Source organism: Streptomyces sp. NPDC057136 (assembly GCF_042670885.1).
Taxonomy (GTDB): Bacteria; Actinomycetota; Actinomycetes; order Streptomycetales; family Streptomycetaceae; genus Streptomyces.
Genome location: NZ_JBHUUV010000027.1, coordinates 1 through 55,984, shown reverse-complemented (window position 1 = coordinate 55,984; position 55,984 = coordinate 1). Strand labels below are relative to the sequence as shown.

The following is a 55,984-nucleotide window of genomic DNA, read 5'->3' as shown; positions in this document are numbered from 1 at the left end:
GTTAGGCGCAATTGCGATCACCGTCAATGATTCGGCCGAACTTCGGGACGCCCTTCCGGTCGCCCCTCGACGACCTCCAGCAATCTTGTGCAGATTCTTGACGGTCGTCGGATATTCGCCGTACGTTCCCTCGCGACGACCGGTCCGAGACCTGGCCGGCCCACAAGACAGGGATGGCAGCCATGGCAGACACCACAAGTCCCGCTTCCTCGCCACCACCTCCACACAGCCCGGCCCAGCTGCGCCGCGCGGTGACCGGCAGCTTCATCGGCAGCGTGATCGAGTACTACGACTTCCTGCTGTATGCCACGGCCTCCGCCGTCGTGTTCAACAAGGTCTTCTTCTCCAGCCTCGACCCCCTTGCCGGGACGGTGGCGAGCCTCGGCACCTTCGCCGCCGGGTACGTGGCGCGCCCGCTCGGCGGCATCGTCTTCGGGCACTTCGGCGACCGGCTCGGCCGTAAGCGGATGCTGGTGACGACCATGACCCTGATGGGCGTGGTCAGCTTCCTCATCGGACTGCTTCCGACGGACCGTCAGATCGGCGGCTGGGCCGCGGTTCTCCTGGTCACGCTGCGCGTCCTCCAGGGCATAGCGGCCGGCGGCGAATGGGGCGGGGCGGTCCTGATGTCCGCCGAGCACGCCACCACCCGGCGCGGACTGTGGGCCGCGTTCACCAACGCCGGGGCACCCTGCGGGACCATCCTGTCCACCGCCGCGCTCACCGGCACCAGTGCGGTCGTCGGCGAGGAGGCGTTCCTGTCCTGGGGCTGGCGGGTGCCGTTCCTGCTAAGCATCCTGCTGCTCGCGGTCGGCCTGTTCATCCGGCTGCGGGTTGAGGAGACGCCGGTGTTCACGGCGGCCGGCCAAAAGCCGAAGCCGCGCGGGATCCCGCTGCTCCAGGTCCTGCGCGACCAGCCGCGCGTGCTGCTCCTTGCGGTCGGCACCGGCCTCGCCGCGTTCGTCGCGCAGGGCACACTGACAACCTTCCTCATCGCGTACGGAGTCCAGCACGGCCACGAGCGCCAGACCGTGCTGAACTCGCTCACCCTGTCCTCGGCGCTCGCCGTGATCGGCATCCTCGGCTGGTCCGCCCTCTCCGACCGGGTCGGGCGCCGGCCCGTCGTCCTGACCGGTGCGGTCGCGATGGCCGTGTTCGGCTTCGCGCTCTTCCCGCTGGTCGACTCCGGCAGCCCCGGGCAGCTCGTGCTGGCCCTGATCCTCGGTCAGTCCCTGATCCAGCCGATGATGTACGGGCCTCTCGCCGCGCTCTGTGCCGAGTTGTTCGCCACACGGAGTCGCTACACCGGGGCCTCCCTCGGCTATCAACTCGCCGCGCTCGGCGCCGGATTCGCGCCGCTGCTCTTCGCCGAGCTCCAGCGATCCTCCGGAAGTTCGGACACCACCGTGATCTCCGTGGTCATCGCCGCGTTCTGCGCCCTGAGCGTGGTCAGCATCCTGCTGCTCGGCGAAACCAGCACGCGCCGGCTCACCGACGGGGCCGTCGGGGCCGGCCGGACCGGCGAAGCCCCCGTGAAGCCCACCGCCCTCCCCAGCCAGAGCGAGGTCCGCCCGTGAAACTGCTCTCCCCCGCACTCAGAGGCCCGGCCGCGCTCGCCGCCGTCCTCACCCTTGCCGCCGCCCCGGCGCATGCCGAGACGCAGCCAGTACACCTGGAGGGAACACTCGCCTCCGGCGCCGCCTATGTGATCGACGCCCCCGCCGACTGGAACGGCACCCTGCTCCTCTTCAGCCACGGCTACACCCCGGCAGGCTCCCCCAACCCGGCCACGAACGCCCCCGACGCACCGACGAAGACCCGGCTGCTTGCCGAGGGCTACGCACTGGCCGGATCCTCGTACGCCACCACCGGCTGGGCCGTCGGCGAGGCGGTTCCCGACCAGCTGGCGACGCTCGACCGGTTCGCCGCGCAGGTCGGCACGGCCCGCACCACCCTGGCCTGGGGACGTTCCTACGGCGGCCTGGTCACCACGGCGCTGGCCGAACGCCACCCGGACCGCATCGACGGCTCGCTCTCCGAGTGCGGCCTGCTCCAGGGCGGCGTCGCCAACTGGAACTCCACCCTCGACCCCGTCTTCGCGCTGAAGACCCTTCTCGCAGACGCCAAGGACATCCAGCTGACCGGCCTCGGCGACGCGGCCACCGCGAACAGCGCCGCGAACACCCTCTCCGAGGCCGTGACCGCAGCCCAGGGCGATCGGGCCGGTCGCGCCCGGATCGCGCTCGCCGCCGCCCTGCACAACATCCCCGGCTGGAACTCCCCCGCCCAGACCCGTCCCGCCCCGGACGACTACACGGCCCAGCAGGCCAACCAGTACGAGGCGCTGTCCGGTCTGGTCGCCCTGCCCGCCTTCCGCTGGCGCCTGGAAGCCGAGAGCAGGGCAGGCGGCAACATGTCCTGGAACACCGGGGTCGACTACGCGGAGATGCTGCACGACTCGGCCACGTACAAGCAGGTCAAGGGTCTCTACAAGGCGGCGGGCCGCTCCCTGGAGAGCGATCTCGCCCGCCTGGAGCGGACGCCGCGGATCAGCGCGGACCCAGCCGCCGTCGCCTTCATGACCCGGAACATCGCCTTCACCGGTGAACTGCGCAAGCCTCAGCTGGACATCCACACCACCGGCGATGCCCTCATCCCGGTCCAGGCCATGAGCGCCCACCGGCGGGCGGTCACCGGGGCCGGGAAGCTGACCCTGTTCCGGCAGGCCTACGTGGAGAACGCCGGGCACTGCACCTTCTCCGCTGCCGAGCAGGTCGCCGCGGTGCACGCGCTGAAGCAGCGGGTCGACAGCGGGCGCTGGGGGAACACCGGTGCCGAGGCCCTCAACGCCGAGGCGGGCAGGATCGATCCGGCGGACCCGGCCCGGTACCTCACGTACGAGGCCGGGCCGTACCCCCGCGCTTACGACCTCGCCCGGCCCTAGCGCTGACGGCGGGCCCCCTCAGTCCTCCTGGGCCGGCAGCGTCTCCAGGAGCTCCTCCGCGAGCCGCTGGGCCGCCGCGTCCACCCGGGCGTCGGCCCGGCGGAATACGTCCTGGGCGCGGGCGGCCGGCCAGTCCTCGGGGAGGTGCCGGACAGGCAGGTGCGGGTCGGCGCGGACGATGACCAGCCACTCGGTGAGCAGCCGCAGTTTGACGGCGAGCGGGTCGGTGTCCGTGGCGTCGTCCGCGCCGTCGGCCAGGGCGGACCAGCGGTCGGTGAAGGCGCGATAGCCGGCGGCGGGGGTCGCCAGGTCCCAGGTCTCGTGGACCATGCGGGCGATGTCGGTGGCCGGGTCGACGGTGGAGTGGAAGACGGTGACCCGGCCACCGAAGCCGAGGTCGGCGGTGATCTCCTCCGTGTCGGCCCGGCCGGGCGCGATCCACAGTCCGCCGATCAGCGGGCCGAAGCCGGCCCAGGCCAGCTGGGCGCGCAGTCCGTGCCGTTGGCGCTGGCTGGCCTCGGGGAGGGAGAAGGCGAGCAGGGTCCAGGTGCCGTCCCAGGAGTCGTTGACCGCGCCCTGTTTCCAGACTCGGTCCTCACCGTCGCGCAGGATGGCAACTGCGCGGTCGGTGAGGCCGAAGTACATCCGGCGGCCCACCCGGCGACGGTGCAGCAGACCGCGGCCGACCATGCGGGTCAGGGTCGAGCGGGTGGCGTGCTCACTGACGCCCGCGCGGCCGAAGACGTCGATGACGCTTCCCGAGTAGACGTAGGCGTCGCCGCCGAGCACGTAGTTGCCGAGGAAGGTGAGCATCAGCGACTGCGGGCGCAGCCCCATCTCCCCGCCCTCTTCCGGCACTTCGGCTTCCTCCGCTGCCGCCATGACGTCCTTCCCTCTCCGCTTCACCGCTCCGGCACGCGCACATGATCACGCGAGCTCATTGTTACGCACTCTATTGACCGTCGCAACATAACTGCCTAGCGTTACGGCGCACCCCACCCACCAAGGAGACCCACCCATGGACCTTTCCGGCAAGACCGCCGTCGTCACCGGCAGCGGGGGCGGCCTCGGCCTCGCCTATGCCCGCGCCCTGGCCGCCGCCGGCGCCTCGGTCGTCGTCAACGACGTGGATGCGCAGGCCGCCGAGGCCGCCGTCAAGCAGATCACCGGGGACGGCGGCCGCGCGGTCGCGGAGACCGTCGCGGTCGGCACCACGGAGGCGGCAGACACGCTGGTCGGGCGGGCCGTCGCCGAGTACGGCCGGCTCGACGTGATGGTCACCAACGCGGGCGTGCTCCGCGACCGCGTGCTGTGGAAGATGTCCGACGACGATTTCGACACCGTCCAGCAGGTGCATCTGCGCGGCACGTTCACCTGCGCCCGCGCCGCCGCGATCCGCATGCGCGAGCAGGGCGGCGGCGGCCGCATCATCGTCGCCGGCTCGCCCGCGGGGCAGCGCGGCAACTTCGGCCAGACCAACTACGCCGCCGCCAAGGCGGGCATCGCCGCGATGGTCCGCACCTGGGCCATGGAACTGGCCAGGGCCGGCATCACCGCGAACGCCGTCGTCCCCAACGCGGCCACCGAGATGACGAAGACGATGCCGCTGTTCGCCCCGCACATCGAGGCATACGAGAACGACGGCACGCCGTTCCCGGACACCCTGCGCAAGGGCATCGCTTTCGGTTCCGCCCAGGACTGCGCCGGCCTGGTCGTCTTCCTCGCCTCCGAGGCGGCCGCGGACGTCACCGGCCAGTGCGTCGGCATCGGCGGCGACAAGCTGTCGCTGTGGTCGCATCCCCAGGAGATCTCGGCCGCGTACGCCGACGGCGGATGGACGGCCGACGCGATCGCGGCGGCCTGGCCGACCTCGGTGGGACAGCACCCGGAGTCCTACGGCATCCCCGCCCCGAAGCTATAGAGGAGACGACCACTCCATGCCCGGTATCGATATCGACGCGATCAAAGCGATCGACGTACACACCCACGCCGAAGTATCCGCGCGCGGGCAGGGCTCGCTCTCCGCCGAGCTCGAGGACGCCTCCGGTGAATATTTCAAGGTCGAGGGTGGCCACCGCAGGCCGACCCTACCCGAGATCGCCGCGTACTACCGCGAGCGGAAGATGGCCTGCGTCGTCTTCACCGTCGACGCGGAGGCAGCGACCGGCATCCCCGCCGTACCCAACGAGGAGATCGCCGAGGCTGCCGCCGAGAACCCTGACGTGATCATACCCTTCGCCTCGATCGACCCTGCCAAGGGAAAGGCGGGCGCCCGCGAAGTGCGGCGTCTGGTACGGGACTTCGGGGTGCGGGGCTTCAAGTTCCATCCCAACGTGCAGGCCTTCTACCCCAACGACCGCTCCGCGTACGTCCTGTACGAGGCGATCGAGGAGGCCGGTGCGATCGCCGTCTTCCACAGCGGCCAGACCGGCATCGGCGCGGGCGCGCCCGGCGGCGGGGGCATCCGCCTGAAGTACTCCAACCCGCTGCACATCGACGACGTGGCCGCCGACTTCCCCGGCATGCCGATCATCATGGCCCACCCGTCCTTCCCCTGGCAGGACGAGGCCCTGTCGGTGGCCACGCACAAACCGCAGGTGTACATCGATCTGTCGGGCTGGTCGCCGAAGTACTTCCCGCCGCAGCTCGTCCAGTACGCCAACACGCTACTCAAGGACAAGGTGCTGTTCGGGACGGACTACCCGCTGCTCACCCCTGAGCGCTGGCTGAAGGACTTCGCCGCACTGCCGGTCAAGGACGAGGTCCGGCCGAAGATCCTCAAGGAGAACGCGGCACGGCTGTTCGGCTTCACCAAGGACTGACCCGAGGACCGGCCCGGGCACCGGCCCGAGGGCCGATCCACCGGGTGGCGACCCGCCGAGGACCGGCCCCGCCCAGCCGCACAGCTGTCGAGGGACGCAAAAGGAGCTCCCGCATGCGCGACCAAGGCATCGGATCCTGGACCGCACGTCGCGCCCGTAAGACCCCGGGCCGCGTCGCAGTCGTGCACCGACAGGACGACCGGATCACCCGTCACACCTACGCCCAGCTGCACGATCGCACCACCCGCCTCGCCCGCCATCTACACACCCTCGGAGTCCGCCGCGGCGACCGGGTCGCGTTCCTCGGCCCGAACCACCCCGCCTTCCTCGAGTCGATGTTCGCGACCGCCCGGCTGGGCGCGGTGTTCGTACCGCTCAACACCCGGCTCGCCGACGCCGAGTTGCGGCACTGCCTCAGCGACTCCGGCGCACGCCTGCTCGTGCACACGGTGTCGTTCGGCGCGTTCGCCAGTACCTGCGGGACCTTCCCGCTCGTCCCCGTCGACGACACCTACGAGGACGCCCTCGCCCATGCCTCGACGTCCCCGCTCGACGAGGCCGTCTCCCCCGACGACCTGGCGATGATCATGTACACCTCGGGGACCACCGGCCGCGCGAAGGGCGCCGCACTCACCCACTCCAACCTGACCTGGAACAGCGTCAACACCCTCATCGACGCCGACTTCGCCGCCGACGAGGTCACACTCCTGTCAGCGCCGCTGTTCCACACGGCGGCCCTCAACATGACGTGCCTGCCGACCTTCCTCAAGGGCGGCACACTCGTCCTGGAGGAGTCGTTCTCACCCTCCCGCACCCTCACCCTGGTCGAGGAGCACGGGGTGACGTTGATGTTCGGTGTGCCCACGATGTTCGCGCAGATCGCCGCCGAGAAACGCTTCGCACAGGCCGACCTGTCGTCCGTACGGAAGCTGATGTGCGGCGGAGCCCCGGTTCCCCAGGCACTGATCCATACGTACGAGGCGCGCGATCTGCGCTTCGTCCAGGGCTACGGCATGACCGAGGCGTCCCCCGGCGTGTGCCTCCTCGACGCCGACAACGCCCTGGCCAAGGCGGGCAGCGCGGGCCTGCCCCACTTCTTCAACGACATCCGGATCGTCGACCCGTCCGGCATGGACGCCGAGCGCGGCGAACTGCTCGTCCAGGGCCCCACCGTCATGTCCGGCTACTGGGGCCTGCCCGAGGCGACCACGGCGGCCCTCTCGGACGGCTGGCTCCGTACCGGAGACGTGGCGGTGGCGGACGCCGACGGATACGTCACGATCGTCGACCGCGCCAAAGACCTGATCATTTCTGGTGGGGAGAACATCTACCCGGCCGAGGTGGAACAGGCCCTGTACGAGCACCCGGCCGTCGCCGACTGTGCCGTGATCGGCGTGCCCGACGCGACATGGGGCGAGGTGGGCCGCGCAATCGTCGTCCGCACACCGGGCTCCGAGGCCGACGCCGCCGCGATCCTCGCCTCGCTCGACGGGCGGCTCGCCCGTTACAAGATCCCCAAGTCCGTCGTCTTCGCCGACGCGCTGCCCCGCAGCGGCGCCGGCAAGCTGCTCAAACCCCGCATCCGCGAAACCTACGGAACCCTCCCTCTCCCTGGAGCCGACTCATGACCGCACTCCGTACCGTCACCAGCCTCGACGAGATCAAGTCCCTCACCGGCGCCGACCTCGGCCGCACCGACTGGCTGGAGATCACCCAGCAGCGGGTGAACAACTTCGCCGGCGCCACCGGCGACCACCAGTGGATCCACACCGACCCCGAACGCGCGGCCGCCGGCCCCTTCGGCGCCCCGATCGCCCACGGCTACCTGACGCTCTCCCTCGTCATCCCGCTCTTCAACGACCTGCTCGCGGTCGAAGGCATCTCGATGAACATCAACTACGGCCTGGACAAGGTGCGTTTCCCCAGCCCGGTGAAGGTGGGGGCGAAGATCCGACTGCACGGCACCGTGGACTCTGTGGAGGAGGTCAAGGCCAACGGTGTCGAGATGCGACTGACCTTCACGATCGAGGTGGAGGGCGCGGAGAAGCCGGCGTGCGTGGCATCGGCGATCTACCGCCACTACGCGTAGCGGCCGAGAACACGCCGACTCCCGCCGCACCCTCTTGTCCACGCGGGCACCGGCCCCGTACGGTGCGGCAACCCATCCGTGTACGACCAGGTCAGGAGTGTCAGGTGCGCAGGTTCGCGGCGAACGACGCGGTCCCGCGTACCGGCGTCCGCAGGCCCTCCGGAAGAGGCACCATCGCGCGGCGTCCTCGCCCGGACCACGCAGCCCGGCAGGTTCCACCCTGTCCGGGCAGACCCGCGCGGCACGCCGAGCTTGAACCTGCCGGGCACCTCCGGTGAGCCGCTCCGCCGCCGACCGTCTCCTCGATGTCCTCGGCGCCTTCGACCAGGTCCACCCGGCCCTCACCCTCACCCAGCTCGCCCGGCGCGCCGAGCTGTCCCTGCCCACCGCGCACCGCCTGGTGGCCACGCTGACCGGGTGGGGCGCCCTGGAACGCGACGACGCCGGGCTGTACCACGTCGGGCTGCGGCTGTGGGAGACCGCTGCGCTCGCCCCGCGCGGACTCGGCCTGCGGGAGGCGGCGCTGCCGTACCTGGAGGACCTGTACGAGGCGACGCACGAGAACGTGCATCTCGCGGTACGTGACGGCCGGGAGGTCGTCTACATCGAGAGGCTGTCCGGGCGGTCGGCGGTCGGTGTCCACTCGCGGGTCGGCGCACGCTGGCCGCTGCACGCCACCGGGGTGGGCCTGGTACTGCTCGCCCACAGTGATCCCGATTTCCAAGGCCGTTACCGCGCCGAGAAGTTGGCGGCCTTCACTCCGTACACCGTCACCGATCCGGAGCGGCTGCGCCGGATGCTGGCCGAAGTACGGCACGGCGGTGTCGCGGTGAGCGACCGGCAGATCACCGACGACGCTCTCTCGGTCGCCGCCCCGATACGCGGGGCGCGCGGGGACGTGGCCGCGGCGGTCTCCGTCGTCGTACCGGTCGCCGGGGCACGGACACCCACGCTGATCCCGGCGGTCCAGCTAGCCGGCCGCGGCATCTCACGTGCCCTGGGCTGGCAGCCCGCAGCGTCGGGGCCGACGGCTTCCGCCTGACGGAAGTCGCGTTGTGACGGTGCGGCTCCGGTCGCCACTGTGTGCCATGACGCGGAGCGAGGCGCTGCGCGCGATGCCAGGAGGGACGCCCGCCATGACCGGCCACACCGGCTCCACCACCACCCACGCCGACAACTTCGCCCGGAACCAGTGGTACGTCGCCGCCTGGTCCTCCGAGGTCGGCCGCGAACTCCTCGGCCGCACGGTCCTCGGCGAGCCGCTCGCCCTGTACCGCACGGAGGCCGGCGAGCCCGTCGTGCTCGCCGACCGCTGCGTGCACCGCCGCTTCCCGCTGTCGGCGAGCGGGCTCGACGGGGACCGCGTGGTGTGCGGCTACCACGGGTTCACCTACGACACGACCGGCACCTGCGTGTACGTGCCCGGGCAGAAGCGCGTCCCCCGGACGGCCCGGGTCACCTCGTACCCGGTGTCCGAGGTCGACGGGATGGTATGGGTGTGGGTCGGCGACCCTGAACTCGCCGACCCCGCCACGATCCGGCGTGCCGAACACCTCACCGCGAACGGCTGGGTCACCGTCCAGGGCATGGAGCCGATCGACGCCGACTACGGCCTCCTGGTCGACAACCTGATGGACCTCTCCCACGAGACCTACCTGCACGGCGGCTACATCGGCACCCCGGAGGTCGCCGAGACCCCGATCACGACCGAGGTCGACGAGAAGGCGGGCATCGTACGGGTCTCCCGGCACATGTCCGACGCCGAGTGCCCGCCGTTCTACGCCCGTTCCACTGGGATCGAGGGGCGGATCCGGCGCCTGCAGGACATCGAGTACCACCCGCCGTGCCTCTACCTGCTGCACAGCCGCATCAGCCCGGCCGGCACCGACGCCCCGCTGTTCCGCACCGAGATCACGTACGCCATCACGCCGTCGGCCCCCGGCAAAGTGTACGACTTCTGGGCCGTCTCGAGGAACTTCGCGGTCGACGACGAGGAAGTGACCACCTTCCTGCGGGACTTCAACCACACGGTCGTGATGCAGGACGTGGACGCGCTGAACCTGCTGCAGCGCGCGCTGGACAGCGAACCGGCCGGCTACCAGGAGCTCAGCATCAACATCGACACCGGCGGCCTGGCCGCCCGCCGCATCCTCGCCGGGCTGGCCGCCGGATGAGCGGCGTCTTCCGTATCGACTGGCTCCCCGGCACCGACGCCCTCCGCGGGTGCTGCCACTGCGGCGCCCGGCACTCGTGCGAGGACCCGGTCGCGATGTGGGAGTGGATGCTCGCCCACCCCGACCACCCAGTTTCCGCGAAGGGCGAAACCCCATGAGCGAGCTGCTCGACCTCGTCGTCTCCGAACGCCGCCTGGAGGCCGTTGACGTCATCTCCCTGATCCTGCGCCGGCCGGACGGCGCGCCGCTGCCCGCCTGGGAACCTGGCGCCCACGTCGATCTGGTCCTGCGTGAGGGTCTCGAGCGGCAGTACTCGCTGTGCGGCAGCGACGACGACCGCTCATGGCGGATCGCCGTGCTGCGGGAGCCGGACGGACGCGGCGGATCCACCCTCGTCCACAGCGGCCTGGAGCCCGGCAGCAATGTGGCCGTGCGTGGCCCACGCAACCACTTCCGGCTCGAGGCGGCACCGGCCTACCGCTTCGTGGCCGGCGGGATCGGCATCACCCCGATCCTGCCGATGCTGGCCGCCGCCAAAGGACCGTGGACGCTGTACTACGGCGGCCGCTCCCGCCACTCGATGGCGTTCACCGACGAGCTCACCGCCACGCATCCAGCCGACCGCGTCAGGCTGTGCCAAGGCCCGCTCGACCTGCCGCAGTACCTGTCCGGCCTGCGGCCCGGCGAACTCGTCTACGCCTGCGGGCCACAGCCCCTGCTCGCCGCCGTAGAGGCACTCGTCCCACCCGAGGCGCTGCGCAGCGAGCGCTTCACCCCGGCACCGTCCGACACCACCGGGGACATGCCCTTCGAGCTCGAACTGGCCCGCTCAGGGCTGACCTTGACGGTACCGGCCGGACAGTCGGTCCTCACCGCGATACGCCAGGCCGGGGTCGAAGTCCTGTACTCCTGCACCGAAGGCACCTGCGGCACCTGCGAGACGGACGTACTGGCCGGTTCCGTCGACCACCGCGACACAGTCCTCACCCCTCAGGATCGGGCCTGCGACGAGACAATGATGATTTGCGTGTCACGGGCGAAGGGACAACGGCTCACGCTGGACCTGTGACAGACACGGACGGCCGCTCACCATACGGTGCGCTCGGTGCGGCAGCCCGGCCGGGGCCGTCGGGATTCACCCGGCCCCGGTGCCGCGGCCGTCACCGGGCGGGCATGCCGGAGGACGGCTGGTCTCACATGGTTCGGTATCTGAGCGATCGGCCACGCAACGGCCGACGGGACCTTGCTCGTACGCCCGGGTCTCGCGGCGACCGCGGGCCGGTTCGCCGAGGACGACTTGATGTCCATCGTCCAGCACCGCCGGCACGGCACCCGTCCGGCCGATCTCGTCGTCGCCGACGAGACACACTCCGTCCGGCCCGGCACCTCCGCCTGGGCCGACTTCGGCCGCCCGGCTTCCTGATCCACCGCTCCCGGGCCAGCGAAGCGGCCCGGGAGCGGCAAACCCGAACAGCCCATCGCAGAAAGGCAGTTGATGATGACCACCACCGCTGTTGCCGATCCGCCCGAGATCGTTCCAGCCCCGTCCCCGGTTCCTCCGCGTCGCCGACACCGCCGCCGACCCCGCCGAGCTGGAGACCGTCCTGAAGCGGATGAGGTTTCCGTACTTGCGCCGGGCGGCCCCCGAGGTCCTCGCCACCGCTCGCTCTCAACGCTGGGACCCGGCCGAGGTGGTCCGGATTCTGCTGGAGGAAGAGATCAAGGGCCAGGACGAGGCCACCCGCCGCAACCACCGCCGACTCGCCCAACTCCCGTCCGGGAAGACCTTCGGCTCCTGGCGGGAAGCGGATTCCTCGATCCCGGCGCCGACCCAGCACGCGCTGATGACGCTGGAGTGGATCTCCCGGGCGGAGAACTTGGCGGTTGCCGGGCCCTCCGGCGCGGGGAAGAGTCACCTCGCCGAGGCCCTCGCGAACAAAGCGATCGACGAAGGCATGAAGGTCTGCTGGTTCACGCTGGAATCGCTGACCGCTCACCTGGGGCGGGCAACCGTCGACAACACCGTCGCCAAGGCCGTCGCGAAGATCACCCGGTGCGACCTCATCGTCGTCGACGACATCGGCATGCTTCCGTCCGGACAGGCCGCCGCCGAAGGGTTCTACCGAGTCATCGACGCCGCCTACGAACGCCGGTCGGTGATCGTCACCTCGAACCTGCACCCCTCAGGCTTCGATTCGATCATGCCCAAGACGCTGGCCACCGCCGCCGTCGACCGGCTCTTGCACCACGCGCACATCGTCCTCACCGAAGGCTCCAGCCTACGGCTGACCCAGGCCACCACCGGCCAAGGCGTCGTCCCACTGAGCGCGTGAACCGGTACCACCACGGCCCCGGCCCCCTCTAACCGACGCCTGCGGACCAGTCTGCCTTCGCCAGGCTCATCTGCAGCGCGGACCAGGACCGCCCGTCCACTCGTTCCACGTCGGGAAGCACCTGGTCCACGCGGAACCCGAGGCGTTCATAAAGCCGCACCGCGTTGCCGTTGTGGGCGAAGACCCCCAGCTCCACACGCTCCAGGCCCAGTTGAGCGAAGGCGAACGTCAGCACTTCAGTCAGCAACGCGGCCCCGTATCCCTGACCTCGAGCGTCCGGGGCGACGAGCACCCGCCCGAGTCTGGCGGACAAGCCATCAGCGTCCAACCGCAGCGACGCATGCCCCACGAGCCGGCCGTCCGGACCGACGCCCGTCCAGGTCCGGCGCCCCGGCTCCACCACATAGGCGGCGAGTTGCGGATCATCCAGCGGCCAGGTGAACCCGGGACCAGCCCACGTCAACAGTTCGGCCGGCCCGGATATCCACGACACGATCACACCAGCGTCCGCAAGGGTGAACGCGCGCAGCTCAACCACAGCGCCACCCACCTTCAAGATCGGCTCCCATACCCCGGGACACTACCGAGGCCAAGCAGACCCAGGCCACCCCACGAGACCCACCCCAACAGGCTGAGCGGTTAGCCCAAACCGGGGACCCATTGTCATACCGGACAGGGAGATCAACTGTCCGCCCAGAAGGACAGCAAATGTCCGCTCACGCGGATGCAGCAGTGTCCGTTGACACCTGCGAGGGGACGGCGCCCTTGTGTCCAGAGCAGCTCGCCGGGCAACACGCCCCCGCCGTCTCCGGCCTCGCGCAGGGGACTGGGCCACTGGCGGTCTAGCAGATGACCGGCCGACCGGCCGCCACCCTGCGGGGCGAGCGGCCTCGGGCCGCTTTCTGGACCATGCGACCGCCATGCACATCGTTCGCAACCAGCCCGAGCGAACACGCGATGACCTCACGGGCAAGCTGATCCTGGCCAACTTCCTGAACTACGCTGGCGCATCGAACACGACTACAGCGAGCTGAATACGACGCTCGGACTCGACCACTTCGAGGGCCGCTCATTCACCGGCTGGCACCGCCACGTCACCCTCGTCACCGCGGCCGACCTCTTCCTGACCGAACAGCGGACCTGCCCAAAAGTCCCTGCCAGGGCCTGACTCTCTACCAGGCCCTGGACCTCCTCCAACACCTGTCAGCAACCTGGACCGGCACCTGCCCCACATGCCGACAACCCACCCCATGGCAGCCCTACGACACCACCTAACAAAGCCCCTACTACCCTCCGAGTGCGTGACCCGCTCGATCGTGCCGTGCGGCCGATGAGCTTTCCCGCGCCCCGGTCGGACGAGCGGATCAGCGCAGTCCGGCGAAGAGATCGTTCTCGGGTACGGCCGCGCCGGTGGCGTCCTTGACACGTACGAAGGTCTCCATGCCCATCAACTCGCCGAACCTCTCCTTGCCCATCTTGAGGAAGAAGATGTTCTCGCCCTGACTGGCGTGCGCAGCCAGCGCATCGAACTTCTGACCGCTGAATGCGGTGGTGTCCACCCACGTGGTGATCTCATCGTCGGGGAGGCCGATCTCGGCCATCGCGGCGGCCTCGGCAGGATCCGGCTCCGGCATGTCCTCATGAAACTCGCGCATGGTCTCCCCGAACCGCTGCATCATCGAGCGCGGCATCGTCGTCCAGTACACCTTCGGTGTCAGCGCGGTCATCTCCAACGCCGCCATCGTGATGCGGTGGGCCTGGATGTGGTCGGGGTGTCCGTAGAAGCCGTTCTCGTCATAGGTGACGACCACATCGGGCCGGTAGTGCCGCATGAGTTCCGCAAGTCGGACAGCGCCTTCCTCCACGGGGGTCTGCCAGAAGGATCCGGGGGCGTCGTTGCTCGGCCAGCCCGCCATCCCGGAGTCGGCATAGTCCAGCATCTCCAGATCGCTGACCTTCAGGACGTCACAGCTCGCCGTGAGTTCTTGGCGGCGCATCAAGGCGACGGCCGCCGGATCGTGCCCGGGATCGCCCGGCTTGACACCCCCCGTTCCGTCACCGCAACCGCCGTCGGTACACGTCACAAGAACTGTGCGGATGCCTTCCGCCGCGTACCGCGCGAGGACCCCTCCGGTTCCGGTGGCCTCGTCATCGGGGTGGGCGTGCACTGCCATAAGCGTCAACGGCCGGTCAGTCATGAAACAGTCCTCCTGCAGAAAGTACGTCTTGGTCCGAGTGCGCGGCGGGCGTACCGCGATCCTGGGGCCCGGATCCTGGCGGGGCGGACGACCTTGCGGTCTCCGTGTTCCCCGCCCGTGCGGCGCCGGTCCCTCGGTCGATGCAACCGTGCCGACCGGACCGGCTGTTCCCGGCGCAGCCAATTGGCCTTCCAGGCGTCGGAGTTTCAACGCGAACGAGGTACAGGCGCGACCTGCACGTCTCAGCGCCACGTCGGCCTCTGCGGACCGACATCCTGCGCTGCGAGGTCGGCGACGACTCCCCGGCAGCTGTCTCCGCGGGCAGCGACTCGCTCGGCCCTGATGCGGACCCGCCCAGCACTGATCGGCACCCCCGTCCATCCACCGCACGAGAGGCTGCGTGATCAACGTTTGAAAGCACCCGCACGGTAAAGACGGTCCTTGACACCGTCTTTATACGACCAGGTAGGAGAGGCACTATGGGCATCATTGCTTGGATCATCATCGGGTTGCTCGCGGGCCTCATCGCCAAGGCGCTCATGCCGGGCACGGACCCGGGCGGCATCATCATCACGATGCTCATCGGTATCGCGGGCGGTCTGCTCGGCGGCTGGCTCGGCAAGGTCATCTTCGGCGTCGATTCCATCGACGGGTTCTTCGACCTCTCCACCTGGATCGCCGCCATCGTCGGCTCGCTCATTCTCCTCGTGCTGTACCGCGTCATCACGGGCAACCGCCGCCACGCCTGACCCGTACGCCCATCACCGCGAATCGGCTCCGCCCTACCTGGGCGGAGCCGTTTCGCGCATCACGAGCGCTTTGTCATCGCGGTGGACCGCGGAGAGTGCCGTCGACACCGGACACGGACCGTAGCAGCCCCGCGGAATCCGTGTGCTCGGCCAGCGTCCGCCACAATGCGGGAGGGATCGGCTCGGTGGTCCGCTGTTCTTGCCCGTACTGGTCCAGGACGTCGCTCAGCCGGTAGCGGGGAACTTCGGGTCGGCCGTCCGCAGGCGTGGGTGGTGTGAGGGGCCCCGCGGCGCCGAGACACTCCGCGGTGGCGTACGACAGGGCCTCCTGCAGCCAGATTTCACCCGTCGGGGGCTGCGCACATGCGAGGCGGTAAGAATGCTGACAACGAGGTTGACGTCGATTCCTGCCCACAGCCCCTCGCGCTCCCGGAACAGGTCCGCGGCAAAGCGGGTGACCTTGGGCAGCAGTAGAGGCGGAAGGCTGATCTGGTACTGGAAGACCTAATCCAGGTAGCCGCTGCCACTGCTGTAATACGGATTGACCGTGTCGGCCGGAGTCGCCTGCTCGAGGGCCCTCGTCAGGGCCTCTTCCATGGGCTGCTGAATCGGCAGCCACGATGAACACGCACTTGCCCACGCCCTGGAACGTACGCAGCGCGTCGAACGTGGCGACTACGTCCTTGGGGGTGCAGCGGTCATGATAGACGACGATGGAGTGGAGCCAGGATCACCCTGGCTCCACTCCATGGTGCGGGCGTGTCACTGGAACTGTGCGAAGAACCTCCAGATCTCTCCCTTGGTCCAGGTGGCGACGCCGCTCTCGTTGGGGGAGCCGTCGACCGGACCGGGTATGTGGTCTCCGTCGAACGCGGCCCATTGGACCGGGTACCCGGCACGGCAGCCCGAGTAGGAGGTGGTGATGTGCGTCCGGCTGCCCGGGGCGGGCTCGCGCGGGCTCTGGGGAGTGCAGCCGTTGTTGCTGACGAATCTATCGCGCAGGGACCGTCCTTGCGCGATGTTGAGGACGGAGTCGCTGATGCCGTGGATTCCGAAGTAGGCGATGGGCTGGGTGCCGCCGCTGCACCCGCTGATCTGGGCGCCGGAGATGACCGCGACGGCCCTGAAGGCGTTCGCCCGGGTGCATGCGAGTGCGTAACTCATACCGCCGCCCCAGCTGAAACCGGTGGCGAAGCGCTGTGCCGTGTTGACGCAGAGGCCGCCCTCGATTCGCTGGATCATGTCGTCGACGAAGGTGACGTCCTCACCGCCCGAATTGGCCCAGCCGTTGCCGAGGCCCTGGGGGGCGACGAGGATCGCGCTGTCGTTCGACTGTTCCTGCTGGCCGTAGTAGGACCAGGCGCTCCCGCTCGTTCCGCCCGAGGCGACGTCGCCGGCGGTTCCGCCCCGCCAGTGGAACGCGAAAATCAGCCGGTAGGGGTGGCTGTTGTTGTAGTTGGCGGGAACCCTGAGGATGAAGCTGCGGCTCTTACCGCTGCTCTGAATCGTGTGCGTACCGCTCGCCAGAGTCGGGGCGCTACCGCATCCGCCGCCGCCACCGGACGACAGCTTGATCATCTGCCATTGCTGGTTGGCGCCGCCCCAGTCGGTGTACTGGACGACGTTGCCGCCGTCGGCGGTGGAGGCGCCCTGCACCTCCACGGCCTTGCCGCTGTTGCGGTTGATCAGCCGGACGTGGCCTGCGTCGGAGTCGGCCAGGCGGAACTGCTGGTTGGCCCCGTTGCGGTCGGCCCACTGCGCGATCGCGGCACCGTCGGCGGTCGAGGCGCCGGCAACGTCGAGAACCTTGCCCGAATGCCGGGCCTTGAGCCGGTAGAAGCCGCCGCCGGAGTCCACGAACTGCCACTGTTGGTTGGCTCCGTCGTGGCGCGTCCACTGGCTGGCCCGCGCGCCGTCGGCGGTGGACACGCCAGAGACGTCCAGCGCCTTGCCGCTGTTGCGATTGATCAGGAGGTACCAGGCATTGGTGTCCACCGTCGCCGCCTCGGCGGGCGCCGGATTCACCGCGACGAGCATGCCGATCGCGAGGGTCGCCGCCACCACGGCGGCGAACCGGGACCACCAGCGATGTCTTTGTGGAGGGGCGAGGGAAGCCGCACTGTAGGTCTTCATCGATTCACCCTTTCGCTGTGTCGGTCAGGTGCGGGTCCAGCGTTGGTTGCTGCCGTTCGAGCAGGAGTAGAGCTGGATCAGGGTGCCGTTGGCGGTGCCGTTGGCGGTGGCGTCAAGGCAGAGGCCGGACTGGACGCCGACGATGGATCCGTCGGAGTTGAGGCGCCATTTCTGGTTGTCGCCACCCCAGCAGCTGTAGATCTGGACTTTGGCGCCGTTGCCGGTCCCGGCGGCGTCCAGGCACTTGTTGTCGTAGACCCTGAGCTCACCTCCGGCGGTGTAGGCCCACTGCTGGTTGGTGCGGTTGTTGCAGTCCCACAGGTTGAGCTGGGTGCCGTCGGTGGTGCTGGCGCCGGGCACGTCCAGGCAGCGGCCTGAACCGACGCCCTTGATCTGTCCAGAACTGGTCGGGGGTGTAGGGGAGGCGGCGTTGAGTGCGTTGAGGACGGAGGTGTAGGCGGGCTTTTTGCTGCCGCTGCCGTCGAACAGCAGCGGCGAGTGCTCCGGTCGCCAGGAGTCGGTGTCGCGCACACCCCAGACGGTGATGCCGAGGCAGCGCGGGACGGCCAGGCAGTCGTTGGTCACGTTGGCGTAGGTTGTGGCCGAGGCGCCCTGGATGTCGAGTTCGGTGATGGCCACATCGACGCCGAGGGCGGCGAAGCTCTGCAGGGTGGTGCGGAAGTTGCTGTTGTAGGGGCTGTCGCTGTTGAAGTGCGACTGGAAGCCGACGCAGTCGATCGGCACGCCGCGCTGCTTGAAGTCTCGGACCATGGCGTACATGGCCTGGGTTTTGGCCCAGGTCCAGTTCTCGACGTTGTAGTCGTTGTAACAGAGCTTGGCGGCCGGGTCGGCGGCGCGCGCAGTGCGGAAGGCGACCTCGATCCAGTCGTTGCCGGTGCGCTGCAGATTGGAGTCGCGCCGGGCTCCCGAGCTGCCGTCGGCGAAGGCCTCGTTCACGACGTCCCACTGGACGATCTTGCCCTTGTAGTGGGCCATCACGCCGTTGATGTGATTGGTCATCGCCTGGCGCAGCGTGCTGCCGCTGAGGCTCTGCATCCAGCCGGGCTGCTGGGAGTGCCAGGCCAGGGTGTGGCCACGCACCTGCTTGCCGTTCTGCACCGCCCAGTTGTAGACGCGGTCACCGGCGGTGAAGTTGAACTGGCCCCGCTGGGGTTCGGTGGCGTCGATCTTCATCTCGTTCTCGGCCGTCACCGAGTTGAACTCGCGGCCCGCGATCGTCGTGTACGCCGAGTCGTTGAGCCTGCCCGAAGCGATGGCGGTGCCGAAGTAACGGCCGCTCTGCGCCGCCGCGCCGCCGAGCGTGCTCTCGGCGGCGTGTGAGGTCTGCGGCGCCACCAGCGCGGCGACCGAACCGAGTACGCCGACGATCAGCGCCATACACAGACCGCCGATCTTCCGGCGGACCGTGGGTGGGCGAATGGCATTTAAGCCCATGACTGAGCCTCCAGGAGAGAAATCACGGAAGGATTAAAGCGAAAGCGCGGCAGAATGAATCCGCGTTAGCGACGCCCGCGTCCATTAACAAAGGACGCTCACCACCAGGGCGTAACGATCCAAGGATGGCACCCGGCACCCGGGCAGACGGGAGACACCGCCTCGGGGACTCAGTGTGGAAACCCCGCCGGAACATGTCAAGAGTATCGAGACTCCTCCCTCCAGGTATCCCGGTAGCGGCTTTCGGCCGCACGAAGGCCATCGAAAGGATTTCGATGGGGATCACCCGAGCTGGGCTGTCGTTGAAAAGGCGCGTACGGAATGCACGTGAATTCACGCTCCCAGCTTCGACGGGGTGGCCGCTCTGGGGCGACGAATATCGGCGTCCCCGAGATGCGAACTGATGGAAATACTCGTTTATGGCGCGCTCTCTCCTCAGGAGCCGCCGTTCAGATCCGGCGCCCACTTGTTGGCGCTGCCATCCGTGTCCGGCCGGGGTTCCTCTCTGTTTGTCCGAACAGACCTGTCTGGTAGACGAGGTACCACTTCTTCTGCGGCGCGAAGTAGAACGCCTGCGGCGCAGCCCGGTATCCCTTGACGATCCCGGACCGGTCCAGGTGGTACTGGCGTGCGGTGCCCGCCTCGGCCCGGAGGTGTCGGCGGTAGTGGCGAAGACGTGCCAGGTGGCCTTGTGCCGGACGATCGACGAGTCCTTGTCCGAGACGACAGGGTGCTCGGCATCGGGCTGAGGAGCGATCAGCGGGCCGCTGGAGGACCACTGGAACGTGGTGCTCAGATCCTGACCGCTCACGCTGTCCCGGTCCCCTGGCCCGCCGTGGCGGCGGGCGCGGCGCCCAGGGCGACGAGCAGGGCTGCGAGGGTGGTCAGTCAGGAGGGCGAGCAGGGGTTCTGTGCCGAGGTGGTCTGCCCCCGCTGCGTGGGATCCCCCTGGCGGTCAGGTCTTCTTGGGCCGGACCCCGAGCGCGTCGCGGATGGCGAAGTACGCCGGCTTGGCCTTCAGGTTCTCGTCCCACGGCAGGGCCGCGCCCTCCCCCTCGAAGAAGGCTGGGATCCAGGAGTAGCGGTCGGTGTAGTCCCAGACCGTGATGCCCACACAGCGCTTGACCGCCAGGCATGCCTCGGTGACCCGGGCGTACCAGTCGGCCTGCTCGGCCAGCTTGGCCTCGTCCGACGGCAGGACCATGCGGATGTCCACCTCGGTCAGGGCGGTGTCGACTCGGAGGTCGGCAAAGCGCTGAAGGTTCTCCTGGAGGTTGCCGGGGAAACCGTACTGCAGCGCCAGGTGGCCTTGGAGGCCGAAGCCGTGGACCGGGACGCCGTCGGCCTTGAGCTGCTTGATCAGCTCGTAGTAGGCGTCGGACTTCGGGCCGATCCACTCCACGTTGTAGTCGTTGAGGTACAGCTTGGCCTTGGGGTCGGCCTGGTGCGCCCAGCGCAAGGCGTCGGCAATGTAGCCGGGGCCGAGCGTCTTGTAGAAGAGGTTCTCCCGGTACGTGCCGTCCTCGTTCATGATCTCGTTGGCGACGTCCCAGGCGAAGACCTTGCCCTTGTAGTGCTTGACCACGGTCTGGACGTGGTTCTTGAGGATCGCGCGCAGTTCGTCGGCGCTCCATGTGCCGGAGGTGAGCCAGCCGGGCAGCTGGCTGTGCCAGAGCAGGGTGTGGCCCCGGACCCTCTGGCGGTGGGCGCGGGCGAAGTCGACGACCTCGTCACCCTTGGTGAAGTCGAAGACGCCGCGCTGGGGTTCGGTGGCATCCCACTTCATGCTGTTGCCGGGCGTGATCGTGCCGAACTCCTCCCCGAGCAGCTCGGTGTACGGGGTATCGGTGAGTTCCGGGTTGTCGGTGGCAGAACCGAAGTAACGGCCGTGGTCCTCGGCAAGGTCGTGCAGGGTGGCGGCCTCGGCCTTGCGGCCGTCACCGGCGTGCGCCGCGGGGGCGACGGCCAGACCGGCCAGCAGGGCCGCCGCGGCGAGGAACACGGCGGATCTGCCGCGGGAGCGGCGGGGGGCGGGGAGTGCGAGTGTGCGCATGGTTCGGCTCCTCAACTGTGATGTAGCGACATGCAGTTGACACGCACCTCGCACCGCATGCGGCGCTCGTGCCCGACCGCCCGCACCGGCCCGGTCAGGGTGAGCGGCACGGTGTGGTGGACGTGAGCGCTGGAGGCGGCGAGGCGCAGTTCGAGGGCGCCGGGTTCGACGACGCGGCGGCCGTCGGCACCGGTGTACGCGGCGAGGTCGGCCGGGAACGTGGCGTGCAACTCGGCCGACGCGCCGGCGTCGAGCGTGACCCGGGCGTAGCCGACGAGCCGAACCTCGGGACGGGCGACGGTCCCGACGGGGTCGTGGAGGTAGAACTGGACGACTTCGGTTCCGGGGCGGTCGCCGATGTTGCGGACGGTCAGCCGCAGTGCGGTCTCGCCGTCGGTGGCGAGCTCCGGGGCGTCGCACTGCGGTTGGCCCCAGCTGAACGTGGTGTAGGACAGGCCGTAACCGAACGGGTACAGGGGGGTCGGGTCCACGGTGCTGGGGAAGCCGTGCCGGCCGAGCGGCGGGGCGAGGTACGGGGCGGGCTGGCCGCCGGGGCTGCGCGGCACCCCTATGGGCAGGCGCCCGGAGGGGTCGACGCGGCCGGAGAGGACGCCCGCGACGGCGCCGCCGCCCTCCTGTCCGGGGAAGAACGCCTGCACGACGGCGGCAGCCCGGTGGGCCCAGCGGCCGAGTGCATAGGGCCTTCCGCTGAGTACGACGATGACGACCGGCGTGCCGGATGCCATCGATTCGTCCAGCAATTCTGCCTGTTCGTACGGAAGTTGCAGGTCCTCGGCATCGCAGCCCTCGCCCGACGAGCCGCGCCCGAACAGACCCGACCGGTCCCCGACCACGGCCAGGCAGACGTCGGCCGCCGCCGGATCGTCGGCGAACACGGCGCCCGGCAGCTCGGTGCACAGCGCCCCAGCAAGAGTCAACACCTCGACGCCTGTGGGTAGTTCGGGATGGTGTACGCCCACGTGCCGGGGGAACGTGTAGCAGCCGAGCATGGCGGCCTGCTCGTGGGCGAGCGGACCGAGGAGGGCGATGCGCAGCCCGTCGCTCAGCGGCAGCATGCCGGAGTCGTTGGCTAGCAGGACGACGGACTCCTCGGCGACCTTCTGTGCCAGCTCCCGCATGTGCGGGGGGTTCAGGTCGACGGGCGCGCCGCCCGTGACGGGCTCCCGGTCGGGGTCGAGCAGCCCCAGTTCGCACTTCTGCGTAAGGACGCGCAACGCGGCCCGGTCGAGCAGGTCAGCGGGGAGCGGGACCGCGGGGTTGAAGCAGCGTGCCGCCGGCAGTTCCACGTCGACCCCGGCCGCGAGGGCGAGCAGCGCGGCGTGGCCCTCCCCGTCGGCGACCCGGTGCGCTTCCTCCAGCAGCGAGACGCCGTAGTAGTCCGATACCACGGTCCCGGTGAACTCCCACTGCTCACGCAGGAGTTGGGTGAGTAGCCCGGCATGGGCGTGGGCGGGGAGGCCGTCGAGGTCGTTATAGGCGGGCATCACGGAGCGGGCGCCGCCGTCGCGCACCGCCATCTCGAACGGCGGCAGGATCACGTCCGCGAGTTCGCGCGGGCCGAGCGAGGCGGGCGCGTGGTTGCGGGCGGCGCGCGAGGCCGAGTGCCCGGCGAAGTGCTTGAGCGTGGCGACGATCCCGGCGGCCTCAAGACCCCGCACGTAGGCGGTGCCGATGGTGCCGACGAGGTACGGGTCCTCGCCGATGCACTCCTCGGTGCGGCCCCACCGCGGATCCCGTACGACGTCCAGGACCGGGGCGAGGCCCTGGTGGATGCCGACCGCGCGCATCGACGTACCGATGGCCTGGGCCATCTCGGTGATCAGCGCGGTGTCGAAGGTGGCGCCCCAAGCGAGCGGGGTGGGGAAGACGGTGGCCTGCCAGGCGGTGAAGCCGGTCAGGCACTCCTCGTGGGCGATCGCGGGCACCCCGAACCGGTTGCCCGCGCGGATCGTGCGCTGCAGTTCGGCGAGGCGGGCGGCGCCTTTTGCGGGTTCGACGGGGACTGTGCCGAAGGGTCGGGTGAGGTGGCCGAGGCCGTAGGGAAGGAGCGCGTCGAGGGCGGCGCTCCGGGCCACGTAGGCGTGCTGGCCGGGGGCGACGTCGGCGCCCTCGGTGTCGGCGCCGATCCATGCGCTGGACAGCTGGGCGGTCTTCTCCTCGGTGGTCATCCGGGCGAGCAGGTCCGCCGCCCGGGTGTGGGCGGGCAGAGTGGTGTCCTGCCATGGCGCGGCCATGGAACTCCTCAAGTGCAGTACGAGTAAGGGGCGTTGTCCTGGACGGGCTCAGCCCTTGGTGGCACCCATCGTGATTCCGCCGATCAACTGCCGTTCGGCGACGGCGTAGAAGGCGAGGGCGGGCACCATGGCAAGGACGAGATAGGCGAAGACGCGGGCGATGTCGGCGGCGTACTGGCCCTGGAACTGCTGGACGCCGATGGGGATCGTCCACCAGGCCTGGTCGCTGAACACCAGCAGCGGGAGCAGGAAGTTGTTCCAGCTGCCGACGATGGCGAGGATCGACACGGTGCCGAGCGCGGGCCGCGCCATGGGCAGCAGGATCCGCCAGAAGAAGCCGAACGCCGAGCAGCCGTCGAGGGTCGCGGCCTCCTCGAGATCGCCGGGTATCTCCCGGAAGAAGCCGCGCAGGATGACGATGGTCATGGGCAGGCCGAACGCGGCCTGCGGCAGGATGACGCCCCAGGGGTTGTCGAGCAGCCCGAAGGTGCGCAGCAGAACGAACAGCGGCAGGATCGCCACGGCGAACGGGAACATCAGCCCCACGGTGAAGAGCGTGAAGAGCAACTCCCGGCCCCGGAAGGCGAATCGGGCGAGCGCGAAGGCGGCGAGGGCCGCGGCGCCCACCGTCAGCACGGTCGTGCCGACGGCGATCAGTGTGGAGGAACCCAGCATGCGCCAGAACGAGCCGGAGGCGAGTACGTCGGTGTAGTTGGACGTCACCCACGGCGAGGGCAGGCCGAACTTGTTGCGGGAGAGCTCGTCGGTGGACTTGAACCCGGACACGAACGCGTACAGCAGCGGCGTGACCATGGCGACGCCGACCAGCCACACGATCACGTACAACGGCACGGAGCGCAGCCTTCTGCGCGCGCCCGCGCTCATCGGGAGGCTCGCATGGTGGTGAGGGCTCCTTCGGTGTCGCGGCGCAGCACGGCACGCTGGTAGATGAGGGCGAAGACGAGGCTGATGAGGAACATGGCGATGCTGATCGCGCTGGCGTAGCCCATCTGGTAGCGCTTGAAGCCGAACTGGAACATGGTCACGGCCATGGTCTCGGAGTGGTGGTCCGGGCCGCCCTGCGTGACCACCCATACCAGGTCGAAGAGCTGAATGGCACCGATCACGGAGAGGAAGACGCTGATGCGGACCGTCGGCCCGAGCAGCGGCAGGGTGATGTGACGGAAACGCTGCCAGGGGCCTGCGCCGTCGATCCGGGCCGCCTCGTGCAGTTCGGCGGGTATGCCTTGCAGTCCGGCCAGGTAGAGCATCATGTGGAAGCCGAAGTATTTCCATGTCATTACGAGGAACAGGGTCGGCAGCACATGGTCCTGGTCGGCGAACCACAGTCCGCCGAGGCCGTCGAGGCCGACCGCGCCGAGCACCTTGTCGGCGAGCCCGTCGTCCGGCGCGAAGATCATGGAGAACAGGACGCCGGTGATGACCTCGGACAGGACATAAGGGGCGAAGAACAGCATCCGGTAGAGGGCACGCCCGCGCAGTTTCTGGTTGAGCAGCACGGCCATGCCAAGCGCGAACGGCAGCTGCACGCACACCGAGAACAGCACGAGCAGCAGGCCGCGCCACAGGTCGCCGAGGAAGACCGGGTCGTGGATGAGCTGGCTGTAGTTGTCGAGGCCGACGTAGTCCGAAGGGGCCCCGAATCCACCCCAGTTGAAGAGGCTGACGTACAGCGCGTACGCGATCGGGGCGAGCACGAGCGCGCCGAACAGGAGCAGGGCGGGCAGGGTGAAGCAGAAGGCGGTAAGCCAGTCGACGACCCGCCGGGCCAACGGCCGGCGTGCTCTCGTGTCCGGTTGCTTCGGTGGAGCGGTGGCGGGCGTGGGGTCCTTCACGTAAGTGGAGGTCATGTCGGTTACTGGCTCTTCGCTACCTGGGTGACCGAACGGGCCACCTGCTCGGGTGACTTGGACCCGGCGATCAGGGCGGCCACCGAGTCGTTGACCTCCTGGCCGACGGCGGGCGGGTACGCCTGGTCGAGGTAGAGCTGGAAGCCGGTCGCCTTGCCGAGGACGTCGGAAACGAGCTTGAGGCTGCGGTCGGTCAGGGCGCTCGTGGCTTCCTTGACGACGGGCATCATCGAGCTCTTCGACACGAGGATGCGGTCGGACTCGGCCGTCATGAAGAACTTCAGGAAGTCCACGGCCGCCTTCGGCGCGCCCTTGCGCACCGCGTAGCCGCCGCCTCCGCCGAAGACATCAGTGACCGCGCCCTTGCCGCCGACGACCGCGGGGAACGGGAAGAACCCGAGGTCCTTGCCGATGCCCTTGCCCGCGTCGGCCTGCACGACGGGCGCCCACTGGCCCATCAGCTCCATCGCCGCCTTGCCGTTACCCATGGCGGCCGCCTCGCCGGTGGGCGTGGAGTACGCGGCACCGAGGAAGCCCTTCTGGAACGGCTGGAGCGCGACGAGCTCCTTGAGGTGCTCGCCCGCCTTGACGAAGTCGTCACCGGTGAAATCCTTGGCGTCAGCAGCCTTCTGCATGCCGTCGACCCCGGTGATCCGCATGGCCAGGTACGCCCAGTAGTACATGCCGGGCCACTTCTCCTTGCCCGCGAAGGCGATGGGGGTGATCCCGGCGCTCTTCAGCTTCTTGACCGTGTCGAGGTAATCCGCCCAGGTGGCCGGCGGAGCGCTGATGCCCGCCTTGGCAAACAGCGTCTTGTTGTACCAAAAGCCCACCGTGCCGATGTCGAAGGGCACGGCGTACGTCTGCCCGTCGAACTGATACGCCTTGACCGACGCCGGCACGAGGGTGTCGGTCAAGGAGCTGACGGACGACGTGAGGTCCTCCACGAGGCCCGCGTCGATCTGCTGCTTGAGAACGCCGCCGCCCCACGTGTGGTAGATGTCCGGCAGCTTTCCGGAACTGGTCAGCGCTGTCATCTTCGACTTGTAGGCGTCATTCTCCATCGTGACGAGCTTGATGTGCACGTCGGGGTGCGCGGCCTCGAACGCCTTGGCCCGCTCGGGCCAGACGGACTTCGACGGCTCCGTGGTCTGGATGTTCCACCACTCCAGAACGGTCCGACCCTTGCTGTCGGTGGTCGCGGACCCGGAGTCCGAGCAAGCGGAGAGGCCGGCCGCGCCCAGTCCCACCGCCGACGCTGTCCCCAGAAACCGGCGACGGGAGAAGGCGAAGGACGCGGCGCCGGACGCGGACGCTACGGCTCGGTCGAAGGCTGGCATGGTGCACCTTCCGGAAGACTGCCGAGAATTATCGGGGGCGGCCATGGAAGTTACGGGCATGCGTCGGGGGTGTCAACGGCCCTGACAAAAAAGGGCGTTGACACCCCCGGAGCGCGCTGTTCCGTTATGCGCGGCGCGGCGGTGCGGTGCTCGCGCGGACCACCAGCTCGGTGGCGAGTTCCACCCGCGGAGAGGCCGGCTCGACGTCCCGTGCGAGGTCGAGGAGCATCCGCGCCGCCAACTTGCCCATGTCGGACAGAGGTTGACGGATGGTGGTCAGCGGTGGCGCCGACCAGCGCACCTCCGGCAGATCGTCGAAGCCTACGACGCTCATGTCCTCCGGCACCCGAAGGCCGCGCCGCCGCAGCGCCTCGATCGCGCCGAGCGCCATCTGATCGCTCGCGGCGAAGATCGCGGTCGGCGGTTCGGACAGCTCCAACAACCGCCCCGCGCCGGTGAATCCGGACGCGTGGTAGAAGTCGCCGGGTACCACGAGCGCGTCATCGACGGCCACGCCCGCCACATCCAGCGCGGCCCGATAGCCGTCGAGCCGGGCCCGGGAGCACAGCAGCCGCGGCGGGCCCTCGATGAACCCGATCCGGCGGTGCCCGAGGTGCAGCAGATGCTCGGTCGCCGCCATCCCGCCCGCCCAGTTGGTGGCGCCGACAGTGGGGGCCTCGGTCGCCGGCGATCCGGCCGGGTCGACCACCACCAACGGCACGCCCAGGCGCCGCAGTTCGTCGTGGAGACCGGGTTCGAGCACCGACGTCACCAGGATCACGCCGTCCGACGCACGGGCGCGCAGATTGGTCATCCACTGCCGCGCGGCTCCCGCCCGGTCGTGAATCGCGGAGACCACCGTGCCCACACTCGCCTCGTGCGCGACCTCCTCGACACCACGAATGATCTCCACGGCCCAAGGGCTGTCGAGATCGTTGAAGACCAGGTCGAGCAGGGCCGCCCGGGCCCCGGGAGCGGTCGGTCGGCGCTGGTAGCCGTGACGGTGCAGCAGGTCCTCGACACGGGCCCGGGTGGCGGGCGAGACATCGGAGCGCCCGTTGACGACCCGCGAGACGGTCGGCACGGACACGCCGGCCTCCCGCGCGATCTCGGTGATCGTCACCTTGGCCGGCCCGACCGGGCTCTGCGTGGTTGCCTTGTGCTGGATGCCTTCCCGGGCCACGTATTCCACCTCCGTCGACATGTTCATCCGAAAACTCTCCGGACCCCTTCCGGAAAACCGTAGGACATGCCATCGACCGGCTGTCGGTCAAGTCGGACATCCGTACGGTCACCGGCTGTACGCAGTGCCGTGTCGAGTCATAGTCCCCCAGGACGCTGCGCAGCCAGGAGAGTTGACGGCTCGCGTGCAGGGCGTCGCCACCCTCGTGCCGGTTGACAGGCAGGCGTGGATTTCGCGCGGGGGTCCGTCCCCCGCGAGCTCGCCGTAGCGGTTGTAAGCCGCGTAGGCGCCGCTGGGCGGACAGACCGTCTCGCGCAGGCCGACGCCGAAATGGGCGGGGGCACCGGCACGCCGCGCGAAGGGTACGCCCTCGACGCAGGAAAGCGTGCGGTAGGCGGCACTCCCGGCACCGCGGTGCACAGCGAGGTATCCGGCGATCTCCCCGTACGGCCCGGCGTCGGTCAGGTCGAGAGCGTGCCGGATGCCGCACAGCAACGGCGCCGTGGCAACGGACGGCCACGAGGTCGGGGACGAGTCCGGCGACGGCGAGCACCACCCCGCCTCCCTGACTGTCGCCGGTGGCCGCAACGCGCCGCGGGTCCACGCCGGGCATGATACGCAGCGCGGCGACCGCGCACACCACGTCGGTGATCAGGCGCGGTAGTGACAGTCGTGGGCCCCGGAACGCCTCCATCAGCGCGGACCCCGGATACGTCCCGAACACTTCGTATTTCCGACGGTAGTAGCACGACCAGTAGCTCACCACGCGTCGCTCCGTGCATGCGAAGAAGTCTGGATTGCGTTCGATGAACTCGCCATAGAGCCTGCGGTCAGCCGACCCCGGGGCAGCGAGGCCGGGAACACCCAGGCCGATCGCGTCAAGGATCTCCAGCACGTACCCGCCGGCCAACTGCACCACAAATGGGACCACCCATGGCTCGCTCGACGCCGTGATCTTTTCGAGGTGGCACTGGCGGACCCTGCCATCACTGTGCCGTGAGTACAGGCAATGCAAGATCACCTGCTGGGTTTCGGTCAGTGGCCGCTCCGAGCCGCCGGTCTCCGGCTCCTCGTTGTAGATCCGGTAGGGGATGGCGACGGTCTCGCCCTGCACCTCAACAACCTCGAATGACTCCGCCGGCGCGAGCCTGGCATCCGGCATGACCGCCAAGACGCTCTGCACGGCATCGGCAAGACGTGCCGGAAAGGCTGCCACAAGGACATGCGGGACGTTCGACGGATCCCGAGGCAGCTGCATGACACGAGGATAGGCGGCGAGCCCTCGCTCCCTCAGCCGCCCGCCTCAACGATGCGGGGCAGGCCTTAGCTGCGGTGTCGCCCGGGCTGGGCACGGGGAACGCGCTGAGCTGCTGGTGCAGCTCGGGGTGGTGGCGGTGACGGGGCTGCCGAATCTGCGGCTGCCCCGGGTGGTCAGCTGAGACGCGGGTGGTCGGCCGAGAGCTGAGCGGGACCGGCCACGCCCGGTACGGCAGCAGGGCCCCGATACGGCAGCAGGGCCCGGACCGCGCGTCGCGGTCCGGGCCCTGCCCCGTGCGGTGCCGCCCTGCGGCGGCGGTGCGTCAGCTCTGTGCGGTGTCGTCGCCCGCCTGCCCGGCGCCCTCACCTGCGCCTGCCTTCTCGCGCATCTTGCGCACCAGCTCCGCCTTCTGGTCGGCTGCACCCTGGCGGTCGAGGTTGCGGTGCGGACCGTTGTTCTGCCGTTCGGCGCGGGACAGCTTCTTGCGCTGGCCGCCGCCCATGCCCACGGGGTTGTTGATGTTCTTGCTCACGGTCATGGGTTCTCCCGGTAATGATGTGAAGTGATCTACGGATTCATCGGTGGGGGACGGGCGGCGACGTCGAAGGACGTCAGCAGGGGCCCATCACGCTCTCACTCGTAAATCGGCGTCTGGAAGAACATGACAAAGACGTTACCCGGTTCCGTCGGCCCCGCACACCAACCTTTTCGCCGCCCCGGCGTCGGCCGGGCCTTCGGCGAGCGCCCGGGGTCAGCCGTTTCCTTCCGGGAATCTCAGCACCGCCAGCACCTGCCGGTGGTCGCCGCCCGCCCGGGGCAGGTCCAGATGGGCGTTACTGGGCCGCCGCGGGCGTTGTCAGTGGTCGCGAGCACACTGACGGCTTGAGAGATCATCTCACTTGCGCCCCGCCGTTACGGGACAACCTTCAGGCGAAATCCCCGCGCCTGGCGGGCCGCGTACAAGCGCCCGCGTGCCCGCTCCACCGCCACGAGTCAGCAAGGGCCCCGACTCCAACGGCCCAGCCTGCTCAACACAGGCAGCAGACCAGCCAAAATCCGGTCCGACAGGGCCTGACGCCCCGTCAGCAAAGTCAGCATTGGGTCAGCATCAGGTCTACTAAAGCTGCTCACACACGACCACACCTTGGAATCCCGGGCACACGCGGCGGACGCTTCCAGAGAGGCGCGAGACCGATTCCGCTTTTGAGTAGGGGGCCGAGTTGCCGCGACTCGAGACACACCTGACCCGGAACACATCAACGCAGCTCAGCGCACCCTTCCCCTCGGTTTAAGCGCCACAGGGGGCAGTTCAGGGGCCGACAGCCGGCCTCCGTCGTACCCATGCACTTCCCCGAATCGAGCACCGGTCGCCCAGTCCGCACGCGCCTGTGCGATATCCTCGTGGGACCGCCCGATGAAGTTCCACCACATCACGATCTCCTCTGCGAACGGCTCACCGCCGAGCAGCATGAGACCGGCGTCGGAGAGGGCGCGCAGGGGTAGTTCGGTGCGGCCGCAGCCGAGGTAGAGCATCGAGCCGGGCAGTACGGGGACGCCGTCGACCTCCGCCTCTCCGGACATCGACAGGACGGCGTACTCGAAGTCGGGGTCGAGTGGTACGCGGGCTTCCGCGCCGCTCGTCATGGCGAGGTCGGCGCCGACGATCGGGGTGTACGTGGTGCCGGGCGAGGCCGTGCCGTCGAGTTCTCCGAGGATCACGGTGGCGATGAGGCCGGGCGCGATGACCGTGGGGAGGCCGACGTGGTGCTGGAAGTGCGGCTCGACGTTCCGATGGGCGTCGGGCAGGGCGACCCAGAGCTGGGCGCCGTGGAGGAATCTGGCGTGCGGCTTCGGGCTCTCCTCGGAGTGGCTGATCGCCTTGCCCGAGGTCATCAGGCCCAGCTCGCGGGGGCGGATCGTCCGGAGGCTGCCCACGCTGTCGCGGTGCAGGACCTCGCCGTCGTGCAGCCAGCTGACCGTCTGCAAACCCATGTGCGGGTGCGGCGGCACCTGCATCCCGGGCTCGTCGGCGATGTCGTCGGGGCCGTAATGATCCACGAAGGCCCATGCGCCGACCATCCGGCGGCCCAGATTCGGCAGCAGTCTGCGGACCTCGGTGGATTCGCCCAACTGGACATGCCGCGGGGCAAGTAGTTCACGTACCGGCTCGGCGACGACGAAGCCCCGCCCTCCGCAGACGGAGGGTGTGGCCTGGCGATCGAGATTACTCATGGCGCTCAACCTATTCCCGTGGGGACCCGTAGCGCCGGTCCCACGCCGAAAGATTAGTGGAATGTTCAACCATTATGCTGCGTTGAAGCACCTGAACGGATCACCGCGGCGACCGCAGACCGGATCCGCCGACGGCCCGGCCAAGGAGGACCAGTGAACGACATCTACTACGAGTTCGGTACAGCCGCCGACCGCTGGGACCGGGCGCAGATGTTCTTCGATGCGAAGGAGTACCTCACCGCCGCCCGCATCCTGGGCGGGCTGGTCGAGGAGGTGCCGGAGCAGGTCGCTCCGCGGCTGCTGCTGGCCCGCGCCTACTACCACTCGGCGCGCCTCGGCAAGGCCGAGACGGAGCTGCGCGCCGTACTGGAGCGCGACCCCGTGGAGGACTACGCGCAGCTGATGCTGGGCCGCACCCTGGAGCGGCAGGGACGGCACGCGGAGGCCGTGCCCCATCTGCGGATGGCGGCGGCGCTGACCGGGGATTTCGGGCCGGACGCGCCGTAACGGAGACCGGCCCCTGTGACGTCGATGGCGGCGCTCGGGACTCTCCCGATCAGGCCCGGAGCTTCGGCTCCGGGGCGCCCTGCGTGTTGGAGACACGGTCCAGCCATTCCGTCATCAAGGCCGCCTCCGCCGTACTGAGTCCCGCCCCGTGGGACTGTCGCAGCAAGGCGCTCAAGGTGGCCGCGGTGGAAGGGACCGCGGCGGAGGGGGCCGTCGTGTCCACCGAGTCGCCATCGGCCGCGGCCGGCGTCAGGACGGCAGCGTGTACAGCGTCACGGACCCGCCGCGATGCCGTGGGGTCGGAGAAGGTCGCCGGGCGCGCCACCAGCATGAGCGCCACGCCCACATTGGCCGACATGATCATCTGGGCCGCCAGTTCGGGAGCGACCAGCAGCCTGCCCCGTTCCGCCGCCCGCTCCAGATCCCGGGTGAGAATCCGGTGCGATTCGAGCGCCGAGGCGGGCGGGGTGCGCATCGCGGGCGAGTTCATCAGCCGGTACAGATTCGGGTTGCGCAGGGCGAAGTCCACATGGCTGTCCCAGCCATGACGGAGGTCCTCCACCGGGTCGGTGGACTCGCCGCGTTCCCGCTTGGTCGCCAGATACGCGTCGAAACCGTGGTCGACAACGGCCGACAGCAGACCTTCCTTGTCCCCGAAGTGCCTGTAGAGGGCGGGGGCCCCCACCTGCGCGGCCTCACACACGGCACGCGTGGAGACATCGCCGTCCGGGGACTCCGCGACCAGCTCGGCCGCCACCTCGAGAATGCGCGCTCGTGTACTCATCGGACGGACGCTATCAAGCGGCGCCCTACGCAGTTCAGACGCCGGCACAGGGGGCGCCGTAGACGGCCGCGAGTTCTTCGGGGGTGCACGCCTCGGTGGGGCCGGTGACCGTATGGCGCGTGTTGTGAACGACCACATCGAGACGGCCGGCTTGGGCCAACTTGTTCATGCCGTTCCTCCCTGCCGGTGGGCGGATTACGGGGTGGATCGCCTCAGACGATTCCGCCGTTGGCGCGCACGACCTGGCCGTTGACCCAGCGGGCGGGACCCGCGAGGAAGGAGATGACTTCCGCGATGTCCTGCGGCGTGCCCAAGCGCTCCAGCGGCGCCTGGGCCGCCATCCGTGCCACGGTCTCCTCGTCCTTGCCGTCCAGGAACAGGGCGGTCGCGGTCGGTCCCGGCGCGACCGCGTTGACCGTGATGTCCCGGCCGCGCAGCTCGCGGGCCAGAATCAGCGTCATGGCCTCGACGGCGCCCTTCGTCGCCGCGTAGGCGCTGTAGCCGGGGAGGGACAGGGACAGCACGGAGCTGGAGAAGTTGATGATCGCTCCGCCCTCGCGCAGGCGGCGGGCGGCCTGCTGATCGACGACGAAGGTGCCGCGGATGTTGGTGCGGTGCATACGGTCCAGGGCGTCCAGGTCCGTATCGATCAGCGGGGCCAGCGTCATCACGCCCGCGGCGTGGACGACCACGTCGACTCCCCCGAACGCTTCTTCGGCCTCATCGAAGAGGGCGGCGACAGCGACCTCGTCGGCCACGTCGGCCTGGTACGCGAGGGCCTCGCCGCCCGCCGCGACGATTGCGGCGACTGCGGCCTCTGCCTCGGTGTGATTGCCCGCGTAGTTGACGACGACGGCGAAGCCGTCTGCCGCGAGCCGTTCGGCACTTTCGCGGCCGATGCCGCGCGAGCCGCCGGTGACGACGGCGACCCTACGGCAGGCGGGGGTGCTCTGCTCGCTCATGACGTTGCTCCCTGATGGAGGGGGCCGACGGCCTACGCCAACCCGATGAAGCAACGCTAACACCAAAATGGTAGCGACGCTACGCCTCATCTGTGGCAGCGCTACCCCTCCCCCGCTCCGCATATTCGGATGCCCTCAGCACCTACGCCGTGATACTCCCCCTGTCATGGATGACCTTGAAACAAAGCGCCTCACGCTCCACCTGATGAGCCCCGCAGAAGTAGCGGACATAGTGGCGGGCGAACCGGGGGCCAACGCCCGGTGGTCCCCCGGGTACCCCTCCGACGGCGACAAGGCCGGCGCGCGGCGCTACCTCAGCACGTGCGAGACGGTCGGGGACCCCCGGCCGTTCGGATCCTTCGAGATCAGTCGGCGTGAAAACGGTCAGGTGATCGGCGGGATGGGATTTCACGGCGTACCGGATGAGCACGGCCAGGTGACCATCGGCTACGGCCTGGCCCCCGAGGCCCGAGGAATGGGGTACGCCTCCGAGGCGCTTCGCGCCCTGCTGGAGTTCGCCCGCTCGCAAGGCGTCGCATCCGTGAAGGCCGACGCGAACCTCGACAACATCGCATCGCACCGCGTCATGACGGCGGCAGGGATGCGGCTCGTCGGAGTGGACGATCAACTGCATCACTACCTGGTCGACTGGACCGACAAGGACGACGCATAGGGCGCAGAGGGCGCGTAGACGGACGGTGGGGCGGCTCCGCAAGGGCGTCGGGAGGAGTCGGGAGGCCGGACGCCGCGGTCGCCGGACCGCCCTTGCCGGACCGTCAAGCGCGCCACAACAGCGCAACCCGCCGGACAGCGCCCCGGCGGGTTGCGTAGTAGCGGATCGGTAGGGATCAGTCAGGGCGTCGCGGGACCGGTGGGCCGGTCACCGCCACCGTTCAGGTCACCGCCCCCGCCGTCCGGGACGCCGCTCCGGTACCCGCGCGCGAGTTGTCCGCCTTCGGCTCCAGCAGGCGTTCGGTGAGATATCCGAAGACGAGACCGAAGCCCGTCCACAGCGTCGCCTGGATGGCGAGCGTGGACAGCCGGAACTGCCACAGCAGCGTCGCCGGGAAGTCCTTGCCGACCTCGTTGAACGAGGGCAGGAAGGCATAGGCGAGGCCGATGAGGAGGACGAAGCCGGCGAACGCGGCGATCGACGCGTTCCAGTTGCCCAGACGGGGTGCGAGCCGCTTGCCGAGGATGACGGCGGCGACGGCCAGCAGCACGCTCAGCGCGACCATCAGGAAGAACAGGGCGGTGCGCTGTCCGATGGTGCCGGGATCACCGACGGCCGGCGGGTTGGCCGGGTACTTCAGGAACGGCACGACGTACACCGTCAGCAGTGCGGCACCGGCGACGAAGGCGGCTGTGGCCCGGGGGCCGAAGTCGCCGATGCGGCCGAGCGCGTAACAGAAGACGAGTGCGGCGATGCCGCCGACCGCCACGCCGAACACCAGGATGCCGGTGGCGAGCCCTCCGGTGGCCTGCATGGTGCGGCTGACGAGTTCCTCGCCGCCGCCGTGGTCGTGGTGGTGAGCCGCCTCCAGCGCGATGGCGGCGTCCACTTGGGACTCGCCGAGGAAGTAGGCGACGACGAGCGCGAGCGCGCCCGCGACGAGGCCCGCCAGCATCCCGCGGACGAGCAGAGCTCTGACAGATATGGAGTTCACGAGGTTGTCCCCTGCGTATCGGATTCTCAGTGGCAGGGGAAACCGAGCAGATGCCGGCCGTCGTGGACCCACTCGTGGACGCCTTCACCGGCAATGACCGAGATGGCACCCTGCTCGGCGCCGACGAAGTACAGCAGGACGAGCATGAGAATGCCGAAGAACGCCGCCCACGGGGCGAGGGCCTTCAGCGAAATGGGGGTGATGGCGGGTGCGCCGGCGGTGGGCGCAGCGGACTGTGCCATGGCAGAACCTCCTGTGGGAACTCGCGTCCCGATCGTGGTGCCTGAGACGACAGTGCCGGGTCTGACTTCCCGTACAGGTACAGGTTCACAGTGGCGCGACCGTGCCGGATTCTCACCGGCTTCCGTCACACCGTCGTCATAGTCGTCGTGACCATACCGTCTGCGGCTGGGCACCGCCATGGTGCAATCACTGAGGCGGCGGGCCTCCGGACGCCACATGTCGCACGCCGGACAGGCCATGGCTGAGGGAGTGGAGAACGCATTGACGGTACGGGTGATATTGATCTCGCCTGCGATGAACGCCGCTCTGCGCGAGGCCCGGTTCGAGGGCGACGCACCCCTCGACGAGGCCGGAACACGTCGGGCGCGTGCCGCTGCGGGCCGCGTACCGGGTGCCGACCTGTACGTGAGCGGCAGCTCCGAGCGCTGCCTTCGGACCGCCGAGGCGCTAGGCCTCCACCCCGTACCCGAACCCGCCCTCGCCGGCTGGGACATGGGGCGCTGGCGCGGGAAGCGGCTGTCCGACGTGAGCGGCAGCGAACCGGAGGCCGTGGCGGCCTGGCTGACCGACCCGTCCGCCGCCCCGCACGGTGGCGAGTCGCTGACGAACCTTTCCGCCCGGGTCGGCAGCTGGCTCGACGGCCTGGAGGAGGACAGCGGCCGGGTGCTCGCCGTCGCCGAGCCCGCAGTCGTACGCGCCGCGATCGTCCATGGGATCGGTCTGCCCTCGGCGGCGTTCTGGCGCCTCGACGTGCCCCCGTTGGCCCTCACTGAACTCAGCGGCCGTCAAGGGCGTTGGAACCTGATGTGCGGTCAGGCGCTCTGAAAGTGTGGGGGTTGATCCAGGCGGCTGCTGTAAGGAGCGTCAGGCGGGGAGGGTGACCGCCGTGGCCGCGATGCCGTCGTGAACCAGCCACCTCCCCTTGAGTACGGGGGGAATTCCGGGGGCGGTCCGCAACAGCGATGCGGTGAGGGTTCCTTCGGTCGCGGACGCCGATGTGCGGTGAAATACGATGTCCGCTTCGGCGAAGTCGAGTTCGATCCGGGTGAGCGGGAACCACGTCTTGAACACGCTCTCCTTGGCGCTGAACAGCAGCCGGTCCCAGTGAACGGTCCCAGATCCGGCGGGCTCGGTGCCGGTTCTCCGACCCGCCAACTCATCGTGCGACAGGAGTCGTTCCCGTTCCGAGGGGAGCGAGACGATCTCCCAGACGCCGGACGGCAGCGGCGCGTTGGGTTCGGCGTCGACCCCCAGCCCTCGGAGGTCTTCCGCCCGTGCCAGCGCTGCCGCACGGTAGCCGTCGCAGTGCGTCATGCTGCCGACGAATCCGGTGGGCCACAGCGGCATGCCCCGGTGGCCGCGCAGCACGGGAGCCGGCGGCAGGCCGAAGGCAGCCATCGCCGTACGGGCGCAGGCGCGGGCCGCGGCGAATTCGTGCCGCCGTTTCGCCACACTCGTGGCCACCAGGGCCTCTTCTTCCGGGAACAGAGTTCCGGCGGGTGCGTCCTCCTCACGGGTCGCCGCGCTGGCCACGTAGCGAGGGAGGAGCCGGTCGATCACGACGTCTCACCGGACCCTTCCTCGTACGGCAGAATCTGCCGCAACAGCCCGCGTGGATGGCCCTGTTCGCGCCATTCCCGGGGGTAGCCGATGGAGACTTCCTCGAAGCGCACCCCGTCGTACCAGGTCGTGCGGGGAATGTGGAGATGGCCGTACACCACGGCCGCCACGTTGAACCTGCGGTGCCAGTCCGCCGTGAGCTCGGTGCCGCACCACTGGGCGAACTCCGGGTGCCACATGACCGATGTGGGTTCCCGCACCAGTGGCCAGTGGCCGGCGATCACGAGGGGGACATCCGGGTCGTGTGCGGCCAGCCGCTGCTCGGTCTGCGCGACGCGGGCCCGGCACCAATCGTCGCGGGTGAGGTACGGGTCGGGGTGCAGCACGAACTCGTCGGTGCATACGATGCCCGCTTCGTGCGCGCGGGCCAGGGACTCCTCCTTCGTCGTCGCCCCCGGGGTCCGAAAGGTGTAGTCGTACAGGACGAAGACGGGCGCGATCGCCACCGGCCCGCCCGGCCCCGGCCAGCGGGGGAAGGGGTCCTCGGGCGTGGACACGCCTAGCGTGCGGCACACCTCGACGAGGTGGTCGTACCGCGCCTGGCCTCGGAGCACCACGGCGTCCCTGTCGGTCGTCCACAGTTCGTGGTTTCCCGGCGTCCACACGACGTGGGCGAATCGCCGCGCGAGCAGGTCCAGCACCCACGCCACGTCCTTCACCTGCTCGGCCACGTCACCCGCGACGATGAGCCAGTCCGCGTCGGACGTCGGGTGCAGCGACTCCACGATCTGCCGGTTGTCGGCGATTCCGGCATGCAGATCACTCACGGCGAGGAGTCGGCCCGCTCCGCGCGCGGAGTGCGGGACCGGGTACTGGGTGGGGTCACCCGGAAAGCTCATTGACACGTTTCCCGATCTCTTGGCCGGATGCGTGACTGCTTCAGGACGGTGCAGGGTTACGGCGGTGCGGGGTTACGGCGGTGCAGGGTTACGGCGGTGCAGGGCTTGTTCGAATCCACCGTCTCACGGGTCACGGCAGCCACGCTGCCGATCAAGGCTGGTGGCCGCGGGTCTGCCGACCCCCTGCATCAATCGCACCGGCGTAGGGTCGCCGCATGGTGCATGTACTGAGCAGCCGGGTACTGCTGCGACCTCGTGACCCACAGGCCTCGCGGGACTTCTACGGGGAAGCTCTCGGCCTGGCCGTGTACCGCGAGTTCGGCACCGGACCGGAACGCGGGACGGTCTATTTTCTCGGTGGCGGCTTCCTCGAGTTGTCCGGAAGGTCGGACGAACTGCCGACCGCGACCCTCCGTCTCTGGATGCAGGTCGCCGACTGCCAGGCGACGTACGAGGAACTGGCCGGCCGCGGCGTGCACGTGCTGCGAGCGCCGCTGCGGGAACCCTGGGGCCTGATCGAGATGTGGATCGCCGATCCGGACGGTCATCGCATCGTGCTGACCGAGGTGCCCGCCGAACACCCCTTGCGGTACCGGCCCTGACGCCGGGCGCCCACGCGCCGGCCACACAGGATCACCGGAGTCGGCGCTGCCGATGCAGTGTGTGACATGCACAGGACATACGAGACCCGGCCTTTTGAACATGGAAATCATTGCCATATAGTGTCGCCATGGCTCGCAACGAACTACGCCCGATCATCAAACTCCGCTCCACCGCCGGCACCGGCTACACCTACGTCACCCGCAAGAACCGGCGAAACAATCCCGACCGGCTCGTGCTGCGCAAGTTCGACCCGCTCGTCCGCCGTCACGTGGACTTTCGCGAAGAACGATGAACTCCCGCCTCGATCCGAAGGACATGACCATGAAGCCCGGAATCCACCCCTCGTACGGCCCCGTCGTCTTCCGCGACAAGGCCGCAGACTTCGCCTTCCTGACCCGCTCCACCCTCACCAGTGAGCGCACCGTCGAGTGGGAGGACGGCAACACCTACCCGGTCGTCGATGTGGAGATCTCCTCCGCGAGTCACCCCTTCTACACCGGCACCGCTCGGGTCCTGGACACTGCGGGCCGGGTGGAGCGGTTCGAGCGCCGCTACGGCAGCCGTGAGGGCCGGTGATGGGGGACAACCAGAAGCTGCCCGTCGTCATCGTCGCCGGACTGCACTCCGATGCCCGCCGCGAGGTGGTGGAGGGACTGCTCAGGGGTGTTCCTCACAGCGTCGCGCTGCACCACGACCTGACGACGGCCGGCAACGGAACCGTGCGCCGGACGGTCCGCGACGCCTCGGGCGAACAGTCCTGCGGCGACGCACCACTCGTCAACGACTGCGCCTGCTGCGCGCTGCGTGAGGACCTGATCCCGGAACTGGAACGGCTCGCGGCCGGCGGACTCACCGCGCTCGCCGTCCTCGAGCTCTGGGACTCCGTCGAGCCGAAGGCCATGGCCGAGGTGATCGCTGTCCACGGACAGGGGTGGGCCGAGGTGAAGAGCGTCATCACCGCGGTCGATCCGGCCCTCGTGCTGCCCTACCTCGTCAACGGCGACGACCTCGCGGAGGCCGGGCTGGCCGCGGCGGCATCCGATCAGCGCACCGTCGGAGACACCTGGGCCCGCCAGTTGGAGTACGCGTCCGTCATCGCCCTTGTCGAGAGCGGGGAGGGCGAGGAAGCGGACGACGAGGACCGTGCGCTGATCGGGCAACTGCATCCCACAGCCCGGCAGGCGGCGGCCGGTTCGGACGCACTGACGGTCCTCGCTCTGGCCGGGTTCGACGTGGAGGCAGCCAATGCCGCCCAGCACCCCGCCTGCGCGCTTCTCCCCCAGGACGCGGATGAGGCAGGGGTGAGTACCCTCGTGTGGCGCAGGCACCGCCCGTTCCACCCCGAGCGCCTGTATGCGGCGCTGGAGGATCTGAGTTGTGCGGCAGCGCGTAGCCGGGGCCGCTTCTGGCTCGCCGACCGGCCCGACACCCTCCTGTCGTGGGATGCCGCGGGCGGCGCACTCTGCGTCGAGAACACCGGCCCGTGGCTCGCCTCCCTGCCGGACGCCGCCTGGGACATGGTGCCGCCCTTCCGGCAGGCCGCCGCCGCGCTCGACTGGCACCCGGTGCACGGCGACTGCTGCCAGCACCTGGTCTTCGTCTCCCCCGGGCTGGACCGCGACGGCCTCACCGCGCTGCTGGACTCCTGTCTGCTCACCGACGACGAGTACAAGCCCGGGCGCGAGGCATGGCGAAGCCTGCGTCCCGCCTTCGACTCGCTTCTCGACCCGGTCCACCGACCACGGCCCCGAACCGCCCGCATGCCTTCTGAGGAGAACTGATGCCACGCCGCCCGGACCCCCACAAGCCCGTCAAGCCCCGCCCGAACCCGCTCGACGCCGCCAAGATCACGTACATCGACTACAAGGACACCGACCTGCTGCGGAAGTTCATCTCCGACCGGGGCAAGATCCGCAGCCGCAGAGTCACGCGGATCAGTGCGCAGCAACAGCGTCGGATCGCCACCGCTGTCAAGAACGCCCGGGAGATGGCTCTTCTGCCTTAGGGCCTCGTCGCGACCGGCCAGTGGGCGGTGATCAGGGCGGGTATCGCGGACATCCCCCCCCCACGTTGACGGGTCGTGCCCCAGCACGGGCAACGGTCACGGTGGACCCGCCGTCGCGGCCCATGCCGCGCGGTCGATGCGCATCTGCACCGCGGACCAGCCGTGTCCATCCACCGAACCAGAGCCGGGCGCGCCTCGCTCGAGGGTGAAGCCAAGCCACCCATACAGGCGGAGGGCAGCGACGTTGTGGGTGTAGACACCCAGCTCCACGCGGGCAATTCCCATGCGTCCTCAGCGCTCCGGCTCCGGCGGGCTACTGGTCTGCGCCCAACCGCTACGACCGGGTGCCGGTGCGCTCCGACGAACGGGTGGACAGCACCTGGCCCAGCGCCAGCACGCTCAGGCCGAACATCAGGACGCCCAGGGGGACATGGAGCGACGGCATGTGTGCGATGCCCAGCACCACCTGCACCGAAGCGAGTACGAGGAAGACGGACGCGTGCAGGATGGGGCGTGGCGACCCGCCGCCCGGCCGCCACGCCAGGATCGCGGCGAGCACGTAGATCATCGATGCGCCGTACATCACGCGCGATCCGGCGTCATGCAGTACCTCGCCGTGGGACGAGGACAGCAGCATTCCCGCGGTGACCGCCTGGAAGAAGAGGGACAAGGTCTGCAGGGCGATCGCGACCTGCAGGAATGTGAGTCTGCCCGGTACTGCCGTCGTCTGTGTGGCCATGACGTGGTCCCCTCTGCTGCCTCGCGGCGGTGGATCGGTAGTGTCTCGGTAGCCTGACGATGCAGGTCCGCGAAATGTGAGGCGAAGCGCCGGCCTCACAGTCCGGTGCGGAAGCGGACGAGAAGAACCAGGGAGCGGTCGCGACCATGAGTACCTCGTCCGAGCCACAGCAGGACCGGTCCGAGCGGGGCCTGAGTGCGATCGCCGGCGAGCGGCGTCGGCTGATCAATCTCGCCTACCGGCTGCTCGGTTCGCTGTCCGAGGCCGAGGACGCCGTACAGGAGACCTACGCCCGCTGGTACGCGCTGTCGCGGCAACAGCAGGAGGCCATCGAGTCGCCCGGCGCCTGGCTGACGACGGTGGCCGGCCGCATCTGCCTGGACGTACTCGGCTCGGCGCGGGTCCGGCGCGAGCGCTACGTCGGCGCATGGATACCCGAGCCGCTGCCCGACCGCACGGAGTGGATCAGCGGGCGGGCCGGCGGAGGCAGGGCCGAGCCGGCCGACCCCGCCGACCAGGTCACCCTGAACGAGTCGGTGAACATGGCCTTCCTCGTCGTACTGGAATCGATGACGCCGGCCGAACGCGTGGCGTTCATCCTGCACGACGTCTTCCGGTACCCCTTCGCCGAGGTCGCCGAGATCGTCGGCCGGACGCCCGCGGCCTGCCGGCAGCTGGCGTCCTCGGCCCGTCAACGGATTCGCGCGGCGCAGGCTCCTGCGGTTCCGATGACAGGGCAGGCCGGTCTGGTGCGGCAGTTCAAGGCGGCGTGGGAGGCCAAGGACATCGAAACCCTCGTCGACCTCCTCGACCCCGACGCCACGATGACCGCCGACGGCGGCGGCCTGGTCGGCACCGTCCTCCGCCCGGTCGAGGGCAGCGAGCGCATTGCCGAGTACCTGATCCACATCGCAGGCAAAGCCCCTGGGCTGACGCTCCTGGAGCGGACGGTCAACGGCCGGCCCGGCCTGGTCGCGCAGCACGCCGGCGTCACCGTGACCGTGGCAGCGTTCAGCCTCGCCGACGGCCGCATCACTCGCATCTGGGCGATCCGCAACCCGGAGAAACTCCGTCCGTGGAACGGCGAAGGCTCCGAAGACTCCCGACCGGGAAATGAGCCTCTTCCGACCTCACACGGCGAGTCCTGAACGCGCAGACCTGCGGCGGCACGTGTCCAATGGGCGGGGAAACGGCTTTCTCGTCGGCGAGGCGCGTTGTTCCAGCGGCCCACGCGCATCCTGCGCAGGGACCTGTCCCAGCTGCTGTGCGCGAACCGGCAACGAGGCGTAACCCGCTCGTCTGGACAGATGCCAGGAGCGGGACCGAGCCTGCGGGGGGGGCGGTAGCCGCTCACGGTCGTGGTGGCGCGGTGGGCGTACGCCCCCCGGCGGCGCGGCAGGCCGACCGGGCGGATCATCAGGAGCGGGAGTTCGGCCGTCTGGCGCGCATACCGCCGGCGACGTCCCTCGCAACGCCGCCCGCACCGCCCCTCGGCGGCCGTCCCGAAGAATCCCGGCCATGGGCAAGGAGAAGGACATCCATGACGGAGCCCAGCGCTCAGCCCGCAGACCCCGGCAGTGGGCAGCAGCCCCAGGAGGCGGACCGGCTGCGCGACATACTCCGAGCCCCCGGCTACCTCAAGGTGCTCGCATTCTCCGCCCTCATCGGCATCCCGGTCTCGCTTGTCGCGTTCTGGTTCCTCGTCGGGCTGCACGAAGTGGAACACCTCTTGTGGGTGGACCTTCCGCAGGGGCTGGGCCGGGACGCCCCGCCGTGGTGGTGGCCGCTCCCCCTGCTCCTGGTCGCCGGAGTCGTCGTCGGTCTGGTCGCCGCACATCTGCCCGGCGCCGGCGGACACATCCCCGCGTCCGGCCTCCACACCGGCGGCACTCCGCCGGCCACGCTGCCGGGCGTCCTGCTCGCCGCGGCCGCGAGCCTGCCCTTCGGCGCCGTTCTGGGACCCGAGGCACCGCTGATCGCGCTGGGTGGCGGCCTGGCCCTGCTCTTTCGTGACCTCACACGGGCTCCGGCGACCCCGCAGACCACCGCGCTGCTGGGCGCCGCCGGCGCCGCGGCGGCCATCGCGGCGATCTTCGGCAACCCGCTGATCGCCGCGGTGCTCCTGATCGAGGTGGCGGGGGTCGGCGGTCCGCAGCTGTTCGCGGTCATGCTGCCCGCCCTGCTCTCGAGCGGGATCGGGGCACTGGTCTTCACCGGCTTCGGACGCTGGACCGGGCTGCAGACAGGCAGCCTCAGCCTCAGCCTGCCCACGCCCCTCCCGCATCTGGATGCGGCGGACGTGCTGTGGACGATTCCCATCGCCATCGCCATCGCCGTCCTCCTGCACCCGGTGCTGGCGGCCGCCCGACGCGTCGCCGCATACGTGTCGGGCGGCGTGATCCCCCGCACCGTCCTGTGCGCCGTGGCAGCCGCGGCCTGCGCAGCCCTCTACGCCCTGATCACCGGCCGTACCCCCGCAGACGTCGCCTTGTCGGGTCAGGCCACCCTGGGTCGGCTCGCGGACGATCCGCACGCCTGGGGCGTGGGCGCGCTGCTGGCCGTCCTGTTGCTGAAGGGGGCCGCCTACACCCTCTGCTTGGGCAGCCTGCGCGGCGGCCCCGTCTTCCCCGCCCTCTTCCTCGGAGCCGCCGCCGGAGCCCTGCTGGCCCCCTTGCCCGGCCTGGGCCTCGTACCGGCCATGGCGGCGGGCATGGCAGCCGCCACGGCCGGCATCCTGCGGTTGCCGGTCAGTAGCGTGGTGCTCGTCGTCCTCCTGCTGGGAAGCTCCGCCATGATGCCCATCGTGATCCTCGCGGCGGTGATCGCCTTCGTCACCACGGAGCTGCTGCCGCTCCGACCGGCGCTACCGCCCTCGCCTCGCACTGAGAACACCGCAGCCCGCTGAGCAGCCGGCGCGTTCCCACCTCCCAGTCGCCCACCCACGCAACGACGTACTCGCCCACAGCCGTGACTGCGGCGAGCACGTCGTCACGCCGGCGCTCAGGAAAGGGAGTTGAAGCCGGCATCTGAGCGAGACGGCGGTTCACCGATCAGAAGAACCCCGAGCTCGATTCCTTGCAGGAGTTCCGTCCACGGCGTTGCCGCGGTGACCTCGCCGCACACACGAGGTCACCGCGCTACGGAAGGAGCTGGGGTCCGCCCCACACACCAAGGTCCGGACGCTCCCTCCCCGAGGAGACGTTGACCTTGCCGCTGGCGGCAGGGTTGCACGTGCCTGAGGGTCGCGCTGGAACGGCTTGCGGTCCTCAACGAACGAATCGCCGCCCAGACCGAGGCCCGCGACCGGCTGGAAGCCGCACTCCGGGAGAAGACCAGCGATCGGATCCGCTCGGTGGCCTGACCAGTTGTCTCACTGTCTAGGGCGAAGAACTGGCGGAGCGGCAACGGCCCGTGAAAGGCTCCCCCTTCCCCGGGCCGTTGTGCGTGTCAGCTGGGATTGTCGGCGTGGGTCAACGTCTCCCACGCCACGAACAGATTGTTCGACGCGGCAGGCCGCTGCCGCTCGGTAAGGGCCTGAGTGTTCGTCATGGCATAACCCATGCGGTTGTGCAGGGCGTTGAGGCCCACCTCGGTGACAGGGCCGACTGTGTCCTTGAGCGAGCCACCGCACAGCGAGGAGGGCACGGCCGCACCCAACTGGTACTTGGCGTGCAGGCCCAGGGCGTGCCGGAGCCGGTCGGCGATCTCGGGGTAGAGGTCCTGCCGCTGGATGCGGCTGGTCTCGGCGATGTGGGAGATCGCGGAGAGTCCGTAGCCGGTGTGGGTGAGGTCGCGGCACGTCTCCTGGGAGAGCCCGTCCATAAAGGTCGACTGCCCCTGCCAGTACCTGACGATCTCGTCCCGGGTGTCGAGACCGCTGCCGGGCGCGGCCTTCGGCAGGGAGCCGTCCGCGGTCACATAGATGTACGCGGGAACGCGTCCGCGGAACTTGGTGACGGCTTTGTCGTAGGCGCCGCGGTCCTCCAGGAAGACCGCGATGCCGATGGCGGCCTCGGTCATGGACAGTTCCCAGTTGCCGTTGCTGTGCGAGCCGTTGATGACCTTGGGCAGATAGACGTCGCGCAGCATCGTGCCGAAGCGGCCGGAGTTCGGCCAGCTGCTGTATGTGTACTTGATGATCTCGGCCGCCCGCGGCCAGGAGGAACCGGCCCACCCGGTCTGCAGTGGTGCGTTGCTGTTCGTGTGGTCCTTGATCACACCCGACCAGGCGTCCATGATCTGGATGGCCTTCTGGGCGTAGCGGCTGTCCTTGCTGATGAACCAGGCCAGCGAGAGGGTATATGCGGCTATCGCATCCTCACGCTCGTCGGTGCAGCCGTAGTTGGGGTTGGAATATGAGCCGCACTCGACGACGGCACGGGGCTTGGCGGTGCGGGAGAGGGATGCGTACTTGCTGGCCAGCATCTGGTCGTACGCTCCCTTCCACGGCTGTGCACCAGCCAGGACCCTTTCGCGTACGAAGTCGAGTTGGGGGCGGCTGACCAGGACGCCGGGGTGAGTGAATACGGCAGGGGCGGCTGCCTGTGCGGTCCGGTCGGGGGCGGCCGGGCCGGCCACCGCCGGGGCCGTGACGGCCGTGGTGAGCAGTGCGGCCAGAGCAGCCGTAACGCCCAGGGCGCGCGCGATAGTGCCGGTACGCATGTGGGGTGCCTTCCGGTGGAGGTGGTCCAACAGCCCGCCCGTTTCCCCATGTTCATATATGCGAACATCGAGCTGGGTTGTGAACCCTTCAGTGAGTCAGGAACTTAGAACCAACCCATGCACCCGTCAAGCGTTTGCGTGCAGACGGCGAACGAAGCACCGGAACGGGACCCCACAGCACCGGACCGGGCGAGCCCGGGCACTCGGCGGGGCGGGTCGCGTATTGGCCCCAGAACCACTGCGTGCCGTCGCGTCGCCCGGCCTGGCCGACTCGGCTCGCGCGGGCGAGTCGGCAGCCCCCTCCCAGGCCCCTGCGGATCAAGGCCGCCGAGTCGGCGAGGTGCGCCGCCACAAATCCCCCCACCCGGCCGACGGATTCAGGCCGCGACCTCACGCGTCCACGGCCCGCCGGGGCGGAGAGTCCACCCCCCTTGCTGGGCAAAGACGGTCACCGACTCGGTAAAGGCTTGCCATTACATCATGTTTACGTAAACATGATGTAATGAGCGCCGACTGGCCACGTTCCCCTTTTCAGCCCAGGAGCAGCAACCCATGTCCGTTCTGCAGATAGACAACGCCGGATTCTTGCTCGACGGCCAACCCTTCCGGATCCTGTCCGGGGGGCTGCACTACTTCCGGGTCCATCCCGAGCAGTGGGCGGACCGTCTGCGGAAGGCCCGGCTCATGGGTCTCAACACCGTCGAGACCTACGTCCCCTGGAATCTTCATCAGCCGCGGCCGGATCAGTTCCGTATGGACGGCTCGCTGGACCTGTCGCGGTTCCTCCAGCTCGCCGCCGCCGAGGGGCTGTACGTTCTCCTGCGCCCCGGCCCGTATATCTGCGCCGAGTGGGAAGGGGGCGGTCTGCCGTCCTGGCTGCTGGCCGAGCCCGACATCCGGCTCCGCTCGCGGGATCCGCGATTCCTCGCGGCGGTCGACGACTACTTCGCCCGCCTCCTCGCTCCCCTCCGCCCCTACCTCGCCTCGCGCGGCGGACCGGTTCTCGCGGTACAGGTGGAAAACGAATACGGGGCCTACGGCGACGACACCGCCTATCTGGAACACCTGGCCGACACCCTGCGCGGCTGCGGCGTCGACGTCCCGCTGTTCACGTGCGATCAGCCCGCCGACCTCGAGCGCGGATCGCTGCCCGGTGTCCTCGCCACGGCCAATTTCGGCAGCCGCTCCACGCAGCACCTCGCCGAACTGCGCGCGCAGCGACCGGAGGGGCCGCTGATGACGTCCGAGTTCTGGATCGGCTGGTTCGACCGCTGGGGCGGATACCACATCGTCCGGGACCCGGACCAGGCCGCGTCCGAACTCGACGACCTGCTTGCCTCCGGGGCATCGGTCAACTTCTACATGTTCCACGGCGGCACGAACTTCGGCTTCACCAACGGCGCCAATGACAAGCACACGTACCGGCCCACCGTCACGTCCTACGACTACGATGCCCCTCTCGACGAGGCCGGCGACCCCACCGAGAAGTACACCGCGTTCCGCGAGATCATCGCCAAGTACGCGCCCGTCCCCGGCGACGCCGTACCGGAGCGCGCCCCCAAGCTCTCCGTACCCGGCGTCGTGCTGACCGAGCGCGCCGCACTGCTCACGAACGCCGCCGCTCTCGCCCCTGCTGTCGAGTCACGGCGCCCTCTGACCATGGAGGAGATGGAGCAGGACTTCGGCTTCGTCCTCTACGAAACCGTGCTGCCCATGAAGGGCCCTGCTCTGCTCGAACTGGAGCAGGTACGCGACCGTGCTCAGGTGTTCGTCGACGGGCAGCCCGTGGGCGTCCTGGAGCGCGAGAACCACGAGTTCGCGCTCGCCTTCACCGTGCCCCGTGCCGGCAGCGTCCTGAGCATCCTCGTCGAGAACCAGGGACGTGTGAACTACGGCCAGGGCATCCACGACCGCAAGGGGCTGCTCGGTACGGTCCTCCTGGACGGCGTGGAGCTCGCGGGCTGGACCAACCGGTCGCTGCCGATGGCGACGCTCGACGGGATTCCGTTCGCCGCCGCCACGGCAACGACGACGACCGGGCCCACGTTCCACCGCGGTACGTTCGAGCTGACCGAGACGGCCGATTCGTTCCTCCACCTGGACGACTGGACCAAGGGCAATGCGTGGATCAATGGCTTCCCGCTCGGACGGTACTGGTCACGCGGCCCCCAGCGCTCTCTCTACGTCCCCGCTCCCGTGCTGCGCGCCGGGGTGAACGAGATCGTGGTTCTCGAACTGCATGCGTCCCCCCGCACCCGGACCATCGACCTACGGGAGACGGCCGATCTGGGAGCCACCGACGAGTAGGTGGCCCGCCGATACAGAGGGCCGGCACCGACCGCAGTCGGTGCCGGCCTTCGGCGTCAGCCGCGACGGAGCTGCTGGTTGGCACCGCCGTTGCAGGTGTACTGCGTCACGACCGCGAGGCCCTCCGTGGAGCCCCCGTCGATCTCCAGGCACTTGGCGCTGTGCCGGGCCACCAACGAGAAGTGGCCGTCGGCGAGGTCCCGGACGGACCACTCCTGGTTCCGGCCGCCGTTGCAGGCGTACTGGAACACCTCGGCGCTCTCGGCGGTCGAATCGCCGCTCACATCGAGGCACTTGCCGCTGTGCCGGGCGACGACGGTCACATGACCGCTGCCCGTGGGCCGCAGGGACCACTGCTGGTTGGTTCCGCCGTTGCACGTGTACTGCACCACCGCTGCCCCGTCGGCCGTGGAAACACCGGCCACATCGGCGCACTTTCCGCTGTGGCGGAACGTCAACGGCTGCCAGACGTCGGCGGCGGCACCACGGAAGCTCCAGGACTGGTTGGCGCCCGTCGTCGGCCGGTAGACCCCGACGGGTGCACCGTCTCCTGTGGCGGCATCGAGAACGTCGAGCAGCAGGCCGGTGGCGTTGTTGATGAGTGTGGCGTGCCCGTCGCCGGTGGTGGAGCGGACCCATTGCTGGGCGGTGGACGTGCCGGGCGTGGCGAATCCGAGCGCGTCGCCGGAAACGGAGAGTGCCTTGCCCGACTTGGCGCTGGTGACGCGGTAGGCGGCCGTGCTGCCCCAGTCGGTCGAGGCCACCTTGGTGAGGGTCCACTGCTGCGCGCTGTCCGACGCGTTGGAGGAACGCTGGACGGGCGTGTTCTTGCCGTTGACCGTGCCGACGGCGAGTGCCATCCCGCTGTGGTCGTTCACCAGTTGCTGTGTGGTTCCGATGGGTGCGGTGGTGGCCGTGGTGTCCACGCCGGTGACCCCCGGCAGCACAAAGGTGGTGACGGAGCCTGCGCCGACGGTGGCCTTCAGGCTCTTGCCTGAGGTGGTGATGTCGCTCTCGCGCTGAACGTTCTTGACGGCGTCGGTGGTGTAGCGCTCCACAGGCGCGGTGCCGACGGTCCGGAAGCCCGTGAGATCAAGATTGACCTCCCTGGCCTCGCCGCTCGGGTTGGTGTGCACCACGACCACGCCTTGTCCGCCGGGACGCAGGGCGGCAAGGGTGTGGGCGTCGTCGGTGTTGATGACGCGGGCGCCGGGGCGGACGAAGCGGCTGTACTGGGCCATCGCCCAGTACTTCTTGTTCTTGCGCAGAGGTTCGGCAGCCGGGTCCTCGGGAGTGAAGTCGGTCTGGATCAGGCCCCAGTTGGAGTTCTCGCGGCCTGGGGTCATGTTCTCGTAGTCCTCGACGGCCTGCCACAGCACCCAGGCCCGGGGCTCCAGTTCCCTGATGTCGTCGTTGATGCGGCGTGCCAGGTCGAGCGCGGGGCTCATGTCGGTGAAGCTCTGTCCGATGCTGCCGCCGAGGTCCACCTCGGACATCCACAGTGGGGTGGCCTCACCCTTGGCGATGTCTCGCACGCCGGTGCGGCCGCCGGTGCCGTAGGTATGGGTGTTGAGTCGGCCGACGGTGTCGCGCACGGTGGGGACGTACTGCTCCCAGTTCGCGCGGAACGTGCCCGGGTTGGTCTCGTCCATGGCGGCGATCGGCGTGGATATGCCCTTGGCGTCGAGGGTGGCACGGAGGGTGGCGACCATGCGGGCCTGGGATGCGGGACCCCAGTGGCTGCCCTCCTGGCCGCCGCCCGCTCGCCAGTAGTCGGTGTTCGGCTCGTTGACCGGGGAGATCGAGTCGAAGGCGACACCGGTGTTCTGCTGTACGCGCTGAAGTGCGCCCGTGAGGTAGGCGGCGAACCGGTCGTACTGGTCGGAACGAAGGTTGTCCTGCTTCGGGTCCACCGCACCGGAGACGAGTCCGCTGTTGGTCATGAAGTAGGGGGCGGAGTTGGAGAATGCCTCAAAGGTGTCCGCGCCCCGAGCTTTGGCCGCGGTCACCCACCAGCGCTGGTTGGCGTCGGCCTGTGGGTTCCAGTGATCAAGATTCTCCGGGTCCCACCAGTCGGGGCTTTCCGGTCCCGGTCGGTTCCAGTGGCCGGGGACGGCGCCCCCGGCCCGCATGTACGGGGTGGTCTCGGGACTGTCACCGCCGCCGATGTTGTAGCGGGCGATGGTGAAGCCGAGGCCGTCAGAACCGTAGAGCGCGTCGGCCAGGCGAGCGCGCTGCGCCTCGGGCCACCCTCCGGTGACATTGGCGAACCAGGCCAGCGCGGTGCCCCAGCCCTCGAACGCCGGCTGCTGATAGCTGGGGTCGAGACGGACGTTCACCACGGAGGCCGTGTCCGCCGCGACAGCCTGTGGTGCGGTGAGGGCGGGGACAACGAGTGCGGCGGCGATACCTAAGGAGGCGAGGGCAACTCCATGGCGGCGGAGACCCGGGCGGCACCTTGGGCGGGGCGCCGAAAACTTGGGCAAGGGGAACACGTACGGCTCCTTTTGAGTATGCGGAGGGAAGCACCGCGCCCCCGCAACCGAGCTGCGGGGACGCAGTGTTGGTGCACGCGGGGGCGCCGGTCAGAGGGCCGCGTGGTGCTGCTTCCGGTTGGTGCCGCCGTTGCGGGCGTACTGCACGACTGCCGCCCGTCCGCGAGGTTCTCGAGCCGGAACTGCTGCTTGGCGGCGGACGATCGCCTTCCTCGTCACTGGGAGCAGGCAGCGTTCACGCAAAGGCGGGCCTGCCGGTGAATGAGCGCCCACGGAGAGGCGCCGCGTACGTGCAGACGGCACGACGAAGACAGCCCCGGGCACCCCTGACCAAAAACGACCGCTGCGTCACGTCTCGGAGCAACCCTTTCATGTTCACGTAAACACGAGCGGTTCGGGGAGAGTCTGAAAGCGGCTGCGGGGTCTGTCAAGAATTGACGCAACATTCGTCGACTGCGCTGCGTCGCCGGTTGCCCCTCGGGCACGTCGGCGCCAACACCCGGCCACAGGCCGTAACTTCATGAGCGTCCGGGCACCGGGGCGGGAGTCGAACCGGCCCGGCGGCGCGAAGTCACGGCCGTCTTCGCGGCCAACGACGGGATGGCACTCGGAGCGATACACGCCCTGCACGAGTGCGGGAGTGCGGCGGCAGGACGGACGGCCCGCGAAGGGGGCCGTGAAGCAGGGCCCGGTCAGGCGCGCCGACACCGCGCCGCCCCGGCCGGGGAAGGATGCCTCACCCGGCCTGCCCCAGGGCGGCTCACGTCCCCGGCCCTCACCCCTCTTGCGGCGAAACCCCCGTGTACCGCGCCGTACTTCTGCGCTCCACCAGGTCGGTCGGCACCAGCGTGGTGCCCATCAGAGTTTCGCCACGCAGTTCACGCAGTATCGCGTCGACACACAACTGGCCGACTCTGGCGAAGTCCTGACGGACCGTCGTCAGGGGCGGGATGAACGAACCCGAATCAGGGATGTCGTCGAAACCGACGACACTCACGTCCTCGGGCACCCGCCGGCCGCGCTCGTGCAGGGCCCGCAGGACGCCGAGAGCCATGTGGTCGTTGGCCACGAAAACCGCCGTACAGTCGGGCTCGTCGGCGAGGCGCAGACCGGCCTCATAGCCGGCGTCCGGGGTCCAGTCACCCCTGAGCAGCGGGGGAACCGTGCGGCCCTCCTGGAGCAGGAGCTCCTCCCAGGCTGCGGCGCGATGGCCGGCGGCGAACGACTCCTTCGGTCCCGCGACATGCCACACGGTGCGGTGGCCGAGGTCCAGCAGATGCCGCACCGCCGTACGGGCACCCTGACGCTGATCCGTGTCCACCACGGGGAAGCGACCCGAAGAGTCCGAGTCCACCACGACCACCTTCACATGCGGCGGCAGCGTCAGGGACGCCGTGTCGAGGAGGTGCACCTCCATGATCAGCGCCACCGCGTCCACGGCGAGCTCGTCCAGCCTCGTGAACGCGCCCTTGACGTTGTCCTGGGTCGGCGCGTCCAGAGGAATCAGCGTGACGGCGTACCCCTCACGGGCGGCACAGCCGGCGATGGCCTCGAGCGTCCGCACGTTGCCGGTGCTGGACAGCCCCATGGTGATCACGCCCATGGCGCGGAAGTCGCCGCGCTTGAGCGCGCGCGCCGCACTGTTGGGCCGGTAACCGAGCTCTTTCATCGCGGCCAGCACCTTTTCCCGCGTGCTGTCGACGACGGCCGAATCACCGTTCGAGACACGCGAGACCGTCTGCGACGAGACGCCGGCGAGCTGGGCGACATCCGCCATCGAGACGCGGCGCGGCCCGCCTCTCGACCCGCGCCGACCGCCGCCGCCAGCCGTATTCACCGACCCACTCGTGTTGTTGTCCGCCACCGGAATCCCTCCCCATTGACCACCGTAACGTGCTTGACGCCCCCCACCGGGAGTGTCACCATCACGCTACCGATGATTACGTAAACATTTCTCATCGGCCAGCCCCAGTCCCGGCCTCTTCCGGCCCAGGCCTCATCACAAGCTCCCCGTCTTCGGGCCGATCGGTCACCGACACAAGGACCCACCCATGACGCTCCTGTCGACGCGCGCTACGGCAGCCCCACCGCCCCGCCCACGGCTCCGGTTCCGTCCACGCAGGCAGTCTCTCGTGGGCTGGGGCTTCGCCGGCCCGTTCGTCGCGGTCTTCGCGCTCGTCTTCCTCGCGCCGATCGGTTACGCCCTGTACTTGAGCCTCTTCCGGGACCGGCTCATCGGCGGCACGTCCTTCGTCGGCCTCGACAACTACGGCGATGCCCTCGGCGACCCCCGGTTCTGGGAGGGCCTGGCCAGAGTCGGTCTCTTCCTGGCGGTGCAGGTGCCGGTCATGCTGGGCATCGCGCTGCTCGCGGCCCTCGCCATCGACAGCGGCAGGCTGTACGGCACGTCCTTCTTCCGTGTGGCGATCTTCCTCCCGTATGCGGTTCCCGCCGTCGTTGCGAGCCTCATCTGGGGCTTCATGTACGGCACTCAGTTCGGCCTGGTCGGCAACGTCAACGATGCCCTGGGCGTCACACTGCCCGACCCACTGTCTCCCTCTCTCGTGCTGGCCTCCATCGGCAACATCGTGACCTGGGAGTTCGTGGGCTACAACATGCTGATCTTCTACTCGGCGCTCAAGGTCGTCCCCCGCTCGCTCTACGAGGCGGCCGCGATCGACGGCGCCGGAGAGTGGCGCGTCGTGACGTCCGTGAAACTGCCGGCCATCCGCAGCGCCCTGGTGATCGCGACGATCTTCTCGATCATCGGCAGCTTCCAGCTGTTCAACGAGCCGAGCATCCTGCAGAAGCTCGCCCCGAATGCAATCACCAGCGACTTCACTCCCAACCTGTACACCTACTCGCTGTCCTTCTCGGGCCAGCAGCACAACTACGCGGCGACCGTGGCGATCGTGATGGGTGTCATCACCGCGATCATCGCCTACGCGGTCCAGCTGCGCGGCATGCGGAAGGGCTGAGCGATGACCACCCCCATCACGACCGGCGTCACCGACTCAACGGCTTCGGCGGCCTCTCCCCCTCAGGAGTCCACGTCGCCTGCCGGCTCCCGGAAGACGGTCACGGCCCGCGCCTCCTTCGGGCGCCGCAACAGCCGCCCGCACACCCCCTTGAATCCGCGCCGGAGCGTGTCGCTCACCCTGCTGGCCGGCTTGGTTCTCGTATACACACTGCTTCCGCTTGCCTGGCTGTTCATCAACGCCACCAAGGACCAACAAGGGCTGCTCAACTCCTTCGGCCTGTGGTTCAGCGACGACTTCGACCTCTGGAGCAACGTCAGCCGGACGCTGTCGTACCAGGACGGTGTGTTCCTCCGCTGGCTGCTGAACACGCTCCTCTACGTCGCCGCCGGGGCCGGCGGCGCCACCGTCCTCGCCGTCCTGGGGGGATACGCACTGGCGAAGTACAACTTCCCCGGCCGCCGCGCGGTGTTCGCGGTCGTCATCGGAGCCGTCGCTGTTCCCGGCACGGCCCTCGCGGTGCCCACGTTCCTGATGTTCAGCAACATGGGTCTGACGAACACGCCTTGGGCCGTCATCATCCCCTCCCTCGTCTCGCCCTTCGGGCTCTACCTGATGTGGGTCTTCGCGGCCGAGGCGGTTCCCACCGAGCTGCTCGAAGCCGCCCGCATCGACGGCTCCGGCGAACTGCGCACCTTCTTCCGCATTGCGCTGCCGCTGCTGATGCCGGGAACCGTCACCGTGCTGCTCTTCTCCATGGTCGCGACCTGGAACAACTACTTCCTGCCGCTGATCATGATCAAGGACCCCGACTGGTACCCCCTCACCCTCGGCCTCAACGCCTGGAACGCCCAGGCCCAGACCGCCGGCGGGGATGCCGTTTTCGACCTCGTCATCACCGGCTCCCTTCTGACGATCATCCCCATCGTCGCGGTCTTCCTGCTGCTTCAGCGGTACTGGCAGTCGGGTCTCGCCGCAGGAAGCGTCAAGGAGTAGACCGCGCTGCTCCCTCCGTCTTCCCCCCACCCCTGCTGTTCCCTCGCACCGAACTACCACCAGGAGCACACGTCATGAGAACCCACACCACCCGCAGGCTCCTCGGCGCACTCGCCGCGGGCTGCGCGCTCACGCTCGGCGCAACGGCATGCGGGTCTTCGCCCGAGGACAGCGCGCAAGGCAGCCCGAAGGACGTCAAGTCCGCGCTGGAGAAGGGCGGCAAGGTGACGGTGTGGGCCTGGGAACCCACGCTGAAGAAGGCGGCCGCGGACTTCGAGAAGAAGTACCCGAAGGTCGACGTCGAACTGGTCAACGCCGGTACCGGCGACGAGCAGTACACGGCGCTGCAGAACGCCCTCGCCGCGGGATCAGGCGCCCCCGATGTTGCCCAGATCGAGTACTACGCGCTCGGACAGTTCGCCATCGGCAAGACCGTCGAGGACCTCTCCGGCTACGGCGCGACCACGCACGACGATGCCTTCACCCCCGGCCCGTGGAACGCCGTCACCCAGGACAAGGCCATCTACGCCCTGCCCATGGACTCCGGGCCCATGGCCCTGTTCTACAACAAGAAGGTCTTCGACAAGCACGGCATCAAGGTGCCCACGACGTGGGACGAGTACGTGGACGCCGCCCGCGCCCTGCACAAGGCGGATCCCAAGATCTCCATCACCAACGACACCGGCGACGCCGGCGCCACCACCAGCCTCATCTGGCAGGCGGGCGGTCGTCCCTACAAGACTCAGGGCAGCGACGTCACCATCGACTTCGGCGACGCGGGCACCAAGAAGTACACGGACACCTGGCAGGAGCTCCTCGACGAGAAGCTGGTCGCACCCATCAGCTCCTGGAGCGACGCGTGGTACAAGGGCCTCGCGGACGGCTCCATCGCGACCCTGTCCATCGGTGCTTGGATGCCTGCCAACTTCACCTCCGGTGTCGCCTCCGCCTCCGGTGACTGGCGCGTCGCCCCGCTCCCCCAGTGGACACCGGGCGCCAAGGCGAGCGCCGAGAACGGAGGCAGTTCGCTCGCCGTTCCGAAGGCCGCCAAGAACAAGGAACTGGCCTACGCCTTCTCCGAGTACGTCACCACCGGTGAGGGCGCCTCGGCACGCGTCGCCGAGGGCGCCTTCCCCGCCACGCGCGCCGACCTCCAGTCCCAGAAGTTCCTCGACACCGAGTTCCCGTACTTCGGCGGTCAGAAGGCCAACGAGATCTTCTCCGAGTCCGCCCGCAACGTCGGCACCGACTGGTCCTACCTGCCCTACCAGGTGTACGCGAATTCCGTCTTCAACGACACCGTGGGCAAGGCCTATGTCTCGTCCACCACGCTCACCGAGGGACTGAACTCCTGGCAGCAGGCCGGCGTCAAGTACGGCGCCGACCAGGGCTTCACCGTCAATAAGTAGCCCGACCGACGGCCGCCGGCCTTCCCCGGCCCGTCACACGCGCTGCGCCTGAAGGGGCCCGCACCGGACGGTGCGGGCC

General features: G+C 69.1%; 52 protein-coding genes, 2 pseudogenes and 1 riboswitch. Of the genes and pseudogenes, 29 read left to right on the top strand and 25 right to left on the bottom strand.

Annotated elements, in window-relative coordinates; all coding sequences use genetic code 11:
- The first annotated feature begins 182 nt into the window (after window positions 1-182).
- Window positions 183-1,577, top strand: coding sequence for an MFS transporter (locus ACFT7S_RS27310; protein WP_382736273.1), 1,395 nt, complete (start codon window positions 183-185; stop codon window positions 1,575-1,577).
- The gene (locus ACFT7S_RS27305; protein ID WP_382736271.1) at window positions 1,574-2,944 is read left to right on the top strand and encodes an alpha/beta hydrolase family protein; all 1,371 of its coding nucleotides are present in this window, start codon (window positions 1,574-1,576) and stop codon (window positions 2,942-2,944) included. Before ACFT7S_RS27310 ends, ACFT7S_RS27305 begins: the two co-directional genes overlap by 4 nt.
- 18 nt (window positions 2,945-2,962) lie before the next feature.
- Here the strand turns inward: ACFT7S_RS27305 and ACFT7S_RS27300 are convergent, their stop codons facing one another.
- Window positions 2,963-3,826, bottom strand: a complete 864-nt coding sequence (locus ACFT7S_RS27300) for a PaaX family transcriptional regulator C-terminal domain-containing protein (protein ID WP_382736269.1) — start codon at window positions 3,824-3,826, stop codon at window positions 2,963-2,965.
- Window positions 3,827-3,962: 136 nt separating this feature from the next.
- On the opposite strand from ACFT7S_RS27300, the gene ACFT7S_RS27295 reads away from it, so the two are divergent.
- The 10 genes from ACFT7S_RS27295 (at window position 3,963) to istB (ending at window position 12,362) form a co-directional block, all read left to right on the top strand.
- Window positions 3,963-4,865, top strand: a complete 903-nt coding sequence (locus ACFT7S_RS27295) for an SDR family oxidoreductase (protein WP_382736268.1) — start codon at window positions 3,963-3,965, stop codon at window positions 4,863-4,865.
- Between the two features lie 16 nt (window positions 4,866-4,881).
- Window positions 4,882-5,766: an amidohydrolase family protein gene (locus ACFT7S_RS27290; protein ID WP_382736266.1), complete on the top strand. Its 885-nt coding sequence runs from the start codon at window positions 4,882-4,884 to the stop codon at window positions 5,764-5,766.
- Between the two features lie 113 nt (window positions 5,767-5,879).
- Window positions 5,880-7,394 carry a long-chain fatty acid--CoA ligase gene (locus ACFT7S_RS27285; RefSeq protein ID WP_382736264.1) on the top strand — a complete coding sequence of 505 codons (1,515 nt, stop codon included), beginning with the start codon at window positions 5,880-5,882 and terminating at the stop codon, window positions 7,392-7,394.
- Window positions 7,391-7,855 carry a MaoC family dehydratase gene (locus ACFT7S_RS27280; protein WP_382736262.1) on the top strand — a complete coding sequence of 155 codons (465 nt, stop codon included), beginning with the start codon at window positions 7,391-7,393 and terminating at the stop codon, window positions 7,853-7,855. The genes ACFT7S_RS27285 and ACFT7S_RS27280 overlap by 4 nt, the downstream gene beginning before the upstream one ends.
- A 274-nt stretch (window positions 7,856-8,129) precedes the next feature.
- The gene (locus ACFT7S_RS27275; RefSeq protein WP_382736260.1) at window positions 8,130-8,897 is read left to right on the top strand and encodes an IclR family transcriptional regulator; all 768 of its coding nucleotides are present in this window, start codon (window positions 8,130-8,132) and stop codon (window positions 8,895-8,897) included.
- A gap of 94 nt (window positions 8,898-8,991) precedes the next feature.
- Entirely contained in the window at window positions 8,992-10,029 is a 1,038-nt protein-coding gene (locus ACFT7S_RS27270; RefSeq protein WP_382736258.1) for a Rieske 2Fe-2S domain-containing protein, read from the top strand.
- Complete coding sequence (locus tag ACFT7S_RS27265) at window positions 10,026-10,187, top strand: hypothetical protein (RefSeq protein WP_382736256.1); 162 nt, start codon at window positions 10,026-10,028, stop codon at window positions 10,185-10,187. Before ACFT7S_RS27270 ends, ACFT7S_RS27265 begins: the two co-directional genes overlap by 4 nt.
- A complete protein-coding gene (locus ACFT7S_RS27260; protein WP_382736255.1) occupies window positions 10,184-11,098 on the top strand; it encodes a PDR/VanB family oxidoreductase in 915 nt (304 codons plus the stop codon). The genes ACFT7S_RS27265 and ACFT7S_RS27260 overlap by 4 nt, the downstream gene beginning before the upstream one ends.
- A 174-nt stretch (window positions 11,099-11,272) precedes the next feature.
- Window positions 11,273-11,452, top strand: a complete 180-nt coding sequence (locus ACFT7S_RS27255; RefSeq protein WP_382736253.1) for a hypothetical protein — start codon at window positions 11,273-11,275, stop codon at window positions 11,450-11,452.
- Between the two features lie 91 nt (window positions 11,453-11,543).
- Window positions 11,544-12,362 (top strand): IS21-like element helper ATPase IstB, encoded by an 819-nt coding sequence (gene istB, locus ACFT7S_RS27250; RefSeq protein ID WP_382736251.1) that lies wholly within the window; start codon window positions 11,544-11,546, stop codon window positions 12,360-12,362.
- 28 nt (window positions 12,363-12,390) lie between these two features.
- Here istB and ACFT7S_RS27245 read toward each other — a convergent pair whose 3' ends face one another.
- Complete coding sequence (locus tag ACFT7S_RS27245; protein ID WP_382736250.1) at window positions 12,391-12,900, bottom strand: GNAT family N-acetyltransferase; 510 nt, start codon at window positions 12,898-12,900, stop codon at window positions 12,391-12,393.
- A 447-nt stretch (window positions 12,901-13,347) separates the two neighbouring features.
- Here ACFT7S_RS27245 and ACFT7S_RS27240 point away from each other — a divergent pair.
- Window positions 13,348-13,530: pseudogene (locus ACFT7S_RS27240) on the top strand (IS701 family transposase); the annotation flags it as partial.
- 196 nt (window positions 13,531-13,726) lie between these two features.
- On the opposite strand, the gene ACFT7S_RS27235 reads toward ACFT7S_RS27240, so the two are convergent.
- Window positions 13,727-14,560 (bottom strand): PIG-L family deacetylase, encoded by an 834-nt coding sequence (locus tag ACFT7S_RS27235; RefSeq protein WP_382736248.1) that lies wholly within the window; start codon window positions 14,558-14,560, stop codon window positions 13,727-13,729.
- Between the two features lie 479 nt (window positions 14,561-15,039).
- On the opposite strand from ACFT7S_RS27235, the gene ACFT7S_RS27230 reads away from it, so the two are divergent.
- Complete coding sequence (locus ACFT7S_RS27230; RefSeq protein ID WP_382736246.1) at window positions 15,040-15,309, top strand: GlsB/YeaQ/YmgE family stress response membrane protein; 270 nt, start codon at window positions 15,040-15,042, stop codon at window positions 15,307-15,309.
- A 762-nt stretch (window positions 15,310-16,071) separates the two neighbouring features.
- Here ACFT7S_RS27230 and ACFT7S_RS27225 read toward each other — a convergent pair.
- From ACFT7S_RS27225 to ACFT7S_RS27175, 11 genes are all read right to left on the bottom strand, one after another.
- Window positions 16,072-17,373 carry an RICIN domain-containing protein gene (locus tag ACFT7S_RS27225; protein WP_382736350.1) on the bottom strand — a complete coding sequence of 434 codons (1,302 nt, stop codon included), beginning with the start codon at window positions 17,371-17,373 and terminating at the stop codon, window positions 16,072-16,074.
- A 93-nt stretch (window positions 17,374-17,466) separates the two neighbouring features.
- Window positions 17,467-18,897, bottom strand: coding sequence for an endo-1,4-beta-xylanase (locus ACFT7S_RS27220; protein WP_382736244.1), 1,431 nt, complete (start codon window positions 18,895-18,897; stop codon window positions 17,467-17,469).
- Between the two features lie 955 nt (window positions 18,898-19,852).
- Window positions 19,853-20,950, bottom strand: a complete 1,098-nt coding sequence (locus ACFT7S_RS27215; RefSeq protein ID WP_382736242.1) for an endo-1,4-beta-xylanase — start codon at window positions 20,948-20,950, stop codon at window positions 19,853-19,855.
- Between the two features lie 11 nt (window positions 20,951-20,961).
- Complete coding sequence (locus ACFT7S_RS27210; protein ID WP_382736240.1) at window positions 20,962-23,205, bottom strand: glycoside hydrolase family 3 N-terminal domain-containing protein; 2,244 nt, start codon at window positions 23,203-23,205, stop codon at window positions 20,962-20,964.
- Window positions 23,206-23,253: 48 nt separating this feature from the next.
- Window positions 23,254-24,090 (bottom strand): carbohydrate ABC transporter permease, encoded by an 837-nt coding sequence (locus ACFT7S_RS27205; protein ID WP_382736238.1) that lies wholly within the window; start codon window positions 24,088-24,090, stop codon window positions 23,254-23,256.
- Window positions 24,087-25,076: a carbohydrate ABC transporter permease gene (locus tag ACFT7S_RS27200; protein WP_382736236.1), complete on the bottom strand. Its 990-nt coding sequence runs from the start codon at window positions 25,074-25,076 to the stop codon at window positions 24,087-24,089. The genes ACFT7S_RS27205 and ACFT7S_RS27200 overlap by 4 nt, the downstream gene beginning before the upstream one ends.
- A 5-nt stretch (window positions 25,077-25,081) precedes the next feature.
- Window positions 25,082-26,416, bottom strand: coding sequence for an extracellular solute-binding protein (locus ACFT7S_RS27195; RefSeq protein WP_382736234.1), 1,335 nt, complete (start codon window positions 26,414-26,416; stop codon window positions 25,082-25,084).
- Between the two features lie 124 nt (window positions 26,417-26,540).
- On the bottom strand, window positions 26,541-27,626 hold the full coding sequence (locus tag ACFT7S_RS27190) for a LacI family DNA-binding transcriptional regulator (protein WP_382736232.1): 1,086 nt from the start codon (window positions 27,624-27,626) through the stop codon (window positions 26,541-26,543).
- 81 nt (window positions 27,627-27,707) lie between these two features.
- The gene (locus tag ACFT7S_RS27185) at window positions 27,708-28,094 is read right to left on the bottom strand and encodes an acetylxylan esterase (protein ID WP_382736230.1); all 387 of its coding nucleotides are present in this window, start codon (window positions 28,092-28,094) and stop codon (window positions 27,708-27,710) included.
- Between the two features lie 1,085 nt (window positions 28,095-29,179).
- Window positions 29,180-29,395, bottom strand: a complete 216-nt coding sequence (locus tag ACFT7S_RS27180) for a DUF6243 family protein (protein WP_382736229.1) — start codon at window positions 29,393-29,395, stop codon at window positions 29,180-29,182.
- A gap of 728 nt (window positions 29,396-30,123) precedes the next feature.
- Window positions 30,124-31,089 carry a pirin family protein gene (locus ACFT7S_RS27175; protein ID WP_382736227.1) on the bottom strand — a complete coding sequence of 322 codons (966 nt, stop codon included), beginning with the start codon at window positions 31,087-31,089 and terminating at the stop codon, window positions 30,124-30,126.
- A 153-nt stretch (window positions 31,090-31,242) separates the two neighbouring features.
- Between ACFT7S_RS27175 and ACFT7S_RS27170 the strand changes: the two genes are divergently transcribed.
- Window positions 31,243-31,596, top strand: a complete 354-nt coding sequence (locus ACFT7S_RS27170; RefSeq protein ID WP_382736225.1) for a tetratricopeptide repeat protein — start codon at window positions 31,243-31,245, stop codon at window positions 31,594-31,596.
- 49 nt (window positions 31,597-31,645) lie between these two features.
- Here ACFT7S_RS27170 and ACFT7S_RS27165 read toward each other — a convergent pair whose 3' ends face one another.
- From ACFT7S_RS27165 to ACFT7S_RS27155, 3 genes are read right to left on the bottom strand one after another with little or no spacing between them, the layout of a single operon-like run.
- Window positions 31,646-32,380, bottom strand: a complete 735-nt coding sequence (locus ACFT7S_RS27165; RefSeq protein ID WP_382736223.1) for a TetR/AcrR family transcriptional regulator — start codon at window positions 32,378-32,380, stop codon at window positions 31,646-31,648.
- Between the two features lie 34 nt (window positions 32,381-32,414).
- On the bottom strand, window positions 32,415-32,549 hold the full coding sequence (locus ACFT7S_RS27160) for a hypothetical protein (protein WP_382736221.1): 135 nt from the start codon (window positions 32,547-32,549) through the stop codon (window positions 32,415-32,417).
- 43 nt (window positions 32,550-32,592) lie between these two features.
- The gene (locus ACFT7S_RS27155; RefSeq protein WP_382736219.1) at window positions 32,593-33,342 is read right to left on the bottom strand and encodes an SDR family oxidoreductase; all 750 of its coding nucleotides are present in this window, start codon (window positions 33,340-33,342) and stop codon (window positions 32,593-32,595) included.
- 166 nt (window positions 33,343-33,508) lie between these two features.
- Here ACFT7S_RS27155 and ACFT7S_RS27150 point away from each other — a divergent pair, with 166 nt between their 5' ends.
- Window positions 33,509-34,015, top strand: a complete 507-nt coding sequence (locus tag ACFT7S_RS27150; protein ID WP_382736217.1) for a GNAT family N-acetyltransferase — start codon at window positions 33,509-33,511, stop codon at window positions 34,013-34,015.
- A gap of 220 nt (window positions 34,016-34,235) precedes the next feature.
- Here ACFT7S_RS27150 and ACFT7S_RS27145 read toward each other — a convergent pair whose 3' ends face one another.
- Both ACFT7S_RS27145 and ACFT7S_RS27140 read right to left on the bottom strand, forming a co-directional pair.
- Window positions 34,236-35,009, bottom strand: a complete 774-nt coding sequence (locus ACFT7S_RS27145; protein ID WP_382736215.1) for a CbtA family protein — start codon at window positions 35,007-35,009, stop codon at window positions 34,236-34,238.
- Between the two features lie 26 nt (window positions 35,010-35,035).
- Window positions 35,036-35,251 carry a CbtB-domain containing protein gene (locus tag ACFT7S_RS27140; RefSeq protein ID WP_382736213.1) on the bottom strand — a complete coding sequence of 72 codons (216 nt, stop codon included), beginning with the start codon at window positions 35,249-35,251 and terminating at the stop codon, window positions 35,036-35,038.
- A gap of 59 nt (window positions 35,252-35,310) precedes the next feature.
- Window positions 35,311-35,375: riboswitch (cobalamin riboswitch) on the bottom strand.
- 114 nt (window positions 35,376-35,489) lie between these two features.
- Between ACFT7S_RS27140 and ACFT7S_RS27135 the strand changes: the two genes are divergently transcribed.
- Window positions 35,490-36,077 (top strand): histidine phosphatase family protein, encoded by a 588-nt coding sequence (locus tag ACFT7S_RS27135; protein ID WP_382736211.1) that lies wholly within the window; start codon window positions 35,490-35,492, stop codon window positions 36,075-36,077.
- Window positions 36,078-36,116: 39 nt separating this feature from the next.
- On the opposite strand, the gene ACFT7S_RS27130 is transcribed toward ACFT7S_RS27135, so the two are convergent.
- Window positions 36,117-36,812 carry a 4'-phosphopantetheinyl transferase gene (locus tag ACFT7S_RS27130; RefSeq protein WP_382736210.1) on the bottom strand — a complete coding sequence of 232 codons (696 nt, stop codon included), beginning with the start codon at window positions 36,810-36,812 and terminating at the stop codon, window positions 36,117-36,119.
- Window positions 36,809-37,711: a metallophosphoesterase family protein gene (locus ACFT7S_RS27125; RefSeq protein ID WP_382736208.1), complete on the bottom strand. Its 903-nt coding sequence runs from the start codon at window positions 37,709-37,711 to the stop codon at window positions 36,809-36,811. Before ACFT7S_RS27125 ends, ACFT7S_RS27130 begins: the two co-directional genes overlap by 4 nt.
- Window positions 37,712-37,926: 215 nt before the next feature.
- On the opposite strand from ACFT7S_RS27125, the gene ACFT7S_RS27120 reads away from it, so the two are divergent.
- From ACFT7S_RS27120 to rpsR, 5 genes are all read left to right on the top strand, one after another.
- A complete protein-coding gene (locus ACFT7S_RS27120) occupies window positions 37,927-38,313 on the top strand; it encodes a VOC family protein (RefSeq protein ID WP_382736206.1) in 387 nt (128 codons plus the stop codon).
- A gap of 128 nt (window positions 38,314-38,441) precedes the next feature.
- Window positions 38,442-38,606, top strand: a complete 165-nt coding sequence (rpmG, locus tag ACFT7S_RS27115) for a 50S ribosomal protein L33 (RefSeq protein ID WP_203183923.1) — start codon at window positions 38,442-38,444, stop codon at window positions 38,604-38,606.
- A gap of 29 nt (window positions 38,607-38,635) precedes the next feature.
- Window positions 38,636-38,890 (top strand): type B 50S ribosomal protein L31, encoded by a 255-nt coding sequence (locus tag ACFT7S_RS27110; RefSeq protein ID WP_382736204.1) that lies wholly within the window; start codon window positions 38,636-38,638, stop codon window positions 38,888-38,890.
- Window positions 38,890-40,095, top strand: a complete 1,206-nt coding sequence (locus ACFT7S_RS27105) for a CobW family GTP-binding protein (protein ID WP_382736202.1) — start codon at window positions 38,890-38,892, stop codon at window positions 40,093-40,095. Before ACFT7S_RS27110 ends, ACFT7S_RS27105 begins: the two co-directional genes overlap by 1 nt.
- Window positions 40,095-40,319, top strand: coding sequence for a 30S ribosomal protein S18 (gene rpsR, locus ACFT7S_RS27100; RefSeq protein WP_382736200.1), 225 nt, complete (start codon window positions 40,095-40,097; stop codon window positions 40,317-40,319). Before ACFT7S_RS27105 ends, rpsR begins: the two co-directional genes overlap by 1 nt.
- A 334-nt stretch (window positions 40,320-40,653) precedes the next feature.
- On the opposite strand, the gene ACFT7S_RS27095 is transcribed toward rpsR, so the two are convergent.
- A complete protein-coding gene (locus tag ACFT7S_RS27095) occupies window positions 40,654-41,058 on the bottom strand; it encodes a hypothetical protein (protein WP_382736198.1) in 405 nt (134 codons plus the stop codon).
- Between the two features lie 146 nt (window positions 41,059-41,204).
- Here ACFT7S_RS27095 and sigJ point away from each other — a divergent pair, with 146 nt between their 5' ends.
- The 3 genes and pseudogenes from sigJ to ACFT7S_RS27080 form a co-directional block, all read left to right on the top strand.
- Window positions 41,205-42,206: an RNA polymerase sigma factor SigJ gene (gene sigJ, locus ACFT7S_RS27090; RefSeq protein WP_382736197.1), complete on the top strand. Its 1,002-nt coding sequence runs from the start codon at window positions 41,205-41,207 to the stop codon at window positions 42,204-42,206.
- Between the two features lie 392 nt (window positions 42,207-42,598).
- On the top strand, window positions 42,599-43,963 hold the full coding sequence (locus ACFT7S_RS27085) for a chloride channel protein (protein WP_382736195.1): 1,365 nt from the start codon (window positions 42,599-42,601) through the stop codon (window positions 43,961-43,963).
- A 330-nt stretch (window positions 43,964-44,293) separates the two neighbouring features.
- Window positions 44,294-44,419 (top strand): annotated as a pseudogene (locus ACFT7S_RS27080) (MerR family transcriptional regulator); the annotation flags it as partial.
- Window positions 44,420-44,505: 86 nt separating this feature from the next.
- On the opposite strand, the gene ACFT7S_RS27075 reads toward ACFT7S_RS27080, so the two are convergent.
- Window positions 44,506-45,720, bottom strand: coding sequence for an alginate lyase family protein (locus tag ACFT7S_RS27075; RefSeq protein WP_382736193.1), 1,215 nt, complete (start codon window positions 45,718-45,720; stop codon window positions 44,506-44,508).
- A 552-nt stretch (window positions 45,721-46,272) separates the two neighbouring features.
- Between ACFT7S_RS27075 and ACFT7S_RS27070 the strand changes: the two genes are divergently transcribed.
- Entirely contained in the window at window positions 46,273-48,027 is a 1,755-nt protein-coding gene (locus ACFT7S_RS27070; RefSeq protein ID WP_382736191.1) for a beta-galactosidase family protein, read from the top strand.
- A gap of 56 nt (window positions 48,028-48,083) precedes the next feature.
- On the opposite strand, the gene ACFT7S_RS27065 is transcribed toward ACFT7S_RS27070, so the two are convergent.
- Window positions 48,084-50,369 carry an RICIN domain-containing protein gene (locus tag ACFT7S_RS27065; protein WP_382736189.1) on the bottom strand — a complete coding sequence of 762 codons (2,286 nt, stop codon included), beginning with the start codon at window positions 50,367-50,369 and terminating at the stop codon, window positions 48,084-48,086.
- 928 nt (window positions 50,370-51,297) lie between these two features.
- Window positions 51,298-52,299, bottom strand: coding sequence for a LacI family DNA-binding transcriptional regulator (locus ACFT7S_RS27060; RefSeq protein WP_382736348.1), 1,002 nt, complete (start codon window positions 52,297-52,299; stop codon window positions 51,298-51,300).
- 274 nt (window positions 52,300-52,573) lie between these two features.
- Here ACFT7S_RS27060 and ACFT7S_RS27055 point away from each other — a divergent pair, with 274 nt between their 5' ends.
- The 3 genes from ACFT7S_RS27055 to ACFT7S_RS27045 all read left to right on the top strand — a co-directional run bounded on the left by ACFT7S_RS27055 (window position 52,574) and on the right by ACFT7S_RS27045 (window position 55,905).
- Window positions 52,574-53,500 carry a carbohydrate ABC transporter permease gene (locus ACFT7S_RS27055; protein ID WP_382736187.1) on the top strand — a complete coding sequence of 309 codons (927 nt, stop codon included), beginning with the start codon at window positions 52,574-52,576 and terminating at the stop codon, window positions 53,498-53,500.
- Window positions 53,501-53,503: 3 nt separating this feature from the next.
- Window positions 53,504-54,496, top strand: a complete 993-nt coding sequence (locus ACFT7S_RS27050; RefSeq protein WP_382736185.1) for a carbohydrate ABC transporter permease — start codon at window positions 53,504-53,506, stop codon at window positions 54,494-54,496.
- A 74-nt stretch (window positions 54,497-54,570) separates the two neighbouring features.
- Window positions 54,571-55,905 carry an ABC transporter substrate-binding protein gene (locus tag ACFT7S_RS27045; protein WP_382736183.1) on the top strand — a complete coding sequence of 445 codons (1,335 nt, stop codon included), beginning with the start codon at window positions 54,571-54,573 and terminating at the stop codon, window positions 55,903-55,905.
- The last annotated feature ends 79 nt before the right edge of the window (window positions 55,906-55,984 follow it).

Bases quoted from the DNA above. Each gene is read 5' to 3' on its own strand.
- ACFT7S_RS27195 (WP_382736234.1), bottom strand. From the start codon at position 26,416: ATGCCAGCCTTCGACCGAGCCGTAGCGTCCGCGTCCGGCGCCGCGTCC.
- ACFT7S_RS27140 (WP_382736213.1), bottom strand. From the start codon at position 35,251: ATGGCACAGTCCGCTGCGCCCACCGCCGGCGCACCCGCCATCACCCCC.
- ACFT7S_RS27300 (WP_382736269.1), bottom strand. From the start codon at position 3,826: ATGGCGGCAGCGGAGGAAGCCGAAGTGCCGGAAGAGGGCGGGGAGATG.
- ACFT7S_RS27265 (WP_382736256.1), top strand. From the start codon at position 10,026: ATGAGCGGCGTCTTCCGTATCGACTGGCTCCCCGGCACCGACGCCCTC.
- ACFT7S_RS27190 (WP_382736232.1), bottom strand. From the start codon at position 27,626: ATGAACATGTCGACGGAGGTGGAATACGTGGCCCGGGAAGGCATCCAG.
- rpmG (WP_203183923.1), top strand. From the start codon at position 38,442: ATGGCTCGCAACGAACTACGCCCGATCATCAAACTCCGCTCCACCGCC.
- ACFT7S_RS27050 (WP_382736185.1), top strand. From the start codon at position 53,504: ATGACCACCCCCATCACGACCGGCGTCACCGACTCAACGGCTTCGGCG.
- ACFT7S_RS27070 (WP_382736191.1), top strand. From the start codon at position 46,273: ATGTCCGTTCTGCAGATAGACAACGCCGGATTCTTGCTCGACGGCCAA.
- ACFT7S_RS27310 (WP_382736273.1), top strand. From the start codon at position 183: ATGGCAGACACCACAAGTCCCGCTTCCTCGCCACCACCTCCACACAGC.
- ACFT7S_RS27285 (WP_382736264.1), top strand. From the start codon at position 5,880: ATGCGCGACCAAGGCATCGGATCCTGGACCGCACGTCGCGCCCGTAAG.
- ACFT7S_RS27175 (WP_382736227.1), bottom strand. From the start codon at position 31,089: ATGAGTAATCTCGATCGCCAGGCCACACCCTCCGTCTGCGGAGGGCGG.
- ACFT7S_RS27075 (WP_382736193.1), bottom strand. From the start codon at position 45,720: ATGCGTACCGGCACTATCGCGCGCGCCCTGGGCGTTACGGCTGCTCTG.
- ACFT7S_RS27270 (WP_382736258.1), top strand. From the start codon at position 8,992: ATGACCGGCCACACCGGCTCCACCACCACCCACGCCGACAACTTCGCC.
- ACFT7S_RS27215 (WP_382736242.1), bottom strand. From the start codon at position 20,950: ATGCGCACACTCGCACTCCCCGCCCCCCGCCGCTCCCGCGGCAGATCC.
- ACFT7S_RS27125 (WP_382736208.1), bottom strand. From the start codon at position 37,711: ATGAGCTTTCCGGGTGACCCCACCCAGTACCCGGTCCCGCACTCCGCG.
- ACFT7S_RS27045 (WP_382736183.1), top strand. From the start codon at position 54,571: ATGAGAACCCACACCACCCGCAGGCTCCTCGGCGCACTCGCCGCGGGC.
- ACFT7S_RS27135 (WP_382736211.1), top strand. From the start codon at position 35,490: ATGGCTGAGGGAGTGGAGAACGCATTGACGGTACGGGTGATATTGATC.
- ACFT7S_RS27150 (WP_382736217.1), top strand. From the start codon at position 33,509: ATGGATGACCTTGAAACAAAGCGCCTCACGCTCCACCTGATGAGCCCC.
- ACFT7S_RS27200 (WP_382736236.1), bottom strand. From the start codon at position 25,076: ATGACCTCCACTTACGTGAAGGACCCCACGCCCGCCACCGCTCCACCG.
- ACFT7S_RS27120 (WP_382736206.1), top strand. From the start codon at position 37,927: ATGGTGCATGTACTGAGCAGCCGGGTACTGCTGCGACCTCGTGACCCA.
- ACFT7S_RS27165 (WP_382736223.1), bottom strand. From the start codon at position 32,380: ATGAGTACACGAGCGCGCATTCTCGAGGTGGCGGCCGAGCTGGTCGCG.
- rpsR (WP_382736200.1), top strand. From the start codon at position 40,095: ATGCCACGCCGCCCGGACCCCCACAAGCCCGTCAAGCCCCGCCCGAAC.
- ACFT7S_RS27055 (WP_382736187.1), top strand. From the start codon at position 52,574: ATGACGCTCCTGTCGACGCGCGCTACGGCAGCCCCACCGCCCCGCCCA.
- ACFT7S_RS27180 (WP_382736229.1), bottom strand. From the start codon at position 29,395: ATGACCGTGAGCAAGAACATCAACAACCCCGTGGGCATGGGCGGCGGC.
- ACFT7S_RS27105 (WP_382736202.1), top strand. From the start codon at position 38,890: ATGGGGGACAACCAGAAGCTGCCCGTCGTCATCGTCGCCGGACTGCAC.
- ACFT7S_RS27160 (WP_382736221.1), bottom strand. From the start codon at position 32,549: ATGAACAAGTTGGCCCAAGCCGGCCGTCTCGATGTGGTCGTTCACAAC.
- ACFT7S_RS27230 (WP_382736246.1), top strand. From the start codon at position 15,040: ATGGGCATCATTGCTTGGATCATCATCGGGTTGCTCGCGGGCCTCATC.
- ACFT7S_RS27290 (WP_382736266.1), top strand. From the start codon at position 4,882: ATGCCCGGTATCGATATCGACGCGATCAAAGCGATCGACGTACACACC.
- ACFT7S_RS27220 (WP_382736244.1), bottom strand. From the start codon at position 18,897: ATGGGCTTAAATGCCATTCGCCCACCCACGGTCCGCCGGAAGATCGGC.
- ACFT7S_RS27110 (WP_382736204.1), top strand. From the start codon at position 38,636: ATGAAGCCCGGAATCCACCCCTCGTACGGCCCCGTCGTCTTCCGCGAC.
- ACFT7S_RS27280 (WP_382736262.1), top strand. From the start codon at position 7,391: ATGACCGCACTCCGTACCGTCACCAGCCTCGACGAGATCAAGTCCCTC.
- ACFT7S_RS27295 (WP_382736268.1), top strand. From the start codon at position 3,963: ATGGACCTTTCCGGCAAGACCGCCGTCGTCACCGGCAGCGGGGGCGGC.
- ACFT7S_RS27155 (WP_382736219.1), bottom strand. From the start codon at position 33,342: ATGAGCGAGCAGAGCACCCCCGCCTGCCGTAGGGTCGCCGTCGTCACC.
- sigJ (WP_382736197.1), top strand. From the start codon at position 41,205: ATGAGTACCTCGTCCGAGCCACAGCAGGACCGGTCCGAGCGGGGCCTG.
- ACFT7S_RS27205 (WP_382736238.1), bottom strand. From the start codon at position 24,090: ATGAGCGCGGGCGCGCGCAGAAGGCTGCGCTCCGTGCCGTTGTACGTG.
- ACFT7S_RS27210 (WP_382736240.1), bottom strand. From the start codon at position 23,205: ATGGCCGCGCCATGGCAGGACACCACTCTGCCCGCCCACACCCGGGCG.
- ACFT7S_RS27235 (WP_382736248.1), bottom strand. From the start codon at position 14,560: ATGACTGACCGGCCGTTGACGCTTATGGCAGTGCACGCCCACCCCGAT.
- ACFT7S_RS27095 (WP_382736198.1), bottom strand. From the start codon at position 41,058: ATGGCCACACAGACGACGGCAGTACCGGGCAGACTCACATTCCTGCAG.
- ACFT7S_RS27085 (WP_382736195.1), top strand. From the start codon at position 42,599: ATGACGGAGCCCAGCGCTCAGCCCGCAGACCCCGGCAGTGGGCAGCAG.
- ACFT7S_RS27260 (WP_382736255.1), top strand. From the start codon at position 10,184: ATGAGCGAGCTGCTCGACCTCGTCGTCTCCGAACGCCGCCTGGAGGCC.
- ACFT7S_RS27060 (WP_382736348.1), bottom strand. From the start codon at position 52,299: ATGGCGGATGTCGCCCAGCTCGCCGGCGTCTCGTCGCAGACGGTCTCG.